Source organism: Pseudomonas sp. GM48, assembly GCF_000282335.1.
In the GTDB taxonomy this organism is placed as follows: domain Bacteria; phylum Pseudomonadota; class Gammaproteobacteria; order Pseudomonadales; family Pseudomonadaceae; genus Aquipseudomonas.
The window spans coordinates 1-56,479 of record NZ_AKJM01000116.1; the positions used below are offsets into that span (position 1 = coordinate 1).

The window sequence follows — 56,479 nt, forward strand, 5'->3', positions numbered from 1 at the left end:
GGTGCCGACCACGTCGGGGCAAAAAGCGTAGCCGCCGATGGTGCCGACCATGTCGGGGCAAAAAGCGTAGCCGCCGATGGTGCCGACCATGTCGGAGTCAAAAGCGTAGCTGCTGACGGTGCCGACCACGTCGGAGCCAAAAGCGTAGCCTCCGATGGTGCCGACCACGTCGGAGCAAAACGTGTAGCCGCTGACGGTTCCGATCATGTCGGAGCAAAAGACCTAGCTGCTGATGGTGCCGACCATGTTGGGGCAAAAGGCCTGGCCGCTGATGGTTCGGATCGCATGGGTAGAAATCAAGTAGCTTCCAATGAAACCAGAATCCGGGTCGGTGGTATCGGCTCAGATGCGGTGGCTTCATCTAGGTAGTTTGTGTACCTAAATTATGTACCTGTCCAAGCTGCTTGGGCTGAAGCGTAAATAGTTAAGTCAAACACCTTACGTTCAGCTCTACGTTGGATGACCCTCGTAATACAGACCTGCCTGTCATGTCCAGGTGTATGTGAAAAGCTGTTCTTGCAATCCGCTTACCCAAAGTCACGAAGATATGGGCGTCTTCGACACTGACCTATAGCCCTCATTGAAATGGAGCACACTATGCCATTAGTCATCATTAAAGGTATCGAAGGCGTTTTCACGGAAGAGCAAAAAGCCGAGGCGATTCATAAAGTTACCGAGGCCATGGTCTCAGTTGAAGGTGAAAATATGCGCCCCCTCACCTGGGTTCTTTTTGAGGAAGTCAAAAGCGGTAGCTGGGGAATTGCCGGAGAGCAAATCACTGCTGAAAAGGTGCTTAAACTGCAAGCCGGCGGATAAAACGCTGCCCTGATAATTAAGCCCTTCCTGGATTGGCGCACCTGGTCTTTCGAGACTTGGAGCACATCTCCATGAAGGGTTTTTTCATTCAAAAAGACATCAATCGTCCTCAATATATTTGAATGAAACAAGCCGTTATGTGAATGCTTTCGTACTAATGGACATCATGGAGGTCATCAATGATTCTCATCATTTACGCCCACCCCTACCCCGAAAAATCGCTGGTCAATCAAGAAATGCTCAAACGAGCGTCCAGCAATACGGAGGTGGTCATTCGCTCCCTGTACGACCTTTATCCAGACTTCGATATCGACATTGAGGCTGAACAGCGTGCAGTCGAACAGGCCCAGCTTCTCGTCTTGCAACATCCGATGTATTGGTACAGCTCCCCGCCCCTTTTGAAATTATGGATCGATAAAGTATTCACTCACGGTTGGGCATACGGCAAAGGCTCTGTCGCCCTCAAAGATAAGAGTCTGCTGTGGGCCGTCACGACGGGTGGCGAGCACGATCATTTCCAAATAGGCGACCACCCAGGTTTCTCGGTGTTGGCTCAACCCCTCCACGCAACAGCAATCTATTGCAACATGCGCTGGCTGAACCCGGTCGTGGTGCACGGCGCGTATGCAGCGGCACCCGACTCCCTACACTCACAAATCGAGCACTATTACGCGCGCTTGGCCTCCTGGAAGGAAGATTGATATGGAGACTCATAGTCTGATTGAAATGCTCATTTACTTGGGCTCAGCTGCCTTGATAGTCCCTATCGCCGTCCGGATAGGACTCGGCCCGGTATTAGGCTATTTGCTTGCCGGTTGTCTCATCGGCCCATGGGGGCTGAAGCTCGTTACAGACGTCAAGACCATTCTCGAGTTCGCTGAAATCGGCGTCGTCTTGATGCTATTCATCATCGGACTTGAACTCGATCCCAAACGGCTATGGGCCATGCGCAGAATGGTGTTCGGTGGCGGCTCGCTTCAGATGGTCGCTTGTGGTGCGGCTATCGCTGCATTCTGCGCAGTGCTTGGATTGAACTGGACAGCAGCTCTGCTGGTGGGGCTGACACTAAGCCTTTCGTCCACGGCTATCGCTATGCAGGCGATGAACGAGCGCAACATGACCCCAACCGCCGTTGGGCGTAGCAGCTTTGCCGTGCTGCTGTTTCAGGACATCGCCGCCATCCCCTTGGTCGCCATGATTCCGCTGTTGGCTTCCAATAGTGGTACCCCTTCCGGCGCAGCCCTGATGCTATCGATTGCCAAAATCGTTGCAGCTATTGGAGTCGTCGTGGTACTGGGCCAGTATGTGTCCCGTCCCGTACTGCGCTTTGTTGCACGATCGGGCTTACGTGAAATTTTCAGTGCCGTGGCACTTTTTTTGGTATTCGGATTCGGTTTTCTCTTGGAGGAAGCAGGCTTGTCGATGGCTATGGGCGCATTCCTCGCAGGAGTGTTGTTAGCCAGCTCAGAATACCGTCACGCCTTGGAAAGCGATATTGAACCGTTCAAAGGCCTCCTCCTAGGTCTGTTCTTCATCGGCGTCGGCATGTCGATTGATTTCGGCACCCTAATCAACACACCATTGAAGGTCATAACCCTGACTGCAGGTTTCATGCTGATCAAGCTTTTGGTGATCAAGACCATGGGCCGATTTTTAAACGTACCTGCCGGTCAGCGCTCATGGCAGGCAGTATTTTTAGGCCAAGGAAGCGAGTTTGCTTTTGTTGTTTTCGGCGCAGCGACGATTGCCGGAATACTGACCGATCAATGGGGGAAAAGCCTGACGTTGGCTGTTGCGCTATCCATGTGCATAACGCCTTTGCTTATCCTGCTGCTAGACAGGTTGGAGTCCGCTGCCAAAAAAGACAACCAGGAGCCAGACATTATCGACCAGCAGGATCCGCTGGTAATCATCGCGGGATTTGGCCGTTTCGGTCAGGTCGCCGGTCGGCTCTTAATGTCATGCGGAATCAAAGTGGTGGTACTAGATCACGACCCCGACCATATTGAGACGCTGCGAAAATTCGGGGTGAAGGTTTTCTATGGAGACGCCACGCGCCTTGACTTGCTGGAAGCTGCCGGCGCGGCCCAAGCGGTTGTGTTGATCAACGCGATAGACGATAAGGAAGACAACTTAAAGCTGACCAGACTGGCTCAAGAACACTTTCCAGCGCTTAAGCTTGTGGTGCGTGCACGCGACATGGAGCACATAATCACCCTACGGCAAATGGGTGTGAATGCAGTCGAACGGGAAACCTTCGAAAGTGCGCTTTCTTTAGGGCGAACGGCGCTAGTGCATATGGGCATCGGACGATACGAGGCTCGTGAAAGAGCTGATCGGTTTCGACGTCTCAATCTTGAAATGTTGGAAGAAATGGCTGCACAGTCACCAGACGATTCTGAGTTTAAGTACGATGCCTACAAACGGGCAAACGCACTACTAACGGAAATATTTAACGAAGATCGAGCTCATCCGATCAACAACTGGCCAGATAAAAATCGTAGCAAGCCTGAATAGACGGCAGGTTGAAAAAGACTCAATGCCAGAAAAACACCCGGGGCTATGTCAAAAATTTACTAGCCTAGTGAGTGGGCCGGGACATAGTAATATCGTTACTGGACACAACAACAGCAAGCGCAAGAAACTCCACATACCATCACCTTAGGAAATCGTGTCCACTGGAAATAAATTCAGTGGCCACGATTTCGAGTCTGTGAAGCCCCGCCAGTTTGTTTAAATTGCAGTCGTCAGGTAGCCACCATCAACTGGAAGAACAACTCCACTTATGAAAGATGCTGCATCAGAAGCCAGGAATGCAATTGCTTTGGAAACTTCTTCGGCAGTGCCAAATCGTTTCATCGGAGTACGAGACAGCAATCTATCCCTCTTGGCCTGGTCATCGATTTTTTCTAACAAGGGGGTTGCAATCCAGCCCGGAGCAACCGCATTTACACGAATATTATCAGGTGCGTAGGCCTCAGCGAGAGACTTGGTAAGCTGAACAATCCCCCCTTTTGCTGCCGCATATGCGACAAGCTTGCCCCCGCCAAAAAAAGAGAACATTGAAGCAATATTGATAATGGATCCGCCTTGCTTTGCCAACAAGGGATATGACAGGTTAATGAGCCTATATACGGCTTGCAGCTGTACTGATAACACTTGGTTGAAGGCTTCCCACTCGACCTCTTTGTCTCCCATGGTGCCTCCCGCAGCGGGCACCAAAATATCGAGACGATCAAGGCTCCCGATGACTTTTTTGAGCGCCTCATCGTCGGTAACGTTGACTTCTCGAAGATCGAGATCGACCCCAGGAGCGACTTTGGTTTCATGTGCGCCAAGACCTATAGCAACGACCTTAGCGCCGTGGCGGGCGAAAAATTCAGCCGTTGACTGGCCAATGCCCGAGGTACCGCCGCTGACGAGTACAACTTTTTCTTTAAATAAATCGCAGGTAAAGGTAGTCATTACAACCCTCAAAAAGTTAGTTTCACGGTGGAGGAACTTGTCGGATTCCAAGAAAAAACTGCTGCAATAAGTGGGACGTATTGATTTAAAAGACGTCTTAGAGACCTAGCATTGAACCCACATCAAGCATCACTTGTAGACCTACAACGAAGCCATTGCTGCTCAGTTCTCTGGCGCTAGGGTTATAGTAATTGTCAGGGTTAATCAGGTATTGAATGCTCGGCTCGATCGCCAGGTTGCGGCTCAACGCAAAATGGCCATTGGCTTCCAGTGCGTAGATATTTTTATCACCCAAGCGGGGATCGCCAAAGTTGGCTGTACGCTCTCGTTGTTGGAATTCCAACTGATGAGGATTAACTTGCATGTAGCTGGTTTTGAAATTCAGCTTGTCCTGCTGTCGATTGAAAGGCGCTAGATAGGTTAAACCAGCTTCTGCAAAATGGCTGAAGGGTTGCTTGTTATCCGCAGCTGCTGAAATTGAACCGAACATTTGTAGGCCTTGTCCGTCAGCGCGCCATAGGGTTTGCCGAAATTTGAAGAAGGCACCGGCAGTGCCATGGTCGCTAGCGCCGGTCAATGGATCTATCTGTTTTGAAGAGTTGAAGTAAGCATTGAGTTCGTATTGCGTGTTGTCGTCGCCAGGTTTACTGCCTATTCCCACCAGAAAGCTGGTACCACTGGCGTCATCGGTGCTGAAGTCCAAGCCTTTTCGCTTTTTCAAATAGTCCACAGGATTAGATTCAAACGCACCGGCGTGCACATATAGACTGGGATTCACTTGATACTTCAGGTAACCACCCCAAGCACCAAAGGGAGGTGGCAGCATACCGGTGGAGGCGTCTAGGATTGGGTCAGTGCAGGTAACCACGGTTTCACAATTATAAATGTAAAAGTAGCGTCGGGCGTTGGTGCGCCCCAAGTGCAGATCGAGCTGGCCATCAAACCATTTTTTCTCAAAGGTCATCAGGCTCAATTGATTAGCGGCGATGTCATTGTGAAGAGGGGCGCCAGCAAAGTAAGTGCCTGCTGCGCCTTGCCAGTTACGCGAAGTAGGCTGCCCTGTGCCATTGTCGAGAATGAACAATGTCTCTTCGAAATGAAACGCCGCGTCATCTATATCTGCTAGGGTCGCGAGGTCGACGTCCGCCCCCACGTATAGATCACCACTGTTACCAAAACTATTATGCCTAGGGCCAGTGTCAAGATTCTTCATCGACAAGCTCCAGAATTGCACATGGGGGTGAATGCCGTAACTAGCCATTTGCTCGCCAAGATCTACAAGCGGGCCTTTATCACTTTGCGCCCATGCTTGTGAAAAAAATGCGACCGAGAGCAAAGCACCTAAACGTATTAGATAGTTCATGATCAAATACTCTTTTTTATTTTTGTAATGAGCAACTTTTAGACGCTGGACTAACGACGGGACGTGGCAGGCAAAAAGTGTTACCAACACTCCTGCCCTCCAAGATTTTATTAACACCCAGTTCGTTGGAATGTTTCAGCGCCGCAATAGATGGCTATCGCACCAGGTTCAGATACACGCTAGATAAGAATTGATCGCCCCCTCGCTACCGCTCCGGCCGACGCGCATCCGCAATGCGGCATGCGAGGAAGCACGTTCATAACTGGCTTCCTTCAGCCGCATGAACTGGCGACGTCTGACACCGAATTACCGTAGGAGCGGTTTCCTTGAGAAAGAGCGACAAGAGCGCCGCCAGCAAGGCACCACTACTAGACATCCACATCACGATGGACAATCCAAAGCGGTCAGCGGCAAAGCCAGCTACCGTCGGTGCTACAAATCCACCGATCAGTTCACCAACACCCATGATCATACCCAAAGCTGTAGCCATCACTTCTCTGGGTACCGTTTCGGCCGGGATGGTCGACATAAAAAGCGTGAAGCATCCCAGTCCGGTGAAAGTCAGCACCATCAATACTCCGAGAATTAGCGGAGACGGAGCAAATAGCAGCGCCATTGGGCAGCACGCCGCAATCAAAGAGAAAATCACCAGGGTCGGACGTCGGCCGATACGGTCGGAGATGGCGGGCACTACAAACCCCCAGAGCACCCACGCTGCGCCGAGACAGCTCATGATGGTGCTCATATTGGGCGGGGTGTATCCGCGAACGGAGACCAGAAAAGTTGGAGTAAAAGATATAAGGATGACGAACCAAGTCAGAAACACACAACTGATTAAGGTGCACAGCACAATGTTGCGGCTTTTGAGCAATGCCAAGCGATTTCTGGACGCGTCATCTCGGATAATTGGCGTACTACTCTGATCATCTCGACGCACGTAGCGCCAGATAAGCCAAGCAATCAACAGACCCGGCAGCAATGAAACGATGAAAGCGTGTCGCCAACCATAAGCGTCAGCCAAATGAATCAATACTGGCGGCCCGATCACTGCACCAAGTAAGCCCGCCGCCGACCCCTGCAACAATCCCATATTGAGGCCACGCCGATGGGGTGATGAAGCCTCCACCATCATAGACTGAGACAAAGGCAAAATTGGCCCCTCGGCCAAGCCCATGATCCCACGAAACAACAGCAAGCTAAGAAACCCTGTGACCAGCCCGGAAAGCGCCGAACACAAGGAAAATAAGATAACCGCAATGATCAAAAGGGGCTTCCTGATCCCTCGGCGGTCTGACCACGCGCCGACTAACGCCCCTGAAAGCGCCCAGGCAAGTGCCAATATAGACGACAGCATGCCTAGGTGACTGTTACTCAGATGTAGCTCAGCGGACATGTACGGAAACAGAAAGGACAGAGCCAAACGATCAAAAAACACAAAGCCAAACGTAAGGAAAAGCACACAGAGCAACGTGTTTTCGTAACCGGCTTTATTATTATTGTCAGCCATAGTTAATCTCCGTAGAGCAAGTTCAGCGAAATAGGCGATCCACAGCGTCCGCACCCAAGCCAACTTTTTCATAATGCTCACGGCACATGGCGATATAGGAGTGCACGTCGAAGTAGCCCGTTGACTCACCCTGCTCGTCTAGCCAAATCAATGGGCCCTTAACAATGAAAAACACTCGCATCGGCTCTTCGTGTTCATAGGCGACCAAGGTGTGACCTTCGCCCGGTGTTTCATAAACAAAGTCCCCTGCGGTCGCCGTCCAATCGTGCTCCAGGTAGCCCCATTTGCCAGAGAGGGTGTAAGCGAAAACTTCATGAGGGTGATAGTGCCTATTGACCAGACCAGCGCGGCTGGACATCAAAATATCGCACCAGCGGTTTTCACTTGGGGAAATCCACAAAGGTCGTGAAGAAACGGTTTCAGTGAAAGGCACGTAGAGTCGCAAGTCATCGCTGGCCGCGTTGGGAAGATAGACCTCAGGTTTAGCGTCAGGCATTAAGCAATTTGCAATAGGCTGCAGGTCTTTCCAAAATTCGGTGCTGGCTAATTCGGGCATGGTCGGCCTCTGATTGTTGGGAGAGTGCGACCACTTTAATGCGAGAAATTCAAGTCGGTTTGACCACAACTGACATCATTGTTGCCTGAATCGGACGGAGGCTTTTTGGGCAGGCAGAACAATCGATTTGGCCCGGCGAGTCAGTTGACATGGGCTATTACCCAGAGGTTAATTGGGCCTCTGAAAGCCTCGTGATTTGCCTTGCTTACCTGAGCGCTTTCAAAAACAACGAGAATAATAAAAATGAAGACAGGCACCCTGCTCGACACCCGACGGGCGACTACCGATTGCGTCCCCCTTGACCAGCGCCTGGCCTTCTGGGAGCAGTACAACGCATCTACCTTGGTGGGCCTTAGATGCTCGTCCTATAGCGAGACAGGATTCGCCGCTAGCGAGGACAATCTGAGCCTGGAAAGCATGCGGGTAGCTCATATCGTCGGCAACGAGCACGTAATTGAACGCGACGGCTCAATGATTCGTGCGGTACCCAAGGCGTCCGTTTTCGTGTCTCTTGTCACGGGTAGTGCTTCGTTTTTCTTTCAAAACGGCAACTGCCATTTATTGGAACCCGGTGAACTGATGGTGTATCGCACCGACAAGCCCTACCTGTTCGGGTTTTCCGGCCCCATGCATAAGTTCATATTCGACATTCCCCAGGAAGTTTTTGCCAGTCATTGCTTGAGCCGTTTCGAAACTGCACTGAAAATCAGCGCTCACACCGGCACGCAACGCTTGCTGATGCGCACACTCGCTGAGCGCACCCGAGGCTTTTTCGAACAGCCGCTTAGCCAGGACGCAGGTAATTATCAAGACGATTCATTAGAGTTGTTGGGCAACATAATTGCGGGCCAGGTCGGCCAGCGCCGGATCAATGCACTAAGCGCCTCATATTTGTTGGCCGCCAAGCAATGCATCATGGAGCAGTTGGCTGATCCGACCTTGAGCTGCGAGCGAATTGCGGCTCAAACCGGAGTCTCTACACGACATCTTGCACGGCTGTTTGCGTTGGAAGACACTAAGCCGCATCGCTTCATTATGGAAAAGCGCCTCCAGCGAGCTTACCGCTTGCTGAATAGTGAACAGGTTAGGGGACTGGATATTTCTGAGGTTGCCTACCGCCAAGGTTTTACCAGTCAAGCCCACTTCGCTAGGGCCTTCAAGGCACATTATGGGCAAACTCCTTCCGAGGTTCGGGCGATAGCCTTGGAGAAGCTCTAAAAGAACAAACGCATTACTAACGAAAACCTTCAATGAAGACGGCGCTCCCCCATCAATAACTAACCAGGGCAAAATCGTAGCGAAACCGAAACATGTGAAGCTCTACGACCCTCCTAATGATCGGGAAAGCCTCGACTAAAGCGCGTCTCTCAACTCAGCGACGATTGCCTTCTTCAACGCGGCAACCGATCGAGAGCCGGCCAGAACCAAGCGTAACCGCCCTTCGTGAAAAATCGCCAAGGATGGCACTGACCGGATGCCATACATTTGGGAGATCGTCGGCGAAACAGCCACATCAATCCTTCCGAATGCGGCGCGAGAATGCAGCTTGTCTGCCAGGTCATGAAATACCGGCTTCATTTCCTGACATGGCTTGCACCAAGACGCCGAAAACAGAACGACGCTACTTCCTTTTGCAATGAATCGGGCGAACTGTTCTGCTTTCAAGTCTACGATACGATTCATTTGCACCTCACCCATAACGCCACTCCAAATCTAGAGATTGCGGCACCCACAGGTACCGCGCAGTCTCAACAGCATTAATTACATCCATCCATACCGCAGACTTGACCGCTGAACGACTCATCCGCGCCATTTGATTCCAAATACATTTGATTCAATGCTTGAAGAAAGTCCTCTGGAGCTTGAGCACCTGACATAGAAAATGCATTGTTAAACACAAAAAACGGCACGCCTGATCCGAACTGGGCAGCTGTGCGCTCGTCTTCCTGCATCTGATGGCGTAATTCCATGGATGACCAGGCAACCCGAATAGACTCGTCAGATACCCCTACAGACTTTGCAATCGACTCTAAACTACTCCGATCGAATAGCGATTTACCTTGAGTGGTACTTTGCTCATAGAGCGCTTCCACCAAGTTCTTTTTCAACACTTCATCTTCAACCGCTTTGACGAGTACGTGAGCATCCGCAGTATCGCCAAACAGCATGGTTTCAAACCGGTAATCAAGCCCTGAAGCTTGGCCATATTGCTTCACCGTACTCATCATGCTTACGGCAGCGGCTGGACTACCCAGTTTACGTTTGAGGGCTCCTACCATAGGCTCTGCAACGTGGTTCGGGGCAAGCCGATACGCTCTTACATTGACTTGAACATTATCCTTGTAAGGGAAGCTTTCAAGCGCTTTTTCGAAACGACGCTTGGCAACCCAGCACCAAGGACAGACGTAATCTGACCAAATATCCACTGAAAATTTTTTCGATACACTGCTCATAAATCACTCTGTATTGAAGGAAATTAAAAACGGCGCTGCTGATTGAGCGAGGACTAAAATCGAATGTTTAAACACAACTCGTTTGATGGTCGATGGGATGTTTTATCTCACGACACGATTTAACGGCCGACCGCTCTAACGAATCGAGTAAATAGTCGAATCCAGCTAATGGATCTGCTGATCTACCCAATGTCCAGTCAATGAAGCTCGCACCTTCTAATGTGCTTAACAGCATAAATGCATAGGATTTAGCGGGTTTGGCCAATAACCAACCTTTCTGAATAGCAGCCTCACTAATAGTTCTTTCAAGCCAGTCCAGCTGGGTCTCAAAAAAGGCTCTAGTAAGAACTTGAAGCGATAAAGGCAGTGCTGCCATTTCTGCAGCCAGTGCGCCACACAAAGGAAGAAGCCCTTCATTCGCACTGATGACGAAAAGGCGCGAAAACGCTTGAAGCCGCTTCATCGGATCCTGATCATCTTCCTCAATTGACCTCATGGTCGCGTCGAAGCGATTGATAGAATCCTTGATCAACTCTTGACCAAGACACTCTTTGGTTGGGAAGTGATGATGAATACTGGCTTTTCTAATACCTATCGTCGCGGCAAGATCAGCGTAACTAAATGCTGAGTAGCCTTTAGACCTCATCTGGCTTTCCGCGACTTTTAACAGTGCTGCTCTTGTCGAAATCGACATTGAATACTCCTGCGGCTGGGCTTCAGCCGCCCTACACCAAGAGCTGGCAAGCAGTTGCCAGCTGGGCCAGTCGAATGGCCTTGAATGAACGTTCGAGCCATTGCACCTCCCAGCACTTTTGGTGATGGAATGGAAGTCGCCTTAGACGACCTCCATCAGATAGCGATATCTGAAATCAGGCACGAACGGCCATAATTCCAGCATCAACGTCCCAGATTGCTCCGGTCACCCACGACGTCTTGTCCGAGAGCAGGAACACGATGGTGTTGGCCACATCTTCCGGAACACCGACTCTCCCCAGTGGGTGGAAATCGTTCAGCGACTTCATCGCTTCTGGGATCGCCTCTTTGTCCATGAACCCTTCATAGATCGAGGTGTGAACGATCCCTGGCGAAACGGCGTTGACGCGGATACCCGAGTGAGCCAATTCAATTGCCAGGTTGCGTGTCAGCGCATGCAGACCTGCCTTCGCCATGGAGTAGGCGGAGGCCGGCGAACCTGCCAAGGCGGCCTGTGCACCAATGGAGCCGACGTTGACAATTGAGCCTTCGCGCTTGGCGGCGAGCATGTTCTTGACTACTGCCTGGGTGATGAAGAACGTCGCACGGTTGAGAGACAGGTACATGTCGTACTCAGCTTCGTCGTGCTCGGTGAAGGCTTTGGGAATGAAAATGCCAGCGGAGTTAACCATCAGACTGATATCGCTATGGTTGGCATTGATTTCGTTGCGAACGAAATTCATGCCCTCTTCAGTCATGAGGTTTGCAACAATCACGGACACCGGGCCAAACGCGCTCAGCTCACTACGGACGGCCTCTGCCTTGTCTTGTTTGCTGCCTGTCAACACCACACTACCGCCGGCTTTGAGCACCATGCGGGCAGTTTCCAGACCCATACCACTGGTACCACCGACAACAAGCAGTTTCTTACCTTTGAAAAAATCGTTCATTTCATACTCCAAGTAGCTAAGTTTTCGAAAGTTGTAGCGCCAGAGATCATTCGTCTACTGGCGCTCTTAGGGTTTGGAAAGACTCAAACCCGAGGAAAATCAGTCCTCACGAACCTCGAGGGTTGGCACCATGCGGATGGCTTTCGAGAAGTTGGCGTAGTTGACCGAAGTCTTGAGCACATTCTTATGCAGTTCTTCCACGCGCTCACGGGGCGCGTCAGTGTGCAGGCGAACTACGAAGCTCACTTCGTCGTAGCCTGGGTTAACGCTCTCGTCGAGGCCCAGGAAACCACGCAGATCGAGGGTACCGTCCGTCTCGATTTCCAAGCTGTGGATCTTGATGCCCATCATGGCCGCGTTGGCAGCATAGCCAACCGACATACAGGCGTTGAGCGCCGCCATCAGGAGTTCTTGAGGGTTCGGCGCCGAGTTCTGGCCCAGCAGTTCATTCGGCTCATCGGCGACGATCTCGAAATCACGCGAATAGGTTTCACCGGCAAGGCTGTAGCGGCTGACTTTCGCCACAGAGCGAGTCTGGCCTTTCCACTCGGTCTTGACGTTAAAGCTCGCGTGACGCTTGGTCGCATCCTCAGCAACACCTTGTGCAAACTGCTGCAGGGCGGCTACGTCAATACCATTCAGGTTATTCGTCATTTGGTAAGTCCTCTGTGGAATGCATTTTTGCGCGTGGGTTGATGTTCGACGAAAGAACTCTACCAACTGGTAGGATGGCTTGCAATAGGATTTTGTGAAATCGGATGAACCACTCAAGAAGCTAATGACGCAACCGGCCCTCAAGCCTCATTAAACGTAGCGCACAGCGAAACACCGCTTGTCCGAACGGACAGACGGAGGCAGCTACCGAACAGGCAGCGCACCTAGAATTTTGTGTTCAAGCAGAGAAATACCGCTTAGGAGAGGATATCTTTAGCGCATCTGAGGGGATAACGAGGTGAAGCCCACCAGAAAAGATGGGCAGAAACAATAACTTGAAGAGACGTCTGCGAGCCGGATGGTGAAAATATGTTCTAAGGGTAAGTTACGATACGATAATATTTTGCAAAATCAAATCAAACCCAGACTGATCAACCACTTTATCGTTGAGCGCCCAAGAAACAAAACTGCTACCTTCTAGCAAGCTTAAAATCGCTCTTGAAATCTCTTTTGGATTAAGATCTGCTTTTATAATCTTCTCGGATTGACCTATTGCCAGGTTACTTTCTAACCATTCAATATGTATTTCGAAGAATTTTTTGGTCAACTCTTTTAGGCTGTCTGGCAGAGCAGATAGTTCAGCGGCAAGCGCGCCACAAAGAGGTAACATTCCGTTTTTTGAGCTATCGATAAACAATGCCGAAAACTCTTTCAATCGCAAGACTATATCGGAACTTTCTTCGTTGATTGACTCTAGGTTTTTGGTAAATCTAAAAAGATAGCTTTCAATGACGGCAATCCCGAGCCCTTCTTTTGTAGGGAAATGGTGATGAATGCTCGCCTTTTTTATACCAATTTCATCCGCTAAATCGGCATAACTAAATGCAGCGTAACCTTTGGTGCGTAGTAATAACTCAGCAGTGCTTAAAAGGTCGGAACGGGTGCTCATAAAGCTTACCTTGAATTTTTAATACACTCATATTAGCTGTATTGGCACAATGGTTCAACACATGACGATGAGAGGGTCGCCATAACGGGCCCTCTCATCGCTGTTAAGCTATACCCCTACCTGGCTGGAATTGCGCTCAAATTCTTCGAAGCCCTTCGCTCTGGAACGGACAGACTTCGACCAGCCCAGCATCAATGCTCCTGCTACTAACGGTATGGAAAGAACAGTATAAGTTCCATTTGGGTAATCGAAACCCAAAAGAATCAATACAACAAGCAGGAAACCAAGCGTCAGCCAAGAGGTAAACGGTGCGCCAGGCATTTTAAATGAGACCATCTCGACCTCACCTCTCTTCACCGCACGACGATAATTTATCTGAGACAGGACAATGAATGCCCAGGTGGAAAGAATTCCGAGCGACACCAGGTTGAGCAAGAGTTCAAATAACTGAGATGGGATCAGAAAATTCAATACTACGCCAAATACGTTGATCCCCATGGTGACCAAGATCCCCATATAAGGTACCCCTTGGGTGCTCATACGCTTAAACATTTTTGGCGCTGACCCACCCATGGCTAGTGATCTCAAAACGCGACCAGTGGCGTACAAGCCAGAATTGAGGCTTGAGAGCGCCGCCGTCATTACAACGATGTTCATGACGGAGCCAATGCCTGGAATACCAAGTGCCTCAAAAAAAGTTACAAAAGGACTGACGTTAGCGCTATAGGCTGTCCAAGGCAGCACAGTAACGAGCAAAAATACCGACCCCACATAAAACAGACCTATTCTCCAGATCACGCCATTGATTGCTTTAGGGATAACGCTTTTAGCATCCGCCGTCTCACCGGCAGCAGTACCCACCAACTCTATGCTCGCATAAGCGAAGATTACGCCTTGTACGATGATAATCGCGGGTAGAAGCCCATGAGGAAATATGCCCCCGTTATCTGTGATCAAGTGCAAGCCAGGAATGTGCCCTGCAACCTCATGGCCCGTAGCAAAGAAGAACGATCCGATCACCAGAAATATACTGATGGCCGCGACCTTTATCACTGCAAACCAGAATTCCATTTCACCAAACCATTTGACGCCAACCATATTCATCAATGTCACTACGCCCAAAGCGCTTAGTGCGAATACCCACTGCGGAACATCCGAAAAAACACTCCAGTATTTCATATAAATAGCAATTGCCGTTATATCAACAACACCTGTTAACGCCCAAACCACGAAATACATCCAACCCGCAACGAAAGAAGCACGCTCCCCCATGAACTCTCTTGTGTAGGATACAAAACTGCCACTGCTCGGACGGTGCATCACTAGCTCACCCAGCGCCCTCAAAATGAAAAAAGCAAATATCCCGCAGACTAGATAAACCACTGCAAGTGCTGGCCCAGCGATTTGTAATCGGGCACCGGCACCTAAGAACAGTCCGGTGCCAATTGCCCCACCTAACGCCATCATCTGTACATGACGCTTCTTCAAATGCTTTGAATACCCGCTTTCATGGGAGTCGAGCCAATCCGACCTATTTTTTAGTTCACTGTTGCCACACAAAACTTCTGACGGAGACTGTTTTTCTTGTTTTCTCATGTTCCACCCAAGCGAGTAATTTGCAGTTGTTTTTCTTATCCCTTGCAAACCTAACTTCTTCCTCCCATTCCAAATGGGAAGTGCGAGAGAGGCTTTGACATTCCTGTCGTCAACGACACCAAACCTCTCCCAATCAATCCATCGCATGTTCGGATCATAACTTTCGGTCGACCAAGTAGAAAAACCCGAACCACAAAAAACCTACCATCCACTTGATAGCCATGCAAACAATTTTTTTCATTGCTTGCAACCCGTTGTTTTAAATAGTATTTATCAAAACACCAACCTTATGGTAGACATTTAAGATGAATGGTATTTTAATCCTTAACCAGCGTTAGAAAACGCGCGACCAGACCTCATCCCAACGCAAAATTGGAAGCCCGTATGAAAAAATATAAAAATGTACAAACTCTACTCGCCCATGCTTCTATCGAGCCTGAACAGCATCACGGCTTCGTAAATACGCCGGTTTACCGGGGTTCCACGGTCGCTTTTCCTACGTGTGAATCGATGCGTGAGGGACGCCAAAAATATACGTATGGCCGGTGGAACAACCCTTCGACAGAAGCTTTGACTCAGGCCCTCCAGCAACTGGAGGGGGCGGAAGGTACGGTTCTTTGCCCTTCAGGGCTCTCAGCATGTACGACTGCCATATTGTCCGTGGTGGGAACTGGGGATCACCTGCTAATTGCCGACAACGTGTATTCACCGATCAGGGCTTTTTGTGAGCAGGTGGGTCGCCGCCTTGGAATCGAGGTCTCGTTCTACGACCCGACAATAGGTGCCGGCATCATAGATTTCCTCAAGCCAAACACTAAAGCAATCTATACCGAATCCCCTGGCTCTTTGACTTTGGAAATACAAGATATCCCTGCCATAGCCAAGGTTGCCCATGATCATGACATCCTGGTTATTGCAGATAATACTTGGGGGACTCCGCTTTACTTTCCATCACTGGAACTGGGTGCGGATCTATCCATTATGGCCGCCACGAAATATATCGTCGGCCACTCCGATGCAGTTCTTGGCACCGTATCAGCCTCCAAGCGTGCATGGGACAGCCTAAAGCGATTCCATTTCAACATGGGCTTGTTTGCCAGTCCTGATGACGTGACGCTGGCACTTCGGGGAATGAGAACCCTAGATGTGCGACTTGAACGTCATTATAAAAACGCGACGATAGTGGCTAAGTGGCTGGAGACACGCAAGGAAGTGGAAGCAGTTTATTATCCCGCATTAGAATCTCACCCTCAGCACCAGTTATGGAAAAGGGATTTCACAGGGGCATCTGGGTTACTGTCATTCGTGACCAAACCCTCCACACAAGCAGCAGCAGATGCGCTCTTGGATAGCCTATCGTTGTTTTCTATTGGCTACTCTTGGGGCGGTTTTGAAAGCTTGGCGATGATTGCAGATCCCAAACCCGTTAGAAGCGCGACGTCTTGGGAAGTGGATGGGCACCTTGTGCGGCTTCATATAGGTCTTGAAGACCCATCTGATCTGATCGACGACCTCGAAAAAGGCTTTGCGAATTTCAATTTGTTACGTGGTTAATCTTACGTCAGTCAATTATAAACACAGCCCTTTATTGGGCTGTGCTCACTTGACCGCCAAATCCCATAAAGATCAACTCTTCAATGCGGCTCAGCATCAAGAATCATCTATCCCCTTCCAAGACCTGAAGCCGACGATAGAGCGTCCTTTCGCTAATCCCCAATTCCTTGGCTAATTCTGCTCGCGACCCCTCGAACCCATTAAGCACATGGGCCATGTTTTTTAGGGACTGACTATTTCTATTGCTTCTCTTGTGTTGCGAGACCGGGCCAGTGACGTTCGTCGGCAGATCTTTTTCCCGAACAATTCCGTCGTCACTGAACAAACGCGCCCGCTCCAAAATATTCTTTAGCTCCCTAATATTCCCCGGAAATGAATACAGCATGAGGCGCTTCAATGCTGCCTCGTCAATCTCAGCTCGACTGCCGGGTGCTATCCGTTGCAGATGGCTTTCTATCAGCAAGGGTAAATCGTCTATACGCTCCCTCAACGGTGGGAGAACAATGGGAAACGCACTAATTCTGTAGAAGAGATCTTCGCGAAAAGTACCTAGTTCTACCATATCCCTCAAAGGCTTATGAGTCGCAACCACCAGGCGAAAATCGGAATGAATAGTACGCAGACTACCCACAGGTCTAAAACTGCCCGACTCAATCAAACGCAACAGTTTGACTTGCATCGAGAGAGGTACATCTCCGATTTCGTCTAGAAAAAGCGTGCCGCCATGTGCAGCCTCCGCGAGCCCAATTTTCTTACTGAGCGCGCCAGTGAAGGCTCCTTTTTCATGGCCAAATAATTCACTTTCGAAAAGAGACTCTGAAAGGCCGGTACAGTCGACGACAACCAGCGGTGCTTTTGAGCGCGGACTCCCCATATGGAGTGCCCTGGCGAACAGCTCCTTACCAGTACCCGACTCGCCTTGCAAAAGAACGGGAATTGGGGAAGGCGCTGCTCGCTGCAGCGCACTCAACGCTTCTTTAAAGGACGGCGACACACCCACTAGCCCCTGCTTTTGCGGCTGCGCAGAGGCGATGTCTACGGTAATCAATCTTTCAACGTAAGCAACCACCTGGCCCTGGCGATCCAAAATGGGACGTAACTCAACATCAACGTGTTCCGGCCCCCGGGGAGTGTGGTGGATATGCAGCACCCTTTCCGCTGCATGGCTATCAAAGGCTTTACGCATTGGACAAAGCTCTCCCGCTTGATCGCAGGGAACCGCATAGCCATGCGAAACCTTGAAGCATTTTGAACCAACGTGTTGTTTTCCCTCCACGCCAAAATGCCTTTGATAGGCGTTATTGGAGGCAATAATGTTGTACTCAACATCCAGGACGATGGTGGGTCGATCGTCATGTTCAAGATACGAAACCAACGCTTGAACATCGACATGGCTAGTAGCGATTAGCTCTCCGTTCATCATCTTCTCATCAGGATGCGTACATTCTCTTCTGCCAAATACTGCCACACACTGCCAGATTACTGCCAAAAAAAATGGCAGACATGGATTGCTGATACTTGGAAATCGTGGAAACGGGCTGTTTAGAGCGGTCACAGAAAAAACAAATTCTGGCATAGATCTTGAGATTGCTGACAGAGCAGTCATTCAGGAGCTATCCAATGCATTTCGGCGAAAAAATACTGGTTGAAGAATTCTTTGACGAGGCGACATCAACCTTTAGCTATCTTTTGCTTGATCGCTCAACACTGCGGTGCGCGTTGATCGACAGCGTGCTTGATTACGATCCAAAATCGGGCCGTACAAAAACTGAATCAGCTGACAAAATCGTAGCGCGTGTGACGGAGTTAGGTGCATCCGTTGAGTGGATCCTTGAGACACATTTACATGCCGATCATCTGACCGCTGCTCAATATTTGAAACAACGGTTAGGCGGCAAGATAGGCATCGGAAACAGAATAAAAGACGTTCAAGAAGTCTTTAGTCACTTGTTCCATACGGAAGATGAGCTTAGAGGCGGTTCCGATCAGTTTGATATTTTGTTTGATGATAACGATACGTTTCATATTGGCAGCTTAACCGCGAAAGCATTGCATACGCCTGGGCACACACCAGCCTGTATGACCTATCTTATCCAGGATGAACAAGCAGGGCTCGCATTCGTGGGCGATACATTGTTCATGCCCGATTACGGCACAGCAAGATGCGACTTCCCTGGAGGGGACGCCAGAACACTCTTTCGGTCAATACATAAGATTTTGGCGCTTCCTGAATCAACCCACATTTTCATGTGCCACGATTATCGTCCGAATGGCCGACCGCTTGCGTTTATCACCAGTGTAAAAGCACAAAAGCATGAAAATATCCATGTTCGCGAAGGTACAAGCGAAGATGCATTTGTGAATATGCGAGAAACACGTGATGCAACTCTCGACATGCCAATGCTGATACTGCCATCCGTCCAAATCAATATGCGTGGCGGCAACATGCCAGAGCCAGAGACGAATGGAATCCGCTATCTGAAAATACCGCTCAACACGCTTTAACGCTTTAACCTTGCGTAGTTATCAACGGATAATAATATGAATATTTATAAATTAAGTTCGGATTTTTCTATTTCGCCGCAACTCACTGTTGTCGATGTGAAGCAACTGGCTGAGCTCGGGATTCGTACTCTCATTTGCAACAGGCCGGATGGCGAGGCACCCGACCAGCCAACACATGTAACGATCCGCCAAGCAGCCGAAGCAGAAGGCATCACGTTTCACTACCTGCCCACCCAAGCGTCGGCCATCGCTGATGACACGGTGGAGTCCTTCGTCGCAATTTTGCAAGACGCGCCAAAGCCAGTGGTTGCTTACTGTAGAACAGGCACTCGCTCAGCAATGCTCTGGGCTCTTTCTGAGTCAGGTAAGCAGAGTCTGTCCGCCATTCTAGAAAAAACCAAAAGCGCAAAGGTTGATATCAGTTCTCTTGTACGCAGAATCAACAATGGTGGTCGCACCGTTAATGCAATGGCTACGACTCATCACCAGATCGTCATAGTCGGTGCTGGTTCGGCAGGCATCGCCACCGCATCCAGCCTAAAGGCACGAGAGCCTAATCTGGATATCGCATTAATCGACCCTGCCGACGCGCACTACTATCAACCTGGGTGGACTATGGTCGGCGGAGGTATCTTCGAGGCTGAATCTACCGTAAGGACGATGGCATCTGTCATACCTAGAGGTGTGACGTGGATCAAAGCAGCGGTAACTGCTTTCGACCCACAGGCCAATGCTGTCGTCCTCGATGGCGGCAGGGTTATTCAGTACGACCAGCTTGTCGTCTGCCCTGGATTGAAGCTTGACTGGTCGGCCATCAAAGGACTGACTGAAACGTTAGGCTCCAACGGCGTAACCTCGAATTATCGCTACGATCTCGCGCCTTATACCTGGAAACTTGTCCAGGAACTCAACACAGGAAAAGCGCTTTTTACTCAACCCCCCATACCAATAAAATGCGCGGGTGCGCCTCAGAAAGCACTCTATCTGTCATGCGATTACTGGCTGAAAAACAATCGCCAAGCGCAGATAGAAACACAATTTTTCAATGCCGGCGGCGTGCTATTCGGCGTCGCCGACTACGTCCCTGCCCTCATGTCGTACATGAAAAAATATGCGGTCGACTTGAAGTTCAGCCACAAGCTCGTTGCCGTGGATGGCCCCAACAAACAAGCGACATTCGAACGCACCGATAAAGATGGAAACACCGAAACCCTGCAGGAGTCATTTGACATCCTCCACGTCGTGCCTCCGCAGGTTGCTCCTGACTTTATTCGCTCAAGCCCACTAGTGGATGATGCGGGATGGGTCGATGTAGATCCCACAACACTGGCTCACCGAAAATTTTCCAACGTTTGGGCGTTAGGAGATGTGGTGAATACCACCAATGCGAAAACCATGGCGGCTGCACGAAAACAAGCGCCGGTTGTAGCGAACAATGTCCTGGTTAACCTTGGGATGAAGCAGCGTCCAGCTGCGTATAACGGCTATGGCTCCTGCCCTCTGACGGTTGAGCGTGGAAAAGTTGTCTTGGCAGAGTTCCTCTACGGCGGAAAGCTAGCACCAACGTTCGCCACCTGGTTCCTGGATGGGCGCAAACCTTCTCGTTTGAGTTGGTTTCTAAAAGAGAGAATTCTTCCTCCGTTTTACTGGCATTGCATGTTGAAAGGACGTGAATGGTTCGCTGATGCAGAAGTAAGTGAGGCAGAGCGCCAAAAATGAATGAGTACAGCATGCTGGCCATTGTTTTAGGCGCGGTTATTGGAGGTGTTTTGGCCATGACCGGTGCAGGCGGGGGAATCCTCGCCGTTCCTGTATTGGTTTTCGGCCTAGGCCTATCAATGACCCAGGCGGCCCCGGTCGGGTTATTAGCAGTTGCTCTAGCTGCCAGCGTTGGTGCAGTGCTGGGATTGAAGCAGGGAGTGGTTCGATATAAAGCAGCCGCTTTCATTTCGTCGATCGGAATCGTTGCTGCGCCATTAGGCTTACACCTTGCGCAACGCATTCCCAACAAGCCGCTCGCGCTGGTGTTTTCGGTGGTATTGGTCTACGCAAGCGTGCGCATGCTGCGCAATGCAAGTCGGGAAATTCGTAATGGTGGTGCAGCTCCGCGACGCGAGGTATTGCCGTGCGTGCTGAACCCGGCAAAGGGGCGATTGCGTTGGACGTTGCCCTGCGCACGGGTATTGGCGTTAACCGGTTTTACATCGGGATTGCTATCAGGCTTGCTGGGGGTCGGGGGAGGATTCGTAATTATTCCAGCCCTGACGAGATACACCAATCTGGAAATGAAAAGTATCGTCGCAACGTCTCTTGCAGTGATCGCCTTGGTTTCAATCGGTGGAGTGTCTGCCGCCGCGATTAGCGGCGTAATGTATTGGCAAGCAGCAGTACCGTTTGCCGCCGGTGCAGTTTTAGGGTTATTCGCGGGAAGGCAGCTAGCTCACAAGCTGGCCGTTCCTCGTTTACAACAAGCGTTCTCCATAGTAGGAATCGTAGCTGCCATCATGCTGGGAGCCAGTGTATTTGGTTTCAGTCCGTAAAGCGTCTTCAACACGTTAAGACAGCTTAAGGCGGACTGCGTGTTCTACGCCACCGGTCGGCGTCCGATGCTCGACAATATTGGTCTGGGAACAGAGCGTCTAACTCGACAACAACGGTTTCGTCGAGGTCGACGAACAGTATCGGAAGGAGCCATCCATCCTCGCTTTGGGCGATGTGACTGGTCGTGTTCAATTGACGCCAGTCGCTCTGACTGAAGGTATGGCGGTTGCGCGACGCTTGTTCAGGCCTGAGTAATATCGCCCCGTCGACTACAAGATGTCCCGACCGGTGTATTTAGCTTGCCTAATATCGGCACGGTCGGCTTTACCGAGGAAGAGGCTCGGGATGCCGACCATGACGTGGTGATCTTCGAAAGCCGTATCCGCCCCATGAACCTGGCCCTGACTGTGTTCCAGGAGCGCATACTGATTAAATTGGTGGTGGACGCTAAAACCGAAAAGGTGGTGGGCTACCAAATGGTAGGCCGGTTTTCACGACCCCGTTGGCTCCACGCTTGATTGTTTCTCACGGGCAAACTCACCCAACGTGTTCAGTGCTTTGGCCGCTGAACGCAAGTAAAAGGCCTGAAGTTGAAAGACGTGCCACCGTGCCGCGTATACCTCCAGCCGACAATTCACCCCACTGTTAAGTGCTTGTTCGGCTAAACGTATGGAATCGGATAACAGCAGTTCATGGTCGCCAACCTGAACCAGCATCGGAGGCAGTCCTTGCAGATCCATTCGCAATGGACTGCTCGTCGCCTCATCGGAGGTATACCAACCTAGCCCCTGCTCAAGCCAATCGCGACGAATCATGGGGTCTTCCTTAAGTCGCGACGTCATTGAGGCGCCAGTCAAGTGCTCGTCGGTTACCGGTGACATCAATAGCAGTCCTGCGGCAAACCGCTCGTAACGATCCCGAAGCTTGAGGGCCAAGGCCAACACCAACGCAGCGCCCGCCGAATCGCCTGCCAGAAAAATCCGGTTGGTGGCATAACCTTGAGAGCGCAAGGCTTCATAGCATGCCAGCGCATCTTGCAGTGCTGCTGGGCAGGGATGCTCTGGAGCCAATCGGTAATTCGCAGCCCATACCGACATCCTGGATGCCTTGGCCAAGCGACTCGTGATGCTCCAGTGCGTATCCGGGGAGCCAAGGCAAAAAGCTCCACCGTGCAGGTACAAAATGACACTGCCGCTTTCACCTTGCTTAGGAGCAACCACCTGTACGGGAACGCCATTGACCCGTTGGGAATAGCGGATCACACCCGTGGTACCGGGCATTAGTCGGGAAAGCCCCCTGACCACCCTTCTTTGCGCGACAACACCCAATCCCGGCCCGATCAATGACCGAAATGTGCTGCGCAAGAAGCCTCGCAAAAAACGTGTTTTCAACACTTCAAGCCAATCTCGTGATTCCGCTATCAGGGCGCCATGTTCGAACTGACGGCTAAAGCGGTACGCGTGCAAAGCAGAGAATCGCGTCAGCCAGCGATAGCTTAAGGTGAAGCCTGGCCAATTAGTGCTGTTGTTGCCGTCGTCATCGACGTACCAGCTCTTGCAGCCGTTCCACACCGTGTTGGCCAGGCGGTTCTGGGTCTGTTGGTAGAAACGGTCATACGCTCTCTGATCGACCTCAATTGTGTTCGTCTTTGTTGCTTTCAAAGTGCGCAAGCATCGCATGATGTGTGCAATCTGGCTTTCAAGCATATACACGATCGAGTTGTGGCCAAGGTTGGTATTTGGGCCGTACAGCATGAAAAAATTGGGAAAGTTCGGAACCGCTAGTCCAAGATAAGCACGGGTACCGTCGCGCCAAGCCTGGTTAAGGTTTACTCCACTACGCCCGACAATGCGCATCGGAGACAAAAATTCAGTGGCCGCGAATCCGGTGCCGTAGACGATCACATCGACCTCATGCCGTCTGCCGTCCGCCGTTTCAATTCCGTTCTCCGTAACCCGGACAATACCGTCCGTGACCAACTCCACGTTGGGCCGACTCATGGTCTTAAGGTATTCGCTAGACAGCAAAATGCGTTTGCAGCCGAACGGATAATCAGGAGTAAGTTTCTGCCGCAGCGCGGGATCAGTCACCTGCTCGGTCAGCAGTTTGCGAAATGGAATACCGACCGCCCACTTCATCAAAGACTTGAAACGTGTAAACGCCAGAGCTCGTGATTCATACCGTAGATATATTGATGCACGGTAAGCGCTCATCAACCAGGGAACATTGCGTAGCAGGGCTTTTTCTCGTTCGGAGTACGCGCGGTCGGGACGTGGCATCACGTGCGCGGGAGAGCGCTGAAAAACCTTCAAGTGCTCCACTTGGCCGGCAATGGCCGGCACAAACTGAATTGCAGAGGCCCCGGTACCGACTACCGCTACTCGCTTACCAGCCAGCGAGTAGCCGTGATCCCAATTGGCCGAGTGAAAGATGTGCCCTTTGAAATTATCCATGCCCGCCAATTTGGGAAAGGCCGGGCGGCTCAGCTGCCCAGTGCCGCTGATCAGCAACGAAGCAGTCAGTACAGTTCCGTCTTTCTGTATGACCTGCCACATAGAAGTCGCTTCATCGAATTCAGCAGAGACGACTTCGGCGCCAAAACGGATGTATTTACTCAACCCATATTTGTCGGCGCAGCGTTGCAGGTAGTTATGAATTTCTCCCTGCGGAGCGAACACCCGGCTCCAGCCCGGATTTGGCTCAAACGAAAACGAATATAAATGTGAGGGTACGTCACACGCTGCACCGGGATAAGTGTTGTCCCGCCAGACACCACCTACATCATGTTTTTTTTCCAGGATGACGAAGTTCTCGACGCCGGCCTTTTGCAACGCAATCGCCATGCCGATGCCAGCGAAGCCGGTTCCGATGATGATGGCGGTCAGGGGCATTACGGACTCAAGGTCGACATCAAAATCATGCAACGACATAAGGTGCCTCATTCTTGTTATTGGCGATGGTCGAGTCTTGCGGCTCCACGGACGATTTCACCCGTTGAATACCCCGAATTAGATCAGCGGCTTTCTCAGCGATCATGATTGTCGGCGCGTTAGTATTGCCGCCTATAAGGGTCGGCATGATGGAAGCATCGACAATGCGTAAGCCCTGTAACCCATGCACCCGCAGCTTCGAGTCCACCACAGCAAGTGCGTCAATGCCCATCCGGCAGGTGCCCACTGGGTGATAAACGCTGTCGGTACGACGTCGTAGAATGGCGCGGATCTGCTCATCGGTGCCGATTTCTGCGGTATACAGATCTTGAGTGATCCAACTGGCAAGAGCGGGAGCCTGCATCAGCTGACGGGTGATTTTGAACGCCGCGACCATGTCTTCAAGATCTTGTGGATCCTGAAGAAAGGCCGGATCAATCAATGGCCTCGCTTGCGGGTCATTGCTGGCCAGCGACACCGCACCGCGACTGCGTGGTCGCAGAAGGCAAACATGGCAGGAAAGTCCATGACCGAGTCGCAATTTGCGGGCATGATCCTCGACCGGCGCGACGACGAAATGCAGTTGAATATCCGGCTTGTCCAAAGCCTCGCGAGTTTTAAGAAACGCCCCGCCTTCGGCAAAGTTCGAGGTCAACATGCCCCGACGCTCATTTCGAAAACGGACTGCCTCTTTCAGCAGCTTCGCACCGCCGCCCATGGAGAGGCCCATTGCGTCGAGGCTGGGTGTTTTGTAAACGAAGACAAAATCCGGGTGATCCTGCAGGTTCTGGCCTACCCCTGGAAGATTCAGCAGGACTTTGATGCCGTGGCGTTGCAGTTCTGCCTCCGGCCCCACACCAGAAAGCATCAACAGTTGTGGCGTCTGAAAGGCTCCGGCGGCAAGGATTACTTCCCGATGTGCCCTTAACACATGAATTTGGCCATGTTGAAGAACTTCCACACCTACGGCGCGGGTACCTTCGAATAGAATGCGTTGAACCTGTGCCCGGGTTTCCACCGTAAGATTGTTGCGTACACCTATATGAGGAAGAAGATAGGCTCGCGCTGCACTACAACGCTCACCATGCTTTTGCGTCACCTGGTAAATACCTACGCCTTCCTGCTCGGCACCGTTGAAATCGTCGTTGAGCGGCAACCCGGTCTGACGGGCCGCGTCCAGAAATCGCTGCTGAAACGGGTTGTCGGAACGTAGATCGCTTACCCACAACGGCCCGTCTCGACCGTGCCATTCGTTATCGATTCGCTCGTTGTGTTCGCTGAGGCGAAAGTAAGGCAGCACGTCTCTGAACGCCCAGCCGTTATTACCCAACGAAGCCCAATGGTCGTAGTCCCATTGATGTCCCCGCACATAAATCATGGCGTTGATCGCTGATGATCCGCCCAATGTCTTACCGCGAGGCTGGTAGCCTTTGCGGCCAGCAAGAGCTATTTGCGGAACGGTTTCAAACGACCAGTTGTTCACCGAAGTCGGCACCATGGCCACCATAGCGGCTGGGATATTGACCAGGCTTGTTTGACCGCTTCCACCCGCCTCCAGCACACAAACGCTGACGTTCGGATCTTCGGTCAACCTGCTTGCAACCACACACCCACCGGAGCCACCACCCACAACGATGTAATCGAAGGTCTTTTTCATTATTGTTTTCTCACGCACAGGACAGTGCGAAGTCCGGACGTCTAATCAGAAACGTGTAATAGCAAGTTCTGATTCGCGCCAAGCACCACGACAGCCTTTATTGTTGTTGGAACGGCTAGCCGAACACGGATGATGGTGACGCCCATCAGGGAAGAGACCAATGCTGGAAAGGGCCAGATGCTTTATTATTTGGGCCAACCTTTCGCAATAGGCCAAAGAGGCATGAGCTTTCGGGATTTTATGCGCGGCCCCGCCAGCGCCTTGTTACAGCTTGAGTTCGGTCGTGAAAAAGGCCTGTCAGCTACTGCTGTTCTGGCGGGCTCGGGACTGACTCAGGCGCAATTAAGCGATCCGAATGTCGAGGTGACCGCCGACCAAGAGCTACGCTTGATCAGCAATTTGTTGACGCCTCTGGGGAATCCATCCGGCTTGGGATTTGAAGTTGGTACACGCTATCACTTCTCCACCTATGGCCTATTCGGTTACGGCTTGATTAGCAGTGCGACTACAGGTGATGCCTTGGCACTGGCGTTGCGCTTTCTGCCGCTCACCTACGCTTTCACCGTCATCTTGTATGAAGAGCGACGCAATGATGGTGTGTTGACCTTCCAAGCACCTGGGCTAGCGTCGGACTTGCGAGACTTTGTACTGGCTCGGGATATGGCTGCAGCAGCGGTGCTGCTGAAAGAGTTGGCTGGTGAACACTTCGCACTGTCGCGTTTTACCCTCAGAGCCACTGCACCAATCCTACCTGGCAATGATCACCTTTTGGGTACCCCTCCGGCCTACTCGGCCAGCTGCAATAGCCTGTCCTTCAATCGTGCGTTCCTGTCTCACCCCTTGCCTCAGGCCAATGCCGTCACGGTAAGCATGTGCGAACAGATGTGCACAAAATTGATGCAAAGCAGAGTCGCCCGCTCGGGCATGACTGCTCTAGTGCAGCACTACCTATCTAGCTTCGACAACACGCCTCCGGATCTTTCCGAAATAGCCCGTCTTACCCACATCAGCACGCGCACCCTGAAGCGCCGACTGAACGATGAAGGCACCACATTTCGAACACTGCTGGCTGAGGCCCGCAGCTCCAGCGCCATCGAAATGCTCAATGACTCCCGCCTGAGCCTGACCGAGATCGCCGAGCGACTAGGTTTCAGTGACTTATCTAGCTTTTCTCAAGCATTCAAGCGATGGCATGGGGTGGCACCGAGCAAGTTTTCGAACTCAAAAAACTAGCTGAAGACTGAAAAAAACACCTAACGTGCTTTCAATCTATAGCGTCAACAAATCGATAGGGTTGCCAGCTAACACGCGGCTACATAGTCTGACGTGAGCAATTGATTTTCGAATACCAGCAAGCGCCTCCGCTCGGAGACGCTAATTCAACGAGTTCTTGATCACTTGGCAGAAACGACGTTCTGATTCTGCTCTCCCAAGCCGTCAATCCATACACGTATCTGATCGCCAGGGTGCAGCCACTGCGGCTCTGGTTTCATCCCCATGCCTACCCCTGGAGGAGTGCCTGTGCAAATTACGTCACCGGGTTGCAGCGTCATGTACCGACTGCAGTAAGACACAATCTGCGCAACAGAAAAGATCATCGTTTTCGAATTGCCTGTTTGGCGCCGTTCACCGTTTATGTCCAGCCACATATCGAGGTTTTGCGGATCCGCGATCTCATCTCGAGTCACCAGCCAAGGCCCGATCGGGCCGAAGGTGTCGCATCCCTTGCCTTTATCCCATTGCGAGCATTGCATCTGAAATGCACGTTCAGAAACATCGTTCACCACGCAGTAACCAGCAACGTAGTCCAGAGCGTGGGCGTCGGATACATACTTAGCCTCACTACCAATGACTACCCCCAACTCAAGCTCCCAATCCAGCTTGGTGGAGTGAGGAGGCTGAACGATGTCGTCATTGGGCCCTGAAAGGCAACTGATGGCTTTATGAAAAATGATGGGTTCGGTGGGGATTGTCATGCCAGCTTCTTCAGCATGATCTCGGTAGTTGAGTCCAATGGCGATAAATTTTCGGACATGGGACACAGGGACTCCGTAACGAACGCCCTCCTCCACCACTGGCAGTAAAGCAACATCTAGCTCCGAGAGCTCCGCAAGAGCGGCTGGGGCCAGTACCGAAGGATCGATATCGGTGATATGCGCAGAGAGATCGCGGATCCGACCTTCGGCGTCCACCAAACCTGGACGCTCTTTGCCTGGCGGGCCAAAACGACAAAGCTTCATTACTACCTCGACTGTCTTCTAAGAAAAGGTGGGGCAACGAGCATCGATGGAGGCCATTGAAGGAAGCGCAGCCTCAATCAAGGTGCAATCCGTGCTCTGGCACCTGAAAAAACTGTGATGCCATCAGGATCAGTGTGCTGAGTGGACGATCCAACGAAAGCCCTAATGTGGAGCACTCTCAACAATCTGCCCCCCTACTGATAATTGAGAAAATCCATCTTATGACATAAAATATATTTTTCGCAACAAACAATATTTTACTCCAGGGAGCAACATTGTGACGGTAGATAGGCAGCCAAAAAGCCTCACCCAGGCGACATACGAACGCCTGCACAGAGATGTTTTGTCCTGCGTTTTACCTCCTGGAAGTAGAGTTAACGTCAAGGAGCTAGCAGAACAGTACGAAGCCAGCGCAGGCGCGGTGCGAGAAGCTCTTTCTAGGATGACCTCAGAAGGGCTTGTCATTGCTGAACCTCAAAAAGGGTTCCGAATTTCAGCTGTCTCGCTGGAGGATCTTAATGACCTCACGCAGGCCCGAATCGAGATAGAAGCGAGTTGCCTTCGCCACTCCTTCGAAAACAGCAGTATCGCCTGGGAGGCAAGGTTAGTTTCGGCCTACCACTGTCTTTCGAGAATTACCGGGCCCGACACCAGCGATGAGTACGAAGCGGATGGTTGGAATGCAGCGCATAAGGCGTTTCATGAAGCATTGGTCAGCGCCTGCCCAAATACTTGGCTGTTGCGAATGCGAACAATGCTGTTCGAACAAACTGCCCGCTATCGAGCGATGTCGATAGCGATGTCCACCAGGAATAGGGACATCACCGCTGAACACAAGAAGCTCTTCGATGCAGCCTTGGCAAAGGATGCGGACAAGGCCAGTGAGTTGTTGATACATCACATTCAGATGACTTCTTCGGCTCTGATAAAGGGGCTGAAGGGTGTCCAAGAAATGAAGGAGCAATAGTGCTGAGTCGACCCTCTTGAATAGCATTGTCGTTCGTACAAATTGACTGGATCGCAATCAAATTCGAGCGGTAGCAAACGGGAGAATAAAACCTGGCGCTGCAGAATATCGGCTCCAACCATTCGGAGTCGGTATGAAAAAATCATTTCTAGTCACTGGCATGTTGGCGCTTTCGTTGACCGCAGGGGTTACTCAAGCGCAAGGGTTCAAAGTGCAAAGCACCAGCCCTGTGAACGGACATCTTCAACAGGCGCAGTACGCTGATGCGTTCGGCTGCAGCGGTAAAAACCTCTCCCCTCAAATTTCCTGGAGTGGTGCTCCGCAGGGTACGAAAAGCTATGTGGTGACGATGTATGACCCCGACGCGCCTACCGGATCAGGCTGGTGGCACTGGGTGCTGGCTAACGTACCCGGGAACATACACGAGCTAAAGGAAGGCGCAGGCAGTCCTGGTGGCAAGCTTCCAGCTGGCACGCTTGAGGTGCGGGGCGATACCGGTATGCCTGGTTACCTTGGGGCATGCCCGCCTGAAGGGCAGACACATAATTACTTGATTACGGTTCATGCACTGAAAGTCGATAGGCTCGAACTACCGCCTACTGCCACACCGGCGATGTTGGGCTTTATGGTGCAGGGCAGCTCGCTTGGAAAAGCCACACTGACGGTAAAAGGTAACCGCTAATGTCGATGACCAACGCTTACGACTCCTACAGCGCTCTGAACATCATTACCCGACCTGGAGTCGGGACAACAGGAGTCGTTCTCCAGCAAAAAAATCTGGAGTTCAAGCGTTTGTATATTGAATCGCCTTTGCTGATATACGTAGAAAAAGGCATGAAATCTGTACGGTGGCCAGGGGGAAAGTATTTGATCCGCGCAGGCGAGGCGATCGTCGTAGCAGGTGGTCAATCGCTCGATATCACGAACAAACTAGCGGAAGACGGTAGCTACCGAGCCCACTGGTTGGTGTGGGATGAAACGCTGTTTGCCTCGAATGCCGAATCCAATTCGGATTTGCCAGTCATTAAAAATGCCCTCCCTATGAGAAGCGATATCGCAGATTTTGCGGACTCGCTTCACCGTGCAATTCAAGCAGTGGAGGACAAGACCGTCCCGCCCATCATTGCTCGCCATCGCTTGCAAGAGCTTTTGGTTTGGGTGGGTGTAAACGGAGGACGCCTGGAGCACTCACGGCCGCCGACGATGACAGCGAAAGTAAGACAGCTCATCAAAAAAGACCTAGCTGGCGAATGGAGCGCAGAAACCGTTGCGTCAGCATTTGCGATGAGCGAAGCCACAATGCGCCGAAGATTGGCTGAGGAAGGTACCAACTTAAGCAATCTGCTGATCGATGCTCGCATGTCTTTTGCATTGCAACTGCTCCAATCGACAGCTCAGCCAGTGATGCAGATAGCACTTTCCGTCGGCTATCAGACACCGTCTCAATTTGCTGTCCGATTTCGAGATAGGTTCGGCTTTCCACCGACAGCAATTAGGGGGCATCGACGAGACAGTTGACCATAGTGCGCGGTCATTCCCTTCACCGCATTGGAGACATTCGCTCGGGCATCGTTAGCTTCCTTGGGAAGTGAGGCCTTTAATAATGATGGTCATCCATTGCGCCAGTACCCGCTCCATCATTTCCGGACTTATCGGAGCTGAGTCCGCTCGCCACATTAGGCTCAGGACGCCATTGGCTGCTGCCCACATCGAGGTAGTGGCCAAATATGGGTCTACGGTCGGATCAATCGATCCGTCAGCAATACCATCGGCAATGGCAGCTTCCATTTTGCTGTTTTGGTGCCTTACCAAATCGCTCACACGCGCTAGCGCTTCCGGTTCATTAGGAGGATCCGCTAGCAATCGAAACTCATTTGGGCGCTCAAGGGCGAACCGAAAGTAACCTTTCGCAGCCATTTGAAGTCGTTCTAAAGGCGTCCCAGCTGCCGCATAAGCGGCATCCATGTAGGACTTGTTTTCCTCAAAAGCCCTTTCAGCGACGGCCATAAGCAACGCCGATCGTCCACCAATTCGGTTGTAGATGGTCTGCACCGCAACGTCTGCTCGTTCAGCAACAGCTTCGAGTGTCAAAGCGACTGCTCCACCCTCCAAGATCAAGGCTTCGGCGTGTTCAATTATTGCTAGCCGCGTGGCCTCAGCCTTGCGTTGGGTGCGTGTGGGGAAGGTGATTTTTGTCATGTCGCGAGTATACATGAAAGAATTTGTTGTAAGGCATTCCAATTTTGGAATAGCATCAAAAAAACAACAAGGACTCCACCATGTCCCAACGTCTAGATGTCTCATTTCCGTCCAATGGCGAAAGCTGCGCCGCCTGGCTGTACTTACCGGAAGAGCCTTCCCCACACCCCGTTGTCGTTATGGCTCATGGTCTGGGTGGAGTACGAGAAATGCGCTTGGATGCTTTTGCCGAGCGGTTCTGCGAGGCTGGGTATGCCTGTCTGGTATTCGACTACCGAAACTTCGGGGCGAGCGAAGGTGAACCTCGGCAGCTCCTGGACATAGCGAGCCAACAGGAGGACTGGCGATCAGCCGTAGCCTATGCCCGCGCCCGGAAAGAATTGGATCCGGCAAAGGTAATTCTTTGGGGATCCTCTTTTAGCGGAGGCCATGTGATTCATACCGCCGCCGCAGACGGAAAAATCGCCGCTGTAATCGCCCAGTGTCCTTTCACCGACGGCCTAGCCTCATTCTTCAAAGTCAATCCGCTGACCTCGCTCAAATTGACCGTGCTCGGTCTAGCAGACGTTGCGCGCTCATTACTTGGTGTTACGCCTGTAACCGTCAAAATTGCAGGGCCAAAGGGCTCTGCTGCGCTTATGACTGCTCAAGATGCCGAATCTGGATATCTCGGTTTAGTGCCAGCCAAATATCCCTTCAAAAATTACGTAGCGGCGCGTTTTGCACTCAATATCACGCGTTACCGGCCGGGGAAGAAAACAACAAAACTCTTTTGTCCCATTTTTTTCTGCATCTGCGAGACAGATACCGTTGCCCCTGCTGGCCCGACACTGCACTACGCCAAACGAGCTATGGATGCCGAGATTCATATTTGCCAGGAAGGCCATTTTGATATTTATGTCGGAGATGCCTTCGAGCGAGTCATCGAAAAGGAAATTGCATTTCTTAAACGCCGTGTTTCACGCGGCATGACACGCTTTCACCCCGCATAACTGCAGTAACGCATCTTCACAAAAAAGGACAATTACGCTCAAAAAAACACAGTTGCCAAACTGGAACTGACGCTTATGAACCTCAAGCAAAGGCATAATAATGAATAACAAACCTACCGTATTTATCACTGGCGCAGCCAAAGGCATCGGCGCTGAAACCGCATTAATGTTTTCCAAGAATGGATATCGTGTTGCCGCGACCGACATTAACGAAAAGGATCTGGAAAAACTAAAACAGCTTTTGGGTGATGAGCATTTTTACCGCCGGCTAGACGTTACTAATCCTGATGACTTTGCCGCGACACTCAAAGAGTTCGCTTTAGAAAACGGCGGAGCAATTGACGTACTTATTAATAACGCAGGCATAGCCTTTATAGATGACTTCGAAAAAATATCACTTGAAAAACATCTTGCGCTAACCGACATAAATGTTAATGGCGTACAAATCGGAGCCTTCCACGGGCTTCAATATCTAATGAAAAGTTCAAAGCCGACAATGATTAGCATGTGTTCTCTCAGCTCAGAATATGGCGTACCAAGCGAGGCTTCATATTCGGCCAGCAAGTTTTGGGTAAAGGGATTTACTGAGGCGATAAACATCGAATGGGATCGCCACGGAATCTATGTATGCGATGTCATGCCAAATTTTGTCGCGACTCCCATGATGCAAAATTTAGACGGAAAAATTGTACAATCAATCGGTATTAAGCTTAACGCTAACGATGTAAGCGCAACCATATGGAAAGCAATACAGAATCGCAAACGCATCCATTGGGAAGTAGACACCTGGCGCCCTCGCCTACTCCGAAGCCTGAATAAACTGCTACCAAACAATATCCGCCGAGCCGCTATGAAGCATTTAAGCGGCTACTAAGCAAAATTATATATAACTAGAACACCTAAGCACACCTTCGAATAAAAACAATCGGCGACAGCGAATAGTGAACCTATCGCCGAATGAGCACTGCTATTCCTGCAATAAACGTCACTAGCCACCCAAAATAATAAACTTAATAAAAGGCTGATCCAACTAGCCTTGGGAGACATCTATGACCGGTGCAAATAAAAACAATACTATGGCGGCCGTCCTCTTTCTTGCCTTTTTCTGCTCAAAAGCCCACGCAGAATTCCGTGAGCCAATGAACGCTGTGAAGCTAGGTTTTGCTGAGATTCACTTTCACACCAGTACAAGTGACTTAGAGGGCCCTCCTGGCACCACACCACCAGGAATCACAGCGAACATTAACAATACCCAAACGCTAGCAGTAATATATGAGCGTCAAATTTCTGGGCCTTGGTCTCTCGTTTTACAAGGTGGAGCTCCTCCAACCTTGAAAGTTGATGCTACCGGTACGGCAAAGGCGCTAGGTAAAATTGCTACTGCTAAAGCTTGGTTTCCAGCTGTGATTCTTAAATACACTTTTCACGATGTTTGGGGGTTTCGCCCTTACATCGGAGCTGGAGTGAATTACACGTTCTATACCGATAAGCATATGACTGACGCCTACACAAATGGGTTCCGGGGCACATCCAGCTCAGTCAAGCTAGATAACACCTGGGGTGGTGTGATGAAATTTGGTGCGGAGTTTCCGCTTGACGACGATTGGGTGATCGACGTTGGATACTCTCACTATTGGATAAAAACGAATGCCACTATTGCCACTGAAACACCAGGCATAGGGCGGATTGAAAGAACTATTCAAGCCGAGGCTAATCCAGACGCATTTGGTTTGTTAATCGGATACAAGTTCTAAATATTTCGTCCACCGGTACAAAAAAAATGCTCGGCAAGCTCAAGGCATCCCTCGTCCTTCACCTTGCTTCGACCGATCAATCGGCGTTGCGTGCCGATTGATCGGTCGAGGTAAAGCCACCTTGGAATGCCTAAACGACTGACCCTAGAGCCTCCAGCGAGCGAGAGCCAAGACTGAATTTCACCTCTCTAAAATGCACAATTTGCAACCCTACCTACTGAATGGTATCGTTGAAATCAACCCCCTTGGAAACAGATCAAGGTAGATCCATATATACCCAGCATTATTTATCATCGGAGATGGGACTGCGGGGAGAAATTCTTATTTGCGGGGACGCTGGTGAAATATAAAATACTTGACGTATCGAACTTCAAAGGCACAAAAAAAGTAGTGCTGCTCACTGCTTTAGCAATGCTCGCATTTTCCGCCAACTCGGTACTTTGCCGACTTGCACTTCGTCATACAGAAATTGATCCTACTTCCTTTACCCTTATACGCTTGGTGAGTGGAGGCATCATGCTCTGGGTGCTACTAGCGATAAAAGGTGCTCCTTCCCGTCCCTCTGGAACCTGGCTTGGTGCTTTCACTCTGTTTGCCTATGCGTTTGCTTTTTCATACGCATATCTGAACCTGGAAACTGGGACAGGCGCCCTACTGTTGTTCGGCGCAGTACAACTCACCATGCTTGGTTACGGGTACTGCAAAGGTGAGAGGATGCAAGGAGTCGCAATTGCAGGGCTACTCCTTGCAATTGGAGGTCTTGTGGCCTTGTTATTACCCGGAACAAGCGCGCCTGCGCTTGGTAGCGCTGGGATTATGCTGTTGTCAGGCGTTGCATGGGCCGGCTACTCCCTAATTGGCAAGCAATCGAATGATCCACTCGCATCGACAACAGGGAATTTCTTGCGAGCCGTCCCTATGATGTTTTTGGCGTCGATCCCTTTTGTAAATGACTTTTCAATCGATTTATTGGGGGCTCTTTGCGCCATTGCGTCTGGGACGATTGCCTCAGGTGTTGGTTATGCGATCTGGTACGCGGCGATACGCTCGCTTTCATCATTCCGGGCAGCAACCATCCAATTGAGTGTTCCCGTTTTAGCGTCTCTCGCCGGGGTACTCATCCTGGGTGAGCACCTTACCGTTCGCTTAGCACTCACTTCGTTGGCAGTGTTAGGAGGAATTGGGTTGGTGCTTAGCGACAAGCGCTTAGCAAATGCCACTAACTGATCTCACGAATCCCAATCGCCACCGACAGGGGACATTGGCTTCTAGGCGCACTATCTTTTCTCTTCATACGACCAAAAAAGGGCCCTCGCAGGGCCCTTTTGTACTCAAACCTAAGTCACTTCGTCAGCCAGGACTCGACAGTGTCAGAGCCGTATTCAGCTTTCCACTCTTTCAGAGTTTTGTGATTGCCGCCTTTGGTTTCTACGACTTCGCCGGTGTGAGGATTCTTGTAGACCTTCACTTGGCGGGGCTTACGAGTACCAGCTTTGGATTCGACTGCTGGAGCACGACGACCGGCCTGTGGATCAAGCAAATTGATCACGTTCTGCAAGCTGTAACCGTACTCAGCGAGCAAGGCGCGGAGCTTTGTTTCAAACTCGATTTCTTTCTTGAGGCCAGCATCGCCTTTCAGCGCCTCGAGAGCTTCGAGTTGTTCGGCAAGGTGTTTTTCGAGCTGGCGGAACTCGGCGAGCTTGGACATGGGAACTCTCTATGTGATTAGTCTCCTAAAGTTACACCAATTCAGCGTTACGCATGAAGTGGCGATCAGGCAAGATTTAAAAAATCGCAAAGGAAATTTTACTACAGTGGCGCCACCTCTGAGATTTGTCAGTGGAACGGAACTGTGAACGAAGGCGTCGTTTGTAATAGATCGCCTGCCTTTTTTGTCAGGAACGAAGACGAGTAAGTAATCCCGTCAAGATTTTGGATTCTTGACGTAACGCATGACTATGAAGCAGGCAATCAGAATACTTAGATTCCTCTAGCATGAGGTCAGACAGTTCCTCCGGCAGGAACTCCATGATCGACGAGACGTTTGCCAAGACCCGCACATGTCCACGAGCCCCTTCGGCGTATTCGCCGAGTTCGCTATCAAGCCGTTCCATCGCTCGCGTCAGTGATCGCGCATGCCTTAGTAATGCCATTCCGGCCGGTGTAGGTTCAACCCCGCGCTTGCTGCGACTGAGCAAAGGTGTACCGAAGCGCACCTCAATATCGGAAATCCGTTTACTGACCGCAGACGGAGCCATGAACGCTCGTTCGCTGGCACGCGCGATGGTGCCCTCCTCGTACACCAAGATGAATAAAAGCAAGGACAAATGATCAAGATGCTGCATTCAACCGTTACCTCAAGTCGTAGCACCGCGTATAGCGAAGCCGATCGCTTCTACTCTCGCTCAACAATTCGCACAACTGCTGCTATGCGATAGAGGCCGGTGCGGCCCGACGGCTCAATCCAAGAAAGCCAACCAACACTTGACGCCATCAAGAAAAGAGACATAAAGTCCACGGTAGACATTTTATACACACAAGGTGTGACTGGCATGGCTCAAACCGTTGAAATGGCCCTCCCTTCGCAAACCCCTGGCGTGGTGCACAAGCTTTGCAAGCACACCTTCAGTGGTGGTTCGAGTCAACGGAGTGCCTACATACAGGCCGGACTGCATGCCGACGAACACCCAGGGCTTCTTGTGATTCAGCATCTTCTCGTTCATCTGCAAACGCTGGAGCAGCAAGGGCGGATCTTCGGTCGTATTGTGATCAGGCCATACGCTAATCCTGTTGGTATGAGTCAACAGGTTTTTGGCCAACTGACGGGGCGCTTCAATCTCGCCAATGGTGAGAATTTCAACCGCAACTTCCCAAATATCGTTGGCAAGCTGGAGACCGTGCTAACAAAGACGCGACCAGCCTATAACGACACTTGCGCAATGAAGGCATTGATGCTGTCTGTGCTTGGCGATTCGATACCTACGGAAACTGTCGCCGCGAACAAGTACCTGTTATTGCACGAGGCGCTGCAGCACGATCTGTTCATCGACCTTCACTGTGATACCTCAAGTATTTTGCACATTTACGCCAACCGCAATCAGCAGAAACGAGCAACACGTCTCGCCACAAGCATGGGCGTCACTGCGGTTTTTCTCGAAGAGGAAGCTGGTGGATTCCCACTGGACGAGGCATATGCCAAAGCCTGGAAGGCGTTGTATGCAAAAGAGTTCGTCGACGCAGAACACCTCGGCTTCTCCGCCACTGTCGAGCTTCGTGGCCAAGCCGATGTGGAAGACGATATCGCCGAACAGGATGCGATGGGGTTGCTGCGATTTCTCAGTGCAGAAGGCTTGATTCGCTTGGACGAGGACGCCGAACACCCCATCAGACCAGAGCAGGTGACTGTGTATCCGCTAGAAGGGGTTGCCCATCTAGAAGCAACCGGTACGGGAATTATTGCCTGGAAAAAAGCGCTCGGCTCGTCCGTACAGCGCGGAGACATTATTGCTGAAATCTTGCCGCTTGATATGCAGCTTGGAACGCCCCGTATCCCGGTACCGAGCCCAGTAGATGGCATTCTCGTTGCCCGAAATCACATCAGGCTGGCTCGAACTGGTCAACGCATAGGCATGGCGGCGGGAACCGAGCCGCTTCCCGGACGTATTACGGGTCAATTGATGCACGCTTTCTAACAACCAGAGTAGGTACGAAAACCTATCCATAAGCTACGAAAACTTAATTTTTAAACTGCCTTGGCGAGCTGCATTTTGCGGCTTCACCAACAAAACCGACAATCAATCTGAGGCACGTAAAATGAAAATCCACGCAGTGTTCTGCGGTCTTATGTTTGCGCTTTCAATGTCAATGACGCACGCGGCAGATCAACCGCTTAAAATAGGCATAGAAGCGGCCTACCCGCCCTTCGCTTCCAAGTCACCCAACGGCGAAATCACCGGTTTCGATTACGATATCGGTAATGCGCTCTGCGCAGAAATGCAGATCAAGTGCCAATGGGTCGAGCAGGAATACGACGGCCTGATTCCCGCGCTGAAGGTTAAAAAGGTTGACGCGATTCTGTCGTCGATGTCGATAACAGAAGAGCGCAAGAAATCTGTCGACTTTACCGACAAGTATTACCAGAGCCCTGCTCGGCTGGTGATGAAAAGCGGAACACAAATTGGTGAAGACCTCTCCGGTCTCAAAGGCAAGCGCATCGGTGTGCAGCGCTCCAGTATCCATGACCGATTTGCAACCGAAGTCCTGGCGCCCAAGGGTGCGGAGATAGTGCGCTATACCTCGCAAAATGAGATCTACCTGGATATGAATTCCGGTCGGCTCGATGGAACTGTCGCTGATCAGATCATTCTCAGCGAGTCGTTTCTAAAATTGCCTACCGGACAAGGATTCGCCTTCGCTGGCCCGCAATTGACTGATCCAAAATACTTCGGTGACGGCATCGGCATAGCCTTACGCAAAGGCGATACACCCCATGTACAAAGTTTCAATGACGCCATCAAGGCATTGAGGGCCAAGGGTATTTACCAAGCCATCAACGCGAAATATTTCGAATTCGATGTGTATGGCAAATAACCGGGTGATATCAGTTCTCACGGGATAGTTTGCTACTCAAGATTTCCTCAGTTATTTCGCCGATCCGCTCACTAGGCTCCGGGAAGTTATCGCCGGTGCCCCCCTGTGTCTGGCGGGTGGATTTGCATCGGTTTTAGGCAAAAAAAGGGTTCTATCTTCGCCTTGAACAAGGGGCGTGTCAGGGTGCCAATTCCGGTGCCTGTTGAACCCTAGATCATTTTTTGCCTGCGTGATTTCTCCTTTAACAGCTGCCTGAGAGCGTCATACATGCCCATACATAATCAAGCCCCCTTTGTCGTAAAAGAGTCAGATGTCAAGGCGTTGCTAGCGCAGATCGACGTCTTGTCTGCGATGCGCAGGCTGTTCGAATCGCTAGGTGCCGGCAACGCCGTACAGCCTCCACAACAACTGGTGGAATTCCCCAACGGGCAGGGAGACTTCATCAACTACCTGGGGGTTATGAACGCAGAAAAGGTTTATGGGATTAAAACATCCCCTTACATCAAGACCGAAGGCAAACCGCTGGTAACCGCATGGTCAATCCTGATGTCCATGGAAACCGGTACTCCACTGTTACTTGCCGACGCGGGTCTGCTGACCACCCTGCGTACTGCTGCGACCACTGCGCTGGCAGTTGATCGCCTAGCCCCCGAAGACAGCAAACGTCTTACCGTAATCGGCACCGGCCCGATTGCCCTGGCACATATCGAGTTCGTAAAGGGATTGCGAAACTGGGAAAAAATCTCTATCCACTCCCTGGAAATCTCATCGCTAGGTGAAGAAAAGCGCGAGGCCATTTTGGCAATCGACTCACGCATCGCGCTATGCGAACTGCAATCGAAAGCTGTCTCCAATGCGGACGTCGTGATGCTTTGTACTTCCTCACCAAAACCTGTCCTGCATACCGAAATTCTCGGACAGCCAACTCTCATCACTTCGATCAGCACCAATGCTTATCGCGCGCATGAAATCTCTCCGGAGGAATTATCAAAAATGGACGTGTACTGCGATTACAGACACACGACCCCATTTGCGGCCGGAGAAATGGTAATCGCGGCCGAACGTAAATTATGGTCGACCGAAAGCTTGGTAGGTGACCTGGCTGAGCTATCCAATTCAACAGCACCGCTACCCAAATACGACCGTCATGTGTTTTTCCGTTCCATCGGTCTGGGCCTGGAGGATGTTGCTATTACCCTCGAAATCTATAAGGCGCTCACTCAGCGCTGAACACCGTTTGCTGACAAACAATCAAAACGAAAGGTATCTACATGAAGATCAAAGAATTCGGCGTTGAAATCTGGATGAACGCCTATGAAAACGACTGCAAATACAACCTGGCCGAAACCTGTGTCGAGTCTCTGACCATCGAACAGCTACTGGAAATGGCCGGTAAAAAAGACAGCATCCTCGATGAGCTACTGCCGTTGAAAATGACGTATGGCGCCATCGAAGGTACTGATCGCCTCCGTAATAACGTGGCCGCTTTGTACTCGAAGCAGAGTAAGCACAACGTGATCATCACCCATGGTGCGATAGGTGCTAACGCCTTGGTGTATGAAACCCTTGTTGAGCCTGGTGACCACGTTATTTCCGTGGCTCCGACTTACCAGCAGCACTACTCGATTCCAGAGAGTTACGGTGCCGACGTTTCGATTCTTAAACTGCGTGAAGAGAACGCCTTCCTGCCTGACCTGGAAGAGCTCAACGCGCTGGTCAGGTCGAACACCAAAGTGATTGCAATCAACAACCCGAACAACCCGACCGGGTCTCTGATGGATCAAGCCATGCTTGAGCAGATTGTGTCGATTGCTCGTGCTGCCGGAGCCTACCTTCTCAGTGACGAGGTCTACCGGGGCATCGACCAGGATGGCGACGGCTTCACCGTCTCGGTGGCAGATCTGTACGAAAAAGGTATCAGCACCGCCAGTATGTCCAAGGCGTTCTCATTGGCTGGTCTGCGACTGGGCTGGATCGTCGCGCCAACTGAACTGATTCATCGGGTTGCCATTCACCGCGACTACAACACCATCAGCGTCGGCATGCTGGATGATCATTTCGCCTGTATCGCGTTGGAAAACAAGGACAAGATACTGGCCCGTAACAAATCCATTACTCGCACCAACCTCGAGTACTTAGATCAGTGGATCGCGAAAGAACCCAAGGTCTCGTTCGTCAAACCGAAATCCGGCACCACAGCCCTTCTAAAGATCGATGTCGACCTGTCCTCCCGTGACTTGTGCGTCAAGCTGCTGGAAAGCAAAGGTGTCATGTTCACGCCAGGTAGTGCCTTGGACATCGAAGGTTATGTGCGCATTGGTTATGCCAACAACCTTTCAGTCCTGAAGGAAGGCCTGGAAAAGGTTTCGGAATTTCTCACAGAGCTTTGATCTTCTCCTTCATGCCTTCGCCAAGTAACGTGGCGTGGCCTGATGAATGATGCCGACGGCGATGGCGATGCCGTCGGCATTTTCAACATTCGCATGACGCTGGAGCCCCTAGGTGGTCGTCACTATCTCTACAAAACCACGGCTCGTAGTGAAACATCGTAGCTGATACATTTACTCCCCTAACGGATTCTCTTGCGACCTGCCCCAGCATGAAAAAACTCAACAATTACAAGGCCATCGCCGACGGTATCGCGTTGCTGTATTTCCCTCATGCGGAAGTCATCATTCACGACATAGAAACGCAAACCATCGTCCACATTGCCAACAATATTTCTAAACGGAAACTGGGGGATGATTCAGCCCTCGATCAGTTACCGGGAGATTTCGAGGTCGTCAGTAACCTTGGCCCTTACGAGAAACTTAACTGGAACGGACAGAAAATCCGCTCCATTACCAGCGTCCTGAGAAACGACGACGACGAGCCCGAGGCGCTTTTGTGCATCAACATGAATTTCACCGTGCTGGAGATGGCACGTGAAGCGCTGAACAATTTCTTCGAGCCCTCCCGGCTTCTTCCACAGCCCGACGCGTTGTTTCGGGATGACTGGCAAGAACGCATCAATACATTCCTGCACGCTTGGCTCAAGGAACACAATCTGTCACTCCCTGGACTAACGCGAGACGACAAGCGATTGCTGGTTGAAGCTTTTTACGCCGAAGGCGCCTTTGAAGGCCGAAGTTCATCAGACTACATTGCCAACGTCCTATCTATGGGAAGGGCTACCGTATACAAATACGTCAAGCGCTTACGTGAAGCTGTATGACGTGAAAAAACCGGACTCGACAGTGTATGAGCCGCATTACGCCAGACTTCGTTTTTTGGAATACAGCGCTCCGGCAAGCGACCAGAGACTGAATGACGTCGTCAAGGATGAAGAGCTCTGACAAGCCCAGCACTTCAAACCGAGCGTCCGCCCCATGCTGAACCAAAACAATGAGTTCTGCATCCCGTAGGTGATATTGCAGGTTGTCGTCGCTTTCGTCAGTTACGAGCACCGCATACGTCCTGTACGCGTCGTGTCGTAAATGCTGCTAAAGCCCAAACGATCCCGAGCAATAGTCGGCATCAAGGACAAAGGCTCAAGAAGCCAAGGCCGCGCTTGGTGAGCGAGGCCTGGTATATTGGGATGGCGGAAGGTATGCCCTTAACAAGTATTAGGTCGCGCGTACTTCTTTTGCGTACTCCTGATTAATCTGCGCTTTAGGCTTTGTTGCTAAAAATACCGCAGTCCAAAGCTGTTCCGCTAGCCACTGTGCTTCACTGCGGCTGAGCCTCCAGCGAACCCAACCAAAATACATTGAAACGTATTGGCCATCTAGTCTGATCGCAAAATCATAGATAGGCTCTTCACCGCGCTTAAATTCGACCGCCGGCTCGGGATCGAGCAGAGCTCCTTTAATTAGGAAATTTCTACCAGTCATCACAACTTGAAGCAGATCAGATGTTTCCTTTGATCCAAACAAGTCATGACGCTCAATTAAAACAGCCCAATTGTCATGATTTGTTTGGATATTAGACTTATCCGACTTTGGGTGATCATGATCAAGTGAGTTAATTACTGCTTTGATTAGACCAGACGCTACCTCATAAGCTTGCCGTGTGGTGAAGCATGCTTTGAAGTCGTGTAGGACTAAATTAATAATTCGAGACGGGGTGAGTTTGACCGTCGCACGAAAATGCTCGTCTGTTTCCGGAAAACTGAAAACCTCAGAGGACTTGAAGGCAAAGCGGGATTTCAAACGGTTGTTGTCGCTCATAGCACTCTCGAAAAATTGGTTTCCTAAATCCAATTCGGCTCAATCCGACAAACATTTAACAGGTTCAAAAAATTTTATTGAGCACGTCAGCCTGAGGAATGAATCGAAATTGGCCAAATTCTTCTGAGATTGAACCCAAAACTACTGGGCCTGCCGCCCACACTGGTATAGAAACAAAAAATTACGAGATGAGGCGCTCCATTTGTAAATGGACGTGGGACTGTCAGTCGTCTGCCCACGGATCGAATTTGTCCCCATATTTGGCGCGCAGGGCGCGATGGCGGTTGATCTGCCAGATCCACGGATCGTAGTTATCAGGCAACGCGGCGAGCTTGGCGCTGATGATCATTTGCACTGTTTCGTCGCGCAACAAGCGGCGAGTCAAATCGCGGCATTCGCCGAGCGTTACAGCACCATGCATGACATGATTTTCTTTCACATAGCGGTCGGTCATACCTACACGCATATGACCGTACTCCTTCACGTCATCAGGGTAAATGTCTTCCAGGCTGAGGTGTCCCATTTCGTGCTCCAAGGCAAAAAACCGCTTGTAGGAGAGTACTCAAGCGTTATCAGTGGGCGCTATGGATAGGCGTGCACCATCGATGAAATCGCCCCTTCGCGCCAGCGCCTTCAAAAACCAGCTAATAACAGGCGATTTAGTGGGCGCAGATAGCCTCAGGTCAGATACCAGCGTCGTGATAGCCTGCCTTGAGCACACCCTGCATACCTAACGAAGTGATTTCACAATCGCCACGTTGGAGCGTTGCTGAAATTCCGCCTCAGCATCGCTCACCTGTTTGAAGCAACTCACGAAAACTTTTCCGTCCTACACCTCGCATGAAACTTCCGAGGACGTAGTTGCCACTTTGAGTTTCAAGAAGCCAGAAACGTCCCTCTTTCCATGCCTTCTGTATTTTTCCTGTCCGAAGAAGGCCACCATCTGCTGGGCGAAAAGCATCACCTTGCCCAACATGATCGAAGGACAAGCCAAGGCATGCGTCATTTGCGATAAAGGCATCACTGATGAACGCAGTGACCGGTACCGAATACTTTCGGATGCTCGCTCGCCCAAGGCGGCACAACTGAAAGTCGGTCAACTCTTTGCTATGAAATTCGAGTTCGATGATTTCAGACATCCCGAAAATGCTCCAAAACGAACACAGATAATTTGCCGGCGCGTTTCACACGTCAGGCCGACATTGAAAAAGCTGCACCCACAGAGGCCTCTTTTCTCTGACCTGAGCCCCAGAGAAGGTAGACGGTGTTCTTGGTTTCAAACATACAGCCTTCGGTGAAGGATCTTCCGAAGTTGCTGCGTACCCACATGCCTGGCTGGAAGCGGCCTTTGCTGTCCAGGACTATCTCGTGGGCGAATAAAGTGGCGGGAAGCAGTCCGAGAGTCGTCAGCTTTTCTTTCTCATCAGGCGTCACAGTCAGGTCGATCAAAATCCACTGTTTCACCACGCAGTATGCTTTGCCTGGGAACGCCTTTGCCGCCAAAGCAATTAGGTCTTCCTGAGTGCCCTGCCAGCCAGGCGTTTCATCCCCTGCCCCGTAGAAGAGCTGAGAGATTTCATCCAAGGTCACCATAGTGGTATCTCAAGTTGGTTTAGGTTGAGGAACGCTTGTATAAGTCTGCCCCGCCATGGTTACGAATTCGTAGATTTGTCGTTCTTTATCAGAACTCTGCAATCTTATTTCTGCGAGCGGCTCCATTAGGCGTTCATTTTGCCGGTTCATCCAGGGCGGTGAGATGAGGTATACCTTGGTCACAGCAAGAAATTCAGGATCTCCCGAGTTGCATATGGTTTGAACCGACTCTGTGTCACTGACGAGGCGAGCGCTTGGCCCGATAATCCCATCGAAGAACCCTACCCCTTCTACTAAGAAAGAATATTGATTGTGATTAAGATCGACCGACTTCCACAGCAGGATATTTTCATCAGGCATTTTGAATCTGCCATGGACTTGACTCTCGTTTGTTCTGAACACAACACATCTCCTGCCTGACGATTTATTTCTTTAACACCCACCTTACTCAGATAGTAAGTATTAGATCATTTACAAAACCGGTTTCTTCAAAAGGATAGCCCCTCGGATTGGACGCATAGCGAATGCCTTCTATGGTTTTGTCGTAGCCGACATGCGTATGTCCATGCAACCAAATGTCTATATTGCATCCTGCAAACTCCCGCCAATCATTGACATAAGCTGCAGCCAAATGCCCCATTTCATATTTGATCCCAGGCGCGCATTCCGGCAAGGGCGCATGATGGGTTACCACTACTGTTTTTCCCTGAAACTCGGTAGATAGTTCACCCAGCAGCCACATTTTCGCAAATTGCGACTTTTGCTGAGTTTCGATTGGCTTTAGGCGACGATACTGAGTTCCAGTTCTGATCTGCCTGTAATCATTCATAGATACCTGAGCGCTATTAAGTGCAGAGGCGACGTCTCCGGTCGAGTAAAAATCAGTCCAACCGGTTGTACCGAGAAACCGTACCCCATTGATGACGACTTGCTCGTTTTCTAGAACGTGAACATGCGAGAGAGCCTTAGCACGCATTTTTTCCAAAGTCCTGTCGATGTGGCCTTTGTAGAACTCATGATTTCCGGCGACATAGACCACTGGGCAGCAAAAGGTTCTGTTTGCCCACTCCACTCCTCTATCCAACAGATCAATGTCACCGGCCAGAACAACAACATCCGCAACAGAGACAATCGGAGAAAATTCCTGAAACTCGATGTGGACGTCGGAAAGCAAGTGAATTTTCAAAATCTCAACCTTTTATGGCCCATCCACACTGTCAATTTATGACTTATATTTCACGCAGATACCCAAGAGTGAAAATGCGCCTTTTAGAAATTTTTCAGGATGGTGTTGAATGACTTATGCATTACTAACGCACGTATAGAAGAAATGATCCGTCATTCCGCGGCTTTGGAGGTGATGCTTGACTCTCAGTTAAGCCCACAGACATCCCGATTTCGGAAGTATATTTCATGGCGTGGGATTGTTCAATATGGCCTTATCCTCCCTTTTGAGGATTCGCCATGGTCATGAGGGAATCGCTGGCGGCAGTACTCCGATTGGTGCGTTCTTCTCGCGGCCTTTCGAAGGAGGATCTTCAAGGCCAGGTTGAAACTAGGCATCTATACAATCTCGAGAACGCAAAGACAGGCGTAACCCTCGATATGCTGAATACGATCTCCTCGGCATTGGATGTCGATCCATTGGCGCTACTTGTGGTCGCATCATGCTTTGAGAAGAAATTATCTCCCGATGAAGCTCTCGAGAGACTGTCTGAAGAGGTAAATAGCCTCATTGCCTTGGGGGTAGTAAACGGATTGTCGGGGCAATTCGCTGACGGCGCGCTCAAACCCATCAAGGGTGGCCCACGCTCATCTCCCGATAAAATTGAAGCCGTGCTTCGTTGCCGAACTCAGGGAATGACGCAGAAAGAAGCTTCTGAGGCGCTTGGAATTCCCACGTCAACGGTTAACCGAATTTGGCGAACTGCGAAATAGGCAGGCATCGAATGGCAGCGAGGGCCGAAAACGCTCATTTCGGTTTTTTGAAAATCTCATGTTGTCTGGGCTTCATTTACGAACATGGATGTCAGGCTTGATCTGCCAACGGATACTGCCAGTCCTTCCGTCAATCAGTTCCCCCCACTCCTTTTCATCCTTCCGATTATGAGGGGATGGGTTCCATCTGCCATAGCCAGGGCATCAACTCGGGCTAACGGAGTATCAGCAAGCCTACGATGTGGCGTCAGGCATGCGTTTACGCTTGAGGGGAAAAATGCACCTTTTTCATCCATGCGTATGAAACTGGACGTTTACATTTTCCCTGTAATTTAGGCGAAAAATCGTAGGTTTACATTTTTTGACGATTGCCCAAAAAAAATGCCGCCTAAGAGGCGGCATTCCTTGGTTTTACAGGGCGGATCGCCCATCCGACCTCTTACTCGTCACGTATACCTAAAATCGACGTGAACATTAAGTAGATCGATACATACAGGCTGATGGTTGCCATGATGTAGTTACGCTCGCCGCCATGAATGATGGCGCTGGTCTGGAACAGAATGCAGACCGAGGAAAACAGCACGAAACCTGCGCTGATCGCCAGTTGCAGACCGCTGATCTGGAAGAACATGCCCGCCAGCGTCGCACCCAGCAGCACGAAGAAGCCTGCCGTGATGAAACCGCCGAGGAAGCTCATGTCCTTGCGGGTAATCAGCACATACGCCGACAGACCGCCAAACACCAGCGCCGTCATCGCGAAAGCCGAGCTGACCACTTCAGCGCCGCCCTGCATCCCCAGGTAACGGTTGAGGATCGGGCCAAGCAGGAAACCCATGAAACCGGTCAGGGCAAATGCCGACACCAGGCCCCAGGCCGAATCACGGAGTTTGTTGGTAAGGAAGAAAAGACCGTAGAAGCCGATCAGCACCACGAAAATGTTCGGGTAGCCAACGCGCATCTGCTGGGCAACGTAGGCCGTCACACCGCTGAATGCGAGGGTCAGGGCGAGCAAGCCGTATGTGTTGCGCAGGACGCGGCTAACCTCTAGCTGCTCAGCCTGCACGCTGTTATTAACTGCGTAATCCTGTTCGCGCATGGCGACACTCCTGTTGGTTTGAAACGTTCAGTCGCAAAGATCATAGCAGACGCCCTGTAACAAGCTATGCAGAGAGTTTGACAGTGTGTTTCATTCAGGTATTATGGCGCCCGCAACGCAAACGGAGGTGTGGCCGAGTGGTTTAAGGCAACGGTCTTGAAAACCGTCGACTGTAACAGGTCCATGAGTTCGAATCCCATCGCCTCCGCCATCTTTATACGACAAAGCCCTGATTATTCAGGGCTTTGTCGTTTCCGGGGTTTGGAAAAAACCTGCCAGCCCATGCCTTGGCTTTCCGTAGCTATACGTGGAACGATTCGTAGATTTCATTGAGTGCTTGCACGGGTCGATTCCGGCCCGTCGTGACCGGCAGAAATCGGTTGAGCGGCCACTCGAACACATCACCTGATCGGCTGTCTTGTAGGACGGAGCGGTCACCCATGTTCCGCTGCCAACATTAACCTGAACTGAGAAATGATCTCTGAAGATAGCCCGGCACCTTCGAACACTGCGCAGGTGAAGCTAACGGGCGCAGGGCCTGGAGCAGTTATAATGCGGTCCGCAACCACAGCTACTGGACTGCTTCGATAAAGCGTGCGCCCTTCATAACCTGCGGCATTCTGTTGTAAGAATTCAGCGCTGTTCGAGGTATGAGGAACCGTGTCGAGAAGCCCGGCCCTCGCAAGTGCCAGTGTTCCCCCACAGATACCGGCAATGGTCGCCCCACTTGAGCGACTGGCATGAAGAAAGTCGCGAATATCCGGTGCTTCTGCACGTTCCCAGACCATTCCTCCAATGACGACAACAACGTCCGGTTTCCAGTCCAGACATTGCTGCAAACTGCTATCGACAGTTACAGCCAATCCGCCCTGGGAGCGGAACTGCCCCGTAGCAGAAGCGAAAAATCTGACATCGATCCCGTAAAACGGCGACGCAGTTCCAGCAATGAAAGCATATTCCCAGTCCGCAAAACCGGGTGTCAGTATCAAACCCACACGCGCCATCAGTCAGAATCCTCCATGAATACCCATAACATATGGTGACAACAAACAGACATCAAGGACTGCCAGATCTGATCGCAATAAGGACTGTCCGGAGTGCTCTGTAGATGTTGCGCCTGGCACAGGCGACCAAGGCGGACGTTCACGGGGACAGCGCTCTGACCGCAGGCAACGGCCGTACTATAATTAATGTCTGTCAATGTTTGCGTGGCGAGCGCTCCAAAACGAATCAGGTATTCATAGCGTTCACCTGACAGGCAGAAGGCAGCACAGCAAATGGGATGGACAGTACGTCTGATTAAGCGAGAGAGGGTTCAGCCATGAAAATTCACTCCTTCCAGCATTACTCTCATGGTCTGGAAATGGCCGTTCACGATGCATGGATTACCGCCAAGGTGAAGTCGGCCCTGGCATTTTCCGATCCGACCCTTAGCCTGCATATCAATGTCAAAACCCATGCGGGCATAGTGGGGTTAAGCGGCCGCGTCAACACTCATAGAGAGTGTGAACAGGCCATTGGTCTGGCCCGTTCGGTTCATGGTGTCGCCGAAGTCGATGCCAGCGACTTGCAGACCCATGTGTTCACGCCAGGGAGTTTTCCAGAAGCGCCCAACGCCGAAGAGAGCACTGAGCGCCGGCCACAATCGTCATCAAAAATGGACGACAAATGATAATGGCAACTTTGTAGGCGCCGCGCTCCCAGTCGGGAACCGAGGGGGCGACATCTTGCTCACATCTGCCAATAGCGCAGTAGACAACAAAAAATTCTCTCCTGAGGTGCGGTCGCCCCCATCCGCCTTTGACTGGTGCCCCGAAACCTGCACAATTGCCGGCTATTTTCGCGACAGGAAGTCCGACCATGCAACGGATTGTAATTCTGGGCAATGCTGGTAGCGGCAAATCCACCCTCGCCCGCGCCCTCGGTAAGCGCCTTGGCCTGCCCGTGGTGCACTTGGACACACTGTTCTGGGAGCCCGACTGGGTCGAGCCCGACGCTGAGCAGTTCCGCGCACGGGTCAGCGAAGCGATCGCACCGACTGCCTGGATTTGTGAAGGCAATTATGCCCGGCGTACCTTCGATCTTCGCCTGCCCCGTGCCGACCTGATCATCTGGCTCGATACACCGCGACTCACCTGTTTCACCCGGGTGATCATACGCAGCATATTGAATCGCCCTCGGCCTGACCTTGCAGCAGGTTGTACAGAGAAGCTCGACCGGGCGTTCTTTACCTTTCTGAACTTCGTGTGGAATTTCGATCGAGGCTACCGCCCAGGTATCGAGACGGTGCGTCTGGCCATAGGCCCGCAGATTCCTACGATGCACTTGCGGCATCGTCGGCAGATTGCCGCATTTCTTGATAACTTGCCCCCAATGCCTCAACGGCACTCGACCCCCAAGGTTCTGTAGAGACACCCGCACTCGTGCGCGATGAGGTACAAGCAGAATTGGAGGCTATTATTAACGTCCGTCATGGGTCGGTTTCAGCCGGTCGTGGAGGGTAGAGATCGGCCAAAAGCCGCCTCTCACCAAGGGCAGCCATCAGCCATTTGCGGACATGCCATTGCTTTCCATCACCCTGAGCTAGCCGATTTCTGCCTGTCATCCAAGGTAGCAATCGACGGTGTATTCAACCGGTCGAGCTTCTGCTGCGCGTCATGTGTATGAGGGCCGAACGGCCGTTCCCCAAAGAAGGTCGTTCCTCAATGGCATAGGGCACAAACCCAAGTTTGGGGTAAAGCAGCAGCCCTGCCGTGTTTTCGTTGAAACAGGAAATCTGCACCTCGTTGGCTCCGTAACACTCGAATGCCAAGCCGGTCATCGTCTCCACGATAAACGTGGCCACTCCTTCCCCCCGAGCGCTCGGCGAGACGATGACATTGCCGATACAGCAAACGCCATTGCGTTCAGCTTGATAGAAATTGGCAAACCCAACGACAGTCCCATCGATCTCCACGACGGTAGAGTCGAAGCGTTGGGAAATCGCGGTAATCAACTGCGTTTCCGTTAGCGGGAAGTGCGCCTTCGGAAACATGAAAAACAACTCTTGAGCGTTCTGAGGAAAGCCGCAGATCATTTTTACGTCGCTAGCCTTCACTGGCCTGTGGTTCAGTTTCATTGCTCGTCTCTAAGCTCCATGAGTCAGTACTTTAGCGGCTAAAAGTGGTCATTCCATCTGTCTACGAAACTAGGGGGATTCTCTCGCAATCTGCGGAGGTTAGCTGGTTAATTGCACTGACTTGACCACCCATTTGCATTCGACCTGACCAGCCATGTGCATCGGACTTGACCAGCACATTTCGTAACCATGACCGGCAGAGAGCGACCCAGGCTGTGTGAAAACACCTGCAATTTACGCGCGGGTATGGCGCTACTAGCTATGAGACGTTCGCAGCTGGGCCGAAAAGCTATCGATGCCTATCTGATAATCACGAAAATAAATCAGGAGGCGGTCGTGAAGCTGGAAAAGCGTAGTATCGAGTTTGTCCCTCACAGTGAACGTTACGGAACGCCACGGCGGTTGTTCACCATCTGGTTCAGTTCCAATTTCCAAGTGACCGCTTTGATGGTCGGTACGCTGGGTATCGCCTCGGGGTTGAGCTTCGGCTGGACATTGCTGGGTCTGCTGATTGGCAATCTGGTCGGGACCGTGTTCATGGCCGCGCACTCCGCCCAGGGCCCTCACTTGGGGGTTCCACAAATGATCCAGAGCCGGGCACAGTTCGGTGTTTACGGAGCCGCGATCCCCCTGCTGGTAATGGTCACGGCGGCGGTGCTATTTCTTGCCGCCAGCGGCGTCTTGATGCGCGATGCCTTAAAGGCGCTGGTGCCAATGAGCGACGACCAGGCCATTGTGGTGGTCGGCATTCTGACTTTCATCATTGGTTTTATAGGCTACGAGCTGATCCACCGTATGGGGGCGTGGATGAGCCTGTTATCTACCTTGGTGTTTGCAAGCGCCTTGGCCTTAATCCTGCTGCACCCCAGCGACGCGGCATCAACAACCGTCTCAGGTACGGGCTTTACGTTGGCGGCCTTTAACCTGGTCATAGCGCAGGCTGCCTCCTGGACTTTAGGTTACGGCCCCTACGTGGCAGACTACTCGCGTTACCTCCCCGCGAACGTGAGCACCCGTGCCACGTTCTGGACAACCTATTGTGGTTGTGCACTGGGCTCTTTTGCCATGATGGCATTAGGCGCTTTACTGGCAGTAGCGATACCTGCAGCGCTTGAGCGCGACCCTGCAACCGCCATTGCCACGTTGTTTGGCCCGTGGGCACCTTTGGTACTGGGCGTGATCGCGCTTGGCGTCATCCAGTACAACGTACTCTGCTTGTACAGCGCCTATATGTCTTCGGTCACGATATTCGGAGCCTTTGGAGGGCTCAAATACGTCACGGCTCCAGCAAAAGCGTTGGTGATGGCCATGTTGACCGTTGCTGCGACCCTGATCGCCATAGCCACCCAGTACCGTTTTGACACGTTTTTTGCGGACATTCTGATCGGTCAGTTGTATTTGCTGATTCCCTGGAGTGCGATCAACCTGGTTGATTATTACTGGGTGTGTCGCGGCCACTATGAAGTAGGTGACCTGTACGACCCTAAAGGCCGCTACGCCCGCTTCAACGGGCGAACCCTTATGGTCTATGTCGTTTCGATAATCGGCACGATTCCCTTCATGAAACTCTCGTTCTACACAGGCTTTGTAGCGAACTGGCTAGGCGCCGACATTAGTTGGGCGATGGGGTTGGTGTTGGCCGGGGGGCTGTACTGTACGGTCAACAGCCGACCAGTTGTTAAAAGCTCGCGCATGTTTGGTCAAAGATCTCTCGAATAGGCGAAGCGAGATACGTCGTCGACGCTTCGCCTACAGCCATTCGACGATACAGTGAATTGACCCCGGTTTGATAGATGCTTTGGGGGCCTGCTTTTGGCTGTGGATTCAACCGGTCGATGCAACACAACTAAATTCTGTGTAAGCAGAAGGAGTGTTGCAGATGAAGCAGAGACCTCGGATCTATTACACCGAAAGCCAGAAAAAGCTGATGTGGGATCACTGGCAGAAAGGCGATTCTCTCCAGCACATAGCCCAACTATTTGATCGAAACCATTCATCGATACAGCGCATCTTGGCGGAAACAGGCGGTATCAGACCCGCTGTACGCCGCAGGTCCAGATTGGCGCTGACGTTGGCTGAGCGCGAAGAGATTTCGCGTGCAGTGGTGGCAGGTAACTCGATCCGTTCCATGGCCGCGCTGCTAGGGCGAGCAGCCTCTACGATCAGTCGTGAGATCAGACGCAACGGTGGCCAAGGATGCTACCGGGCTAATCAAGCTGATCAGGCTGCCTGGGATCGCGCACATCGACCTAAGGTCTGCAAACTTGTTGAGAACCGAGCGGTGGCGCAAATTGTTGCAGACAAGCTTCAATTACAGTGGTCGCCGGAACAAATTGCCGGTTGGCTGAAGCGTTCCTACCCGGACGATACGAGCTATCAGGTGTCACACGAGACGATCTATCGCACCCTCTTCATACAGGCTCGCGGGGCTCTGAAGAAGGAGTTGCTTGAGCATTTACGGCGCACGCGGGCCATGCGTCGCTCGCGCCATCACACGCAGAAGAAAGAAAATCACGGTCGCATCACAGATGCGGTATCGATCCGTGAACGCCCGGCTGCGGCTAAGGATCGGGCGGTGCCAGGTCACTGGGAAGGTGACCTGCTGTGCGGTAGCAGGAACAGCCAAATTGCCACTCTTGTTGAGCGCCATACCCGCTACGTAATGCTGGTGAAGTTGGTTGGTAAGGATAGCGAGACGGTCATCAGCGCCCTGATCGAAAGCGCCCGCAACTTACCCCAAGAACTCTACCAATCGCTGACGTGGGATCGCGGAAAAGAGATGGCTGACCATAAGCGCTTTACGGTGGCTACCGACATCAAGGTCTACTTCTGCGATCCTCATCGTCCTTGGCAACGGGGATCGAATGAGAACACCAATGGGTTGTTAAGGCAGTACTTCCCGAAAGGAACCGACCTTGCGGATCACTCGCAAGCCACGCTCAATGAAGTCGCAAGGCAGCTAAATAGCCGCCCTCGGAAAACACTAGACTACGAAACACCCGCTGAACGATTTAGCCAATCTGTGCGTCGACCGGTTGAATCCACAGCCACAACCAGACAGTCGAAGGCTAGTCTGTTAGTCCCTATCCGTCGATCAGTAAATTGACACCACGGTTGCCATTATTATTGAGTTTCTTTTGTCGATACCGTCACAATCCACGGTTCAAGTCGTTTACCAAAAGCAATCGTCGCCTCAAATGGAGGCCGCCCGTCATTCTCGGCTGAGTAACTGTTTTTTTGAACTATTCGCTGCATAGGCTCAAATACAGACCTGAACGCAATAGGCACATTGATGCGCTCAACACCCATCTTATTTACATAGCCTGTAAGCATTGTCTGCTTATTATGACCGTAGATCACCATCAGTCGGATCTGACCACGGACAATACTGTACTGAGCCGTATCCGGATACTTCGCACGCAGGGTTTCGCGGTTCACGCCAGCATCAACAATAAATAATCGGCTGCTGGCATTCTGCTCTCTTGCCAGCGTTGTTGGCTGTTTTTTATTTAATTCGTCTACCTCAATTTTTTTCGCAAGTTCAACCGCCTGCTGGTACGCTCGACCGTTAAACTCCAAGACCAGAAATACCTGCCTGGAGCGTTGTTTTCGAAGGCGAGAGCGGCCTTGCTCTGTATCGATCGGAGCTGAAACATCAAATCCCAATTCGGCAAGCTTTACTTTGCCAAACAATGCAGCGTTACCCTCTTCACCAGAACCCCCTACATTAAGCGGGCCAGTAGACCTCAATAGCAGCTTTAACGACATTCCGCTATTGTCAGCGTTCCACCTTCCACTGTAGGGAACTTGCAACTCGCGTTGCGACAATTTAAGCACACTATCGGGCACGCCACTTCTATTGTATATAACGCCCACCAGCACGATCACATTCGCGATCAAAATCAACCCTACTCCGGCAATGAAAGAGTGTCGACGTGTCCAGTTCATCATTTCGCCTCCTCGGATTGCATTGCCCTCAAACGCTTGAGAACAACGAGGAGCAATAGAGCGGTAAGGCTAAGCACGAAAAAAAATAAATATTTCGGTATAGACTCCCACCACCAATCGTAAAACTTGGTGTAAAGGAAAATCACGAAAAACACCACGCCGGTGTTCACCACCTCCGACCAATAATTGCGTATACCGAGCCAAATTGCACCAATACTCAACAGGAAGCCTGCAACCTGATAGCTATGTTTGATGAGTACTGGATCGATTTCAAAATAACTACCATCCCCCCAATTGGCCAATACCAGCACGGGTAGAAACAATGTCAAAAGAGAGAAGACTCGATAGATTACAGCAAATCCGGCAAAGTTCCGGTGCGGCACAAATAGTGCCGTAAGAAAGAGAACAATCGCAGCGGGAAAAAAATTTTCTGGCCGCTCACCAAAGTCGAGCCAATACAAGCCGCCCCACGTCCCGGTGCGCGCAGCGATGAAGCCAACAAAACAAAGGATACCGGCGGCAAGCAGCAAACGTAACTTACATGTGTACGCCAAAAGTAATGCGAATGCAGCCCAGACAATCAAGGCGTTTTCAGATGGAGTGATATTGAAGATTTGCCCAAGCATTGTAATGTCGAGAACTAAACAGGCGAAAGTCACCATGGCCGCCAGTTTAGTGAAGTAACCGGTAGCGTCGTTACTTTGTACCCACATCGTTCCAAGAAAAGTACCAAGTGACGCCAATAACAGAGTCGTGACCTGCACCGGGGTAGAGAGCATTCCCCAAAACTTGTAGAAGAGGAAGAAAATGCTTGCGGCCAAGGCCAACGCCCCCAGAAACGAGGCCACGCGCATGCCGATCGAGAGTTGCCTGGAAGTAACGGTTCGATCGATATCGAATGTGCGGGTATAGTTGTCCAGCAAGTCACGATGATGGGTTGACACCGAGTACCGCTGCTGTTCTGAAAGTGTGAGCACACCATTCTGCTCAAGCCGTTCCAGCTCTTGCTTGAATACCCTGATCTCGTCTGCCCGCTGCTGTGCATCTGCTTGCGTGAATGGGATCATAGAGACATCCATTTCTTAGGCGGAAGCTTGATTGGTAGCTCGAAAACCCGATGCCATCATTGCAACCTAGTCAATCGTATGTCGACTGTCCACCTGGCTCGATCCATATAGGGTCGATCTCGGTCAGTCGTGACAGGCAGCAATCGGCCAGAGCGGACCGTGAGCACCCTGTTCAAGGCACCTTACCGGCACAAAAACCATGTCATTCGTTCTCTTGACTCTGTGTTGCGTTTTCTGCCGCTACACTCAAGCGGAACAAGGTTTTACACATGGACAAGGCGCGTTATCAGACACAAATGGCGCAGAACATTAACGCCACCTGGATCGCCTACTTATAGTGAGTCGCTCGTGAACCGTCGATTGCTCACCGTTTTCATCGCGATGTCTCTTGCATGGTCAAGTGTGCATGCCGGTTACTGGAAGGATTCAAATGGCAATCCATCCCCAGACACTGAATCAAGACGATCCGTCGGAGAATTTGGCGGCTCACTAATAGTCACCTCCGATCCCGATTGGGGACAAAAGTGGAATACTTCGTCCGAAACCATTCCCGTATTTAACGAAGCAAAGGTTGTCACCC

Annotated in this window: 55 protein-coding genes, 1 tRNA gene and 3 pseudogenes (1 of these 59 cut by a window edge); 29 read left to right on the forward strand and 30 right to left on the reverse strand. The window is 51.2% G+C overall.

From position 1 onward, the window contains the following. Positions 1-207, reverse strand: a 207-nt coding sequence (locus PMI28_RS31665; protein ID WP_007989703.1) for a hypothetical protein, incomplete at its 3' end; no start/stop codon positions are given. A gap of 390 nt (positions 208-597) precedes the next feature. Here PMI28_RS31665 and PMI28_RS07975 point away from each other — a divergent pair. From PMI28_RS07975 to kefC, 3 genes are all read left to right on the forward strand, one after another. Then, positions 598-816 carry a tautomerase family protein gene (locus PMI28_RS07975; protein ID WP_007989705.1) on the forward strand — a complete coding sequence of 73 codons (219 nt, stop codon included), beginning with the start codon at positions 598-600 and terminating at the stop codon, positions 814-816. A 179-nt stretch (positions 817-995) separates the two neighbouring features. After that, positions 996-1,517, forward strand: a complete 522-nt coding sequence (gene kefF / locus PMI28_RS07970; protein WP_007989707.1) for a glutathione-regulated potassium-efflux system oxidoreductase KefF — start codon at positions 996-998, stop codon at positions 1,515-1,517. 1 nt (position 1,518) lies between these two features. Next, entirely contained in the window at positions 1,519-3,333 is a 1,815-nt protein-coding gene (kefC, locus tag PMI28_RS07965) for a glutathione-regulated potassium-efflux system protein KefC (RefSeq protein ID WP_007989709.1), read from the forward strand. A gap of 216 nt (positions 3,334-3,549) precedes the next feature. Here kefC and PMI28_RS07960 read toward each other — a convergent pair whose 3' ends face one another. The 4 genes from PMI28_RS07960 to PMI28_RS07945 form a co-directional block, all read right to left on the reverse strand. Beyond that, positions 3,550-4,281 (reverse strand): SDR family NAD(P)-dependent oxidoreductase, encoded by a 732-nt coding sequence (locus tag PMI28_RS07960; RefSeq protein WP_007989711.1) that lies wholly within the window; start codon positions 4,279-4,281, stop codon positions 3,550-3,552. 97 nt (positions 4,282-4,378) lie between these two features. After that, complete coding sequence (locus PMI28_RS07955) at positions 4,379-5,644, reverse strand: carbohydrate porin (protein ID WP_007989713.1); 1,266 nt, start codon at positions 5,642-5,644, stop codon at positions 4,379-4,381. Between the two features lie 256 nt (positions 5,645-5,900). Continuing rightward, positions 5,901-7,151 carry an MFS transporter gene (locus PMI28_RS07950; protein WP_007989715.1) on the reverse strand — a complete coding sequence of 417 codons (1,251 nt, stop codon included), beginning with the start codon at positions 7,149-7,151 and terminating at the stop codon, positions 5,901-5,903. A 22-nt stretch (positions 7,152-7,173) separates the two neighbouring features. Beyond that, complete coding sequence (locus PMI28_RS07945) at positions 7,174-7,707, reverse strand: 2,4'-dihydroxyacetophenone dioxygenase family protein (protein ID WP_007989716.1); 534 nt, start codon at positions 7,705-7,707, stop codon at positions 7,174-7,176. Between the two features lie 243 nt (positions 7,708-7,950). Here PMI28_RS07945 and PMI28_RS07940 point away from each other — a divergent pair, with 243 nt between their 5' ends. Beyond that, the gene (locus tag PMI28_RS07940) at positions 7,951-8,925 is read left to right on the forward strand and encodes a helix-turn-helix domain-containing protein (RefSeq protein ID WP_007989717.1); all 975 of its coding nucleotides are present in this window, start codon (positions 7,951-7,953) and stop codon (positions 8,923-8,925) included. A gap of 135 nt (positions 8,926-9,060) precedes the next feature. Here the strand turns inward: PMI28_RS07940 and PMI28_RS07935 are convergent, their stop codons facing one another. The 7 genes from PMI28_RS07935 to PMI28_RS07905 all read right to left on the reverse strand — a co-directional run bounded on the left by PMI28_RS07935 (position 9,061) and on the right by PMI28_RS07905 (position 15,149). Further along, positions 9,061-9,390 (reverse strand): thioredoxin family protein, encoded by a 330-nt coding sequence (locus PMI28_RS07935; protein ID WP_033063525.1) that lies wholly within the window; start codon positions 9,388-9,390, stop codon positions 9,061-9,063. A 74-nt stretch (positions 9,391-9,464) separates the two neighbouring features. Then, on the reverse strand, positions 9,465-10,160 hold the full coding sequence (locus tag PMI28_RS07930; protein WP_007989720.1) for a DsbA family oxidoreductase: 696 nt from the start codon (positions 10,158-10,160) through the stop codon (positions 9,465-9,467). 67 nt (positions 10,161-10,227) lie between these two features. Further along, a complete protein-coding gene (locus tag PMI28_RS07925) occupies positions 10,228-10,854 on the reverse strand; it encodes a TetR/AcrR family transcriptional regulator (RefSeq protein ID WP_007989722.1) in 627 nt (208 codons plus the stop codon). 175 nt (positions 10,855-11,029) lie between these two features. Then, complete coding sequence (locus PMI28_RS07920) at positions 11,030-11,803, reverse strand: SDR family NAD(P)-dependent oxidoreductase (protein ID WP_007989724.1); 774 nt, start codon at positions 11,801-11,803, stop codon at positions 11,030-11,032. 99 nt (positions 11,804-11,902) lie between these two features. Beyond that, a complete protein-coding gene (locus PMI28_RS07915; RefSeq protein WP_007989726.1) occupies positions 11,903-12,457 on the reverse strand; it encodes an OsmC family protein in 555 nt (184 codons plus the stop codon). Positions 12,458-12,842: 385 nt separating this feature from the next. Then, entirely contained in the window at positions 12,843-13,406 is a 564-nt protein-coding gene (locus tag PMI28_RS07910) for a TetR/AcrR family transcriptional regulator (RefSeq protein ID WP_007989728.1), read from the reverse strand. A 108-nt stretch (positions 13,407-13,514) separates the two neighbouring features. Further along, complete coding sequence (locus PMI28_RS07905; protein WP_007989730.1) at positions 13,515-15,149, reverse strand: amino acid permease; 1,635 nt, start codon at positions 15,147-15,149, stop codon at positions 13,515-13,517. Between the two features lie 237 nt (positions 15,150-15,386). Between PMI28_RS07905 and metC the strand changes: the two genes are divergently transcribed. Then, positions 15,387-16,556 (forward strand): cystathionine beta-lyase, encoded by a 1,170-nt coding sequence (gene metC / locus PMI28_RS07900; RefSeq protein ID WP_007989732.1) that lies wholly within the window; start codon positions 15,387-15,389, stop codon positions 16,554-16,556. 103 nt (positions 16,557-16,659) lie between these two features. Here metC and PMI28_RS07895 read toward each other — a convergent pair whose 3' ends face one another. Continuing rightward, positions 16,660-17,976, reverse strand: coding sequence for a sigma-54 interaction domain-containing protein (locus PMI28_RS07895; RefSeq protein ID WP_033063519.1), 1,317 nt, complete (start codon positions 17,974-17,976; stop codon positions 16,660-16,662). 200 nt (positions 17,977-18,176) lie between these two features. Here PMI28_RS07895 and PMI28_RS07890 point away from each other — a divergent pair, with 200 nt between their 5' ends. The 4 genes and pseudogenes from PMI28_RS07890 to PMI28_RS29880 all read left to right on the forward strand — a co-directional run. Then, positions 18,177-19,061: an MBL fold metallo-hydrolase gene (locus tag PMI28_RS07890; protein WP_007989735.1), complete on the forward strand. Its 885-nt coding sequence runs from the start codon at positions 18,177-18,179 to the stop codon at positions 19,059-19,061. 36 nt (positions 19,062-19,097) lie between these two features. Next, a complete protein-coding gene (locus tag PMI28_RS07885) occupies positions 19,098-20,780 on the forward strand; it encodes a bifunctional protein tyrosine phosphatase family protein/NAD(P)/FAD-dependent oxidoreductase (protein WP_007989736.1) in 1,683 nt (560 codons plus the stop codon). Continuing rightward, positions 20,777-21,601, forward strand: a complete 825-nt coding sequence (locus tag PMI28_RS07880) for a sulfite exporter TauE/SafE family protein (protein ID WP_033063520.1) — start codon at positions 20,777-20,779, stop codon at positions 21,599-21,601. The genes PMI28_RS07885 and PMI28_RS07880 overlap by 4 nt, the downstream gene beginning before the upstream one ends. An 18-nt stretch (positions 21,602-21,619) precedes the next feature. Next, positions 21,620-22,087: pseudogene (locus tag PMI28_RS29880) on the forward strand (FAD-dependent oxidoreductase); the annotation flags it as partial. 6 nt (positions 22,088-22,093) lie between these two features. Here the strand turns inward: PMI28_RS29880 and PMI28_RS07875 are convergent. Together PMI28_RS07875 and PMI28_RS07870 are read right to left on the reverse strand one after the other, a co-directional pair. After that, on the reverse strand, positions 22,094-24,532 hold the full coding sequence (locus PMI28_RS07875; RefSeq protein WP_007989738.1) for a flavin-containing monooxygenase: 2,439 nt from the start codon (positions 24,530-24,532) through the stop codon (positions 22,094-22,096). After that, a complete protein-coding gene (locus PMI28_RS07870; protein ID WP_007989739.1) occupies positions 24,519-26,189 on the reverse strand; it encodes a GMC family oxidoreductase in 1,671 nt (556 codons plus the stop codon). The genes PMI28_RS07875 and PMI28_RS07870 overlap by 14 nt, the downstream gene beginning before the upstream one ends. Positions 26,190-26,318: 129 nt before the next feature. Between PMI28_RS07870 and PMI28_RS07865 the strand changes: the two genes are divergently transcribed. Beyond that, positions 26,319-27,422 (forward strand): AraC family transcriptional regulator, encoded by a 1,104-nt coding sequence (locus tag PMI28_RS07865; RefSeq protein WP_238540708.1) that lies wholly within the window; start codon positions 26,319-26,321, stop codon positions 27,420-27,422. Between the two features lie 161 nt (positions 27,423-27,583). Here the strand turns inward: PMI28_RS07865 and PMI28_RS07860 are convergent, their stop codons facing one another. Next, positions 27,584-28,429, reverse strand: coding sequence for a fumarylacetoacetate hydrolase family protein (locus tag PMI28_RS07860; protein ID WP_007989741.1), 846 nt, complete (start codon positions 28,427-28,429; stop codon positions 27,584-27,586). 277 nt (positions 28,430-28,706) lie between these two features. On the opposite strand from PMI28_RS07860, the gene PMI28_RS07855 reads away from it, so the two are divergent. The 3 genes from PMI28_RS07855 (at position 28,707) to PMI28_RS07845 (ending at position 30,914) form a co-directional block, all read left to right on the forward strand. Continuing rightward, complete coding sequence (locus tag PMI28_RS07855) at positions 28,707-29,396, forward strand: GntR family transcriptional regulator (RefSeq protein ID WP_007989742.1); 690 nt, start codon at positions 28,707-28,709, stop codon at positions 29,394-29,396. A 133-nt stretch (positions 29,397-29,529) separates the two neighbouring features. Next, complete coding sequence (locus tag PMI28_RS07850) at positions 29,530-30,078, forward strand: YbhB/YbcL family Raf kinase inhibitor-like protein (RefSeq protein WP_007989743.1); 549 nt, start codon at positions 29,530-29,532, stop codon at positions 30,076-30,078. After that, entirely contained in the window at positions 30,078-30,914 is an 837-nt protein-coding gene (locus tag PMI28_RS07845; protein WP_007989744.1) for an AraC family transcriptional regulator, read from the forward strand. The genes PMI28_RS07850 and PMI28_RS07845 overlap by 1 nt, the downstream gene beginning before the upstream one ends. A gap of 54 nt (positions 30,915-30,968) precedes the next feature. Here the strand turns inward: PMI28_RS07845 and PMI28_RS07840 are convergent, their stop codons facing one another. Then, positions 30,969-31,595 (reverse strand): TetR/AcrR family transcriptional regulator, encoded by a 627-nt coding sequence (locus PMI28_RS07840; RefSeq protein WP_033063528.1) that lies wholly within the window; start codon positions 31,593-31,595, stop codon positions 30,969-30,971. Between the two features lie 80 nt (positions 31,596-31,675). Between PMI28_RS07840 and PMI28_RS07835 the strand changes: the two genes are divergently transcribed. The 4 genes from PMI28_RS07835 (at position 31,676) to PMI28_RS07820 (ending at position 35,568) form a co-directional block, all read left to right on the forward strand. Next, on the forward strand, positions 31,676-32,587 hold the full coding sequence (locus PMI28_RS07835; RefSeq protein WP_007989746.1) for an alpha/beta hydrolase: 912 nt from the start codon (positions 31,676-31,678) through the stop codon (positions 32,585-32,587). 100 nt (positions 32,588-32,687) lie between these two features. After that, positions 32,688-33,461: an SDR family oxidoreductase gene (locus tag PMI28_RS07830; protein WP_007989749.1), complete on the forward strand. Its 774-nt coding sequence runs from the start codon at positions 32,688-32,690 to the stop codon at positions 33,459-33,461. Between the two features lie 175 nt (positions 33,462-33,636). Then, positions 33,637-34,341, forward strand: coding sequence for an OmpW/AlkL family protein (locus PMI28_RS07825; protein ID WP_007989751.1), 705 nt, complete (start codon positions 33,637-33,639; stop codon positions 34,339-34,341). Between the two features lie 339 nt (positions 34,342-34,680). Next, complete coding sequence (locus tag PMI28_RS07820; RefSeq protein WP_086805309.1) at positions 34,681-35,568, forward strand: DMT family transporter; 888 nt, start codon at positions 34,681-34,683, stop codon at positions 35,566-35,568. 115 nt (positions 35,569-35,683) lie between these two features. Here PMI28_RS07820 and PMI28_RS07815 read toward each other — a convergent pair whose 3' ends face one another. Beyond that, positions 35,684-36,049 (reverse strand): histone-like nucleoid-structuring protein, MvaT/MvaU family, encoded by a 366-nt coding sequence (locus PMI28_RS07815; RefSeq protein WP_007989755.1) that lies wholly within the window; start codon positions 36,047-36,049, stop codon positions 35,684-35,686. 280 nt (positions 36,050-36,329) lie between these two features. Next, a pseudogene (locus PMI28_RS0128810) lies at positions 36,330-36,686 on the reverse strand (LysR family transcriptional regulator); the annotation flags it as partial. 207 nt (positions 36,687-36,893) lie between these two features. Here PMI28_RS0128810 and PMI28_RS07810 point away from each other — a divergent pair. The 5 genes from PMI28_RS07810 (at position 36,894) to PMI28_RS07790 (ending at position 42,145) form a co-directional block, all read left to right on the forward strand. Further along, a complete protein-coding gene (locus tag PMI28_RS07810; protein ID WP_007989758.1) occupies positions 36,894-38,033 on the forward strand; it encodes a succinylglutamate desuccinylase/aspartoacylase family protein in 1,140 nt (379 codons plus the stop codon). Positions 38,034-38,184: 151 nt separating this feature from the next. Continuing rightward, positions 38,185-38,931 carry an ABC transporter substrate-binding protein gene (locus PMI28_RS07805; RefSeq protein WP_033063532.1) on the forward strand — a complete coding sequence of 249 codons (747 nt, stop codon included), beginning with the start codon at positions 38,185-38,187 and terminating at the stop codon, positions 38,929-38,931. Positions 38,932-39,198: 267 nt separating this feature from the next. Continuing rightward, positions 39,199-40,161: an ornithine cyclodeaminase family protein gene (locus tag PMI28_RS07800; protein WP_007989762.1), complete on the forward strand. Its 963-nt coding sequence runs from the start codon at positions 39,199-39,201 to the stop codon at positions 40,159-40,161. A 41-nt stretch (positions 40,162-40,202) separates the two neighbouring features. Continuing rightward, positions 40,203-41,321 carry an aminotransferase gene (locus tag PMI28_RS07795; RefSeq protein WP_007989765.1) on the forward strand — a complete coding sequence of 373 codons (1,119 nt, stop codon included), beginning with the start codon at positions 40,203-40,205 and terminating at the stop codon, positions 41,319-41,321. Positions 41,322-41,530: 209 nt separating this feature from the next. Next, a complete protein-coding gene (locus PMI28_RS07790; RefSeq protein WP_007989767.1) occupies positions 41,531-42,145 on the forward strand; it encodes a helix-turn-helix transcriptional regulator in 615 nt (204 codons plus the stop codon). Positions 42,146-42,536: 391 nt separating this feature from the next. Here the strand turns inward: PMI28_RS07790 and PMI28_RS07785 are convergent, their stop codons facing one another. The 6 genes from PMI28_RS07785 to PMI28_RS0128825 form a co-directional block, all read right to left on the reverse strand. Further along, positions 42,537-43,139 carry a hypothetical protein gene (locus PMI28_RS07785; RefSeq protein WP_007989769.1) on the reverse strand — a complete coding sequence of 201 codons (603 nt, stop codon included), beginning with the start codon at positions 43,137-43,139 and terminating at the stop codon, positions 42,537-42,539. A 223-nt stretch (positions 43,140-43,362) separates the two neighbouring features. Continuing rightward, a complete protein-coding gene (locus PMI28_RS07780) occupies positions 43,363-43,662 on the reverse strand; it encodes a hypothetical protein (RefSeq protein ID WP_007989771.1) in 300 nt (99 codons plus the stop codon). Between the two features lie 259 nt (positions 43,663-43,921). Then, the gene (locus PMI28_RS29885) at positions 43,922-44,278 is read right to left on the reverse strand and encodes a hypothetical protein (RefSeq protein WP_081501458.1); all 357 of its coding nucleotides are present in this window, start codon (positions 44,276-44,278) and stop codon (positions 43,922-43,924) included. A 52-nt stretch (positions 44,279-44,330) separates the two neighbouring features. Beyond that, positions 44,331-44,732 carry a DUF6957 family protein gene (locus tag PMI28_RS07775; protein ID WP_007989773.1) on the reverse strand — a complete coding sequence of 134 codons (402 nt, stop codon included), beginning with the start codon at positions 44,730-44,732 and terminating at the stop codon, positions 44,331-44,333. 9 nt (positions 44,733-44,741) lie between these two features. Then, positions 44,742-45,092 (reverse strand): hypothetical protein, encoded by a 351-nt coding sequence (locus tag PMI28_RS0128820; protein WP_157395784.1) that lies wholly within the window; start codon positions 45,090-45,092, stop codon positions 44,742-44,744. 88 nt (positions 45,093-45,180) lie between these two features. Continuing rightward, complete coding sequence (locus tag PMI28_RS0128825; protein ID WP_033063523.1) at positions 45,181-45,918, reverse strand: metallophosphoesterase; 738 nt, start codon at positions 45,916-45,918, stop codon at positions 45,181-45,183. A 284-nt stretch (positions 45,919-46,202) separates the two neighbouring features. Between PMI28_RS0128825 and PMI28_RS0128830 the strand changes: the two genes are divergently transcribed. Continuing rightward, a complete protein-coding gene (locus PMI28_RS0128830; protein ID WP_238540709.1) occupies positions 46,203-46,670 on the forward strand; it encodes a helix-turn-helix domain-containing protein in 468 nt (155 codons plus the stop codon). A gap of 439 nt (positions 46,671-47,109) precedes the next feature. Here PMI28_RS0128830 and PMI28_RS07770 read toward each other — a convergent pair whose 3' ends face one another. Then, positions 47,110-47,766, reverse strand: coding sequence for a Bax inhibitor-1/YccA family protein (locus PMI28_RS07770; protein WP_007989777.1), 657 nt, complete (start codon positions 47,764-47,766; stop codon positions 47,110-47,112). Between the two features lie 123 nt (positions 47,767-47,889). Here PMI28_RS07770 and PMI28_RS07765 point away from each other — a divergent pair. Beyond that, a tRNA-Ser gene (locus tag PMI28_RS07765) sits at positions 47,890-47,977 on the forward strand. A gap of 223 nt (positions 47,978-48,200) precedes the next feature. Here PMI28_RS07765 and PMI28_RS07760 read toward each other — a convergent pair. Then, a complete protein-coding gene (locus PMI28_RS07760) occupies positions 48,201-48,770 on the reverse strand; it encodes a DJ-1/PfpI family protein (protein WP_007989779.1) in 570 nt (189 codons plus the stop codon). A 317-nt stretch (positions 48,771-49,087) separates the two neighbouring features. On the opposite strand from PMI28_RS07760, the gene PMI28_RS07755 reads away from it, so the two are divergent. Both PMI28_RS07755 and PMI28_RS07750 read left to right on the forward strand, forming a co-directional pair. Then, positions 49,088-49,438 carry a BON domain-containing protein gene (locus PMI28_RS07755; RefSeq protein WP_007989783.1) on the forward strand — a complete coding sequence of 117 codons (351 nt, stop codon included), beginning with the start codon at positions 49,088-49,090 and terminating at the stop codon, positions 49,436-49,438. Between the two features lie 188 nt (positions 49,439-49,626). Beyond that, positions 49,627-50,175 (forward strand): AAA family ATPase, encoded by a 549-nt coding sequence (locus PMI28_RS07750; protein ID WP_007989784.1) that lies wholly within the window; start codon positions 49,627-49,629, stop codon positions 50,173-50,175. Positions 50,176-50,395: 220 nt separating this feature from the next. Here PMI28_RS07750 and PMI28_RS07745 read toward each other — a convergent pair whose 3' ends face one another. Next, a complete protein-coding gene (locus PMI28_RS07745) occupies positions 50,396-50,884 on the reverse strand; it encodes a GNAT family N-acetyltransferase (RefSeq protein WP_007989786.1) in 489 nt (162 codons plus the stop codon). Positions 50,885-51,220: 336 nt separating this feature from the next. On the opposite strand from PMI28_RS07745, the gene PMI28_RS07740 reads away from it, so the two are divergent. Next, positions 51,221-52,603 carry a purine-cytosine permease family protein gene (locus tag PMI28_RS07740; RefSeq protein ID WP_007989788.1) on the forward strand — a complete coding sequence of 461 codons (1,383 nt, stop codon included), beginning with the start codon at positions 51,221-51,223 and terminating at the stop codon, positions 52,601-52,603. Between the two features lie 160 nt (positions 52,604-52,763). Then, positions 52,764-53,909, forward strand: a pseudogene (locus PMI28_RS07735) (IS30 family transposase); the annotation flags it as partial. Between the two features lie 98 nt (positions 53,910-54,007). Here PMI28_RS07735 and PMI28_RS07730 read toward each other — a convergent pair. Both PMI28_RS07730 and PMI28_RS07725 read right to left on the reverse strand, forming a co-directional pair. Beyond that, positions 54,008-54,835 carry a DUF4824 family protein gene (locus PMI28_RS07730; RefSeq protein ID WP_007989791.1) on the reverse strand — a complete coding sequence of 276 codons (828 nt, stop codon included), beginning with the start codon at positions 54,833-54,835 and terminating at the stop codon, positions 54,008-54,010. Continuing rightward, entirely contained in the window at positions 54,832-55,899 is a 1,068-nt protein-coding gene (locus PMI28_RS07725; RefSeq protein ID WP_007989793.1) for a DUF2157 domain-containing protein, read from the reverse strand. Before PMI28_RS07725 ends, PMI28_RS07730 begins: the two co-directional genes overlap by 4 nt. Positions 55,900-56,247: 348 nt before the next feature. Here PMI28_RS07725 and PMI28_RS0128835 point away from each other — a divergent pair, with 348 nt between their 5' ends. Continuing rightward, positions 56,248-56,479: the beginning of a hypothetical protein gene (locus PMI28_RS0128835; RefSeq protein ID WP_050548705.1), read on the forward strand. It continues 308 nt past the right edge of the window; 232 of the gene's 540 nt are visible here — the first part of the coding sequence; it begins with the start codon at positions 56,248-56,250; the stop codon falls past the right edge of the window.

Excerpts from the sequence above, each read along its gene's own strand:
- PMI28_RS07905 (WP_007989730.1), bottom strand. The coding sequence starts at position 15,149 with ATGCGATGGATTGATTGGGAGAGGTTTGGTGTCGTTGACGACAGGAAT.
- PMI28_RS07920 (WP_007989724.1), bottom strand. The coding sequence starts at position 11,803 with ATGAACGATTTTTTCAAAGGTAAGAAACTGCTTGTTGTCGGTGGTACC.
- PMI28_RS07780 (WP_007989771.1), bottom strand. The coding sequence starts at position 43,662 with ATGGGACACCTCAGCCTGGAAGACATTTACCCTGATGACGTGAAGGAG.
- PMI28_RS07810 (WP_007989758.1), top strand. The coding sequence starts at position 36,894 with ATGGCTCAAACCGTTGAAATGGCCCTCCCTTCGCAAACCCCTGGCGTG.
- PMI28_RS07750 (WP_007989784.1), top strand. The coding sequence starts at position 49,627 with ATGCAACGGATTGTAATTCTGGGCAATGCTGGTAGCGGCAAATCCACC.
- PMI28_RS07885 (WP_007989736.1), top strand. The coding sequence starts at position 19,098 with ATGAATATTTATAAATTAAGTTCGGATTTTTCTATTTCGCCGCAACTC.
- PMI28_RS07890 (WP_007989735.1), top strand. The coding sequence starts at position 18,177 with ATGCATTTCGGCGAAAAAATACTGGTTGAAGAATTCTTTGACGAGGCG.
- PMI28_RS07730 (WP_007989791.1), bottom strand. The coding sequence starts at position 54,835 with ATGATGAACTGGACACGTCGACACTCTTTCATTGCCGGAGTAGGGTTG.
- PMI28_RS07935 (WP_033063525.1), bottom strand. The coding sequence starts at position 9,390 with ATGAATCGTATCGTAGACTTGAAAGCAGAACAGTTCGCCCGATTCATT.
- PMI28_RS07955 (WP_007989713.1), bottom strand. The coding sequence starts at position 5,644 with ATGAACTATCTAATACGTTTAGGTGCTTTGCTCTCGGTCGCATTTTTT.
- PMI28_RS07725 (WP_007989793.1), bottom strand. The coding sequence starts at position 55,899 with ATGATCCCATTCACGCAAGCAGATGCACAGCAGCGGGCAGACGAGATC.
- PMI28_RS07835 (WP_007989746.1), top strand. The coding sequence starts at position 31,676 with ATGTCCCAACGTCTAGATGTCTCATTTCCGTCCAATGGCGAAAGCTGC.
- PMI28_RS07880 (WP_033063520.1), top strand. The coding sequence starts at position 20,777 with ATGAATGAGTACAGCATGCTGGCCATTGTTTTAGGCGCGGTTATTGGA.
- PMI28_RS29885 (WP_081501458.1), bottom strand. The coding sequence starts at position 44,278 with ATGTCTGAAATCATCGAACTCGAATTTCATAGCAAAGAGTTGACCGAC.
- metC (WP_007989732.1), top strand. The coding sequence starts at position 15,387 with ATGAAAAAATATAAAAATGTACAAACTCTACTCGCCCATGCTTCTATC.
- PMI28_RS07850 (WP_007989743.1), top strand. The coding sequence starts at position 29,530 with ATGAAAAAATCATTTCTAGTCACTGGCATGTTGGCGCTTTCGTTGACC.
- PMI28_RS07960 (WP_007989711.1), bottom strand. The coding sequence starts at position 4,281 with ATGACTACCTTTACCTGCGATTTATTTAAAGAAAAAGTTGTACTCGTC.
- PMI28_RS07950 (WP_007989715.1), bottom strand. The coding sequence starts at position 7,151 with ATGGCTGACAATAATAATAAAGCCGGTTACGAAAACACGTTGCTCTGT.
- PMI28_RS07945 (WP_007989716.1), bottom strand. The coding sequence starts at position 7,707 with ATGCCCGAATTAGCCAGCACCGAATTTTGGAAAGACCTGCAGCCTATT.
- PMI28_RS07910 (WP_007989728.1), bottom strand. The coding sequence starts at position 13,406 with ATGAGCACCCGTTCCGACCTTTTAAGCACTGCTGAGTTATTACTACGC.
- PMI28_RS07800 (WP_007989762.1), top strand. The coding sequence starts at position 39,199 with ATGCCCATACATAATCAAGCCCCCTTTGTCGTAAAAGAGTCAGATGTC.
- kefC (WP_007989709.1), top strand. The coding sequence starts at position 1,519 with ATGGAGACTCATAGTCTGATTGAAATGCTCATTTACTTGGGCTCAGCT.
- PMI28_RS07895 (WP_033063519.1), bottom strand. The coding sequence starts at position 17,976 with ATGAACGGAGAGCTAATCGCTACTAGCCATGTCGATGTTCAAGCGTTG.
- PMI28_RS07805 (WP_033063532.1), top strand. The coding sequence starts at position 38,185 with ATGTTTGCGCTTTCAATGTCAATGACGCACGCGGCAGATCAACCGCTT.
- PMI28_RS0128820 (WP_157395784.1), bottom strand. The coding sequence starts at position 45,092 with ATGCCTGATGAAAATATCCTGCTGTGGAAGTCGGTCGATCTTAATCAC.
- PMI28_RS07815 (WP_007989755.1), bottom strand. The coding sequence starts at position 36,049 with ATGTCCAAGCTCGCCGAGTTCCGCCAGCTCGAAAAACACCTTGCCGAA.
- PMI28_RS07930 (WP_007989720.1), bottom strand. The coding sequence starts at position 10,160 with ATGAGCAGTGTATCGAAAAAATTTTCAGTGGATATTTGGTCAGATTAC.
- PMI28_RS07755 (WP_007989783.1), top strand. The coding sequence starts at position 49,088 with ATGAAAATTCACTCCTTCCAGCATTACTCTCATGGTCTGGAAATGGCC.
- PMI28_RS07870 (WP_007989739.1), bottom strand. The coding sequence starts at position 26,189 with ATGAAAAAGACCTTCGATTACATCGTTGTGGGTGGTGGCTCCGGTGGG.
- PMI28_RS07830 (WP_007989749.1), top strand. The coding sequence starts at position 32,688 with ATGAATAACAAACCTACCGTATTTATCACTGGCGCAGCCAAAGGCATC.
- PMI28_RS07795 (WP_007989765.1), top strand. The coding sequence starts at position 40,203 with ATGAAGATCAAAGAATTCGGCGTTGAAATCTGGATGAACGCCTATGAA.
- PMI28_RS07790 (WP_007989767.1), top strand. The coding sequence starts at position 41,531 with ATGAAAAAACTCAACAATTACAAGGCCATCGCCGACGGTATCGCGTTG.
- PMI28_RS07975 (WP_007989705.1), top strand. The coding sequence starts at position 598 with ATGCCATTAGTCATCATTAAAGGTATCGAAGGCGTTTTCACGGAAGAG.
- PMI28_RS07770 (WP_007989777.1), bottom strand. The coding sequence starts at position 47,766 with ATGCGCGAACAGGATTACGCAGTTAATAACAGCGTGCAGGCTGAGCAG.
- PMI28_RS07825 (WP_007989751.1), top strand. The coding sequence starts at position 33,637 with ATGACCGGTGCAAATAAAAACAATACTATGGCGGCCGTCCTCTTTCTT.
- PMI28_RS07775 (WP_007989773.1), bottom strand. The coding sequence starts at position 44,732 with ATGGTGACCTTGGATGAAATCTCTCAGCTCTTCTACGGGGCAGGGGAT.
- kefF (WP_007989707.1), top strand. The coding sequence starts at position 996 with ATGATTCTCATCATTTACGCCCACCCCTACCCCGAAAAATCGCTGGTC.
- PMI28_RS07745 (WP_007989786.1), bottom strand. The coding sequence starts at position 50,884 with ATGAAACTGAACCACAGGCCAGTGAAGGCTAGCGACGTAAAAATGATC.
- PMI28_RS07760 (WP_007989779.1), bottom strand. The coding sequence starts at position 48,770 with ATGGCGCGTGTGGGTTTGATACTGACACCCGGTTTTGCGGACTGGGAA.
- PMI28_RS07940 (WP_007989717.1), top strand. The coding sequence starts at position 7,951 with ATGAAGACAGGCACCCTGCTCGACACCCGACGGGCGACTACCGATTGC.
- PMI28_RS07915 (WP_007989726.1), bottom strand. The coding sequence starts at position 12,457 with ATGACGAATAACCTGAATGGTATTGACGTAGCCGCCCTGCAGCAGTTT.
- PMI28_RS07865 (WP_238540708.1), top strand. The coding sequence starts at position 26,319 with ATGATGGTGACGCCCATCAGGGAAGAGACCAATGCTGGAAAGGGCCAG.
- PMI28_RS07845 (WP_007989744.1), top strand. The coding sequence starts at position 30,078 with ATGTCGATGACCAACGCTTACGACTCCTACAGCGCTCTGAACATCATT.
- PMI28_RS07840 (WP_033063528.1), bottom strand. The coding sequence starts at position 31,595 with ATGACAAAAATCACCTTCCCCACACGCACCCAACGCAAGGCTGAGGCC.
- PMI28_RS07860 (WP_007989741.1), bottom strand. The coding sequence starts at position 28,429 with ATGAAGCTTTGTCGTTTTGGCCCGCCAGGCAAAGAGCGTCCAGGTTTG.
- PMI28_RS0128830 (WP_238540709.1), top strand. The coding sequence starts at position 46,203 with ATGAGGGAATCGCTGGCGGCAGTACTCCGATTGGTGCGTTCTTCTCGC.
- PMI28_RS07925 (WP_007989722.1), bottom strand. The coding sequence starts at position 10,854 with ATGTCGATTTCGACAAGAGCAGCACTGTTAAAAGTCGCGGAAAGCCAG.
- PMI28_RS07875 (WP_007989738.1), bottom strand. The coding sequence starts at position 24,532 with ATGTCGTTGCATGATTTTGATGTCGACCTTGAGTCCGTAATGCCCCTG.
- PMI28_RS07785 (WP_007989769.1), bottom strand. The coding sequence starts at position 43,139 with ATGAGCGACAACAACCGTTTGAAATCCCGCTTTGCCTTCAAGTCCTCT.